The organism is Flavobacterium sp., assembly GCF_027483985.1.
GTDB lineage: Bacteria > Bacteroidota > Bacteroidia > Flavobacteriales > Flavobacteriaceae > Flavobacterium.
The window spans coordinates 57,672-115,342 of sequence record NZ_JAIXTJ010000024.1; the positions used below are offsets into that span (position 1 = coordinate 57,672).

Genomic DNA, 57,671 nt, shown 5'->3' on the forward strand with positions numbered 1-57,671 from the left:
ATAGTAAATTTTATGGACATAAATATTGGGATTCATTGTCTCAAGAAGGCCATAACCTTCGGCTTTATTTCTATGGGTTTTAACAATAAAGCCGCTTTCATTTCTATAAAAAATGGAATCTCTTTTCGCTATTACAATATCAGATTGCGCTGAAACTTCTGCAACAAACAACAATAGCATTAATAGAACATTATATTTTTTCATAGGATATATTTGAGGTAAAAGTAGGGAAAAACAAAAAGTTTTACGAATCATTTGTAAAATATAAATGCTTTTTGAGCAGGTCTAAATGATATTATGTAATTGTAGTTTTTCTTTTGCTTCATATGCTACTTTTACATTTTGAGAACTTTTAGAAAGAATCTGATTAATAAAATTATTTAATTCTAAAGTTATAAATTCATTTCTGTATATTGTTAAGGAAGATTTATTTTCAAAGACTAAAACATAATAATTTCCGACAAAATGAAAATTAACTGCGATAAGCTCTTGGATATTCCTTTCTGAAGGAAAAGTTTCATTAGAATGTAGTTTATGACCTTCAATATAAAATACTATTTTTTGATGCTTGTTATTCAAATATGATTCGATGTTACAAATTAAACCTAATAAAAGCAAAATGGTTAAATAATATAAATCAGCAAATCCATTTTGGTATAATTCCTTGATAAGAAAGAAGAGAATTAAATAGGTAAATAAACTAATATTCATTTTTTTAGAGCGCAAACCGTCACTTATAGTAGAACTAATTTTAATGGATTTCATTGCAGATTTGTAATTGTAAATTGCAATCGCTATCAAAACAAATACGAATAAATAGGGCATATAATTCCATTCGATTATACACCAAAGAAAAATTAATGCGCCAATATTTATTAAAATGTTAATAGCTTTTTTCATTTGTCATCTTTATTGTAAAAGTATAAAAAAACTTTAAATATGAAGGAAAGAGTTTTTAAGAAGGTTGACCAAGAAAACTAAAATCAATATGATATTCGTTAGGGTTTTTTGGATTGTAATAAAAATCAATATCGTTTTTCATAGCTATTTTCATCTTTAATGTAGTTGGTTCCATTTCGATTTCAACTTTAATGTCATAGGTACTATTGTTGATGACTTTTCTAATCAATAAGGTGTTTTCGTGAACGTCTATGAGTTCTTCCCTTGTATTCAAACCACTGCCAACTACGATACTTTTCTTCCAAGAATTAGAAAAGAATTCAATTTCAGAAAAGTTGATGGTTGACTTTATACTTTCCGATTTGAATTGGTTAATTTCTTGACGAACAATGCTGTTTATTTTATTTTGTTCTTTATTATTTGCATATTTTAAGATTAAATAAGCAAGAAGTATCACTATCAAAATAAATAGTTTAATACCAAATAATTCAGGTTTGTAGCTGAGATAAGTCATAAGTTGCTATTTAAAATTTGGTAAAATATAAAAATGGATGTTTTACGTTGTAATTTTCGGGTACTATTTTAATTCTTTTTTTTTCATAATTATTTGATAAACAATACCAACGAATGCGCCGATTTCGCCACCAACATATCCATAATTGTGAATGGATCCAACAATTTTAAAATTTTTCCCATCATTTATTGAATAAGGGAAACAACAGTTATTATAAGTTGCAGGGTTAAAGTATTCTACTAAAAAACCTATGATGCCAAAGATAATTGTTATACCTAATGTGATGAAAATTGCTTTTAAAACATAGTTCAACATTAATTTATAATCGTTGTGAATCAAACCAACTAAACCTTGAAAAATCCCTATGAATAATCCAACCCACCAAGTTGCTAAAACACCGATCAATGCTGTTGTTAGTCGCGGATTTTGGTTTCCCCAATCTTGAAAACCAAATTGGTCAAATTTATAAATAGTGAAATATTCGCTAGAAATTGAATATGTTATTTGGTCGTGCAAGGCTCCGTATAATGATGCTAAAAGCACAGAAATAAAAATTGTTATAAGTAATATTCCAACTTTTTTCATGTCGATATAGTATCTGAATTATTTTATTATTTCCATCACTGGCATAAATCTGCCTTGAATAGCAGTTTCTAGTTTGCCAATAGTTTGAAATCCGTGTTTTTTGTAGAAGCCTTCTGCATAAGGTTCAGATTCTAGATATATTCTTTTATGGTTTTGGTTTTGAATGCGTTTTAAAAAATCAGCTAGAAGTAAACTCCCAAAACCTTTGCCAATAAATTGGGGTAGGAGAAATAGATTATCGAGTTTGATATTGTCTTCCGCTTCCAAAATGTACGAATAGTAACCTACAATTTTATCATCAACTTTAAATGAAAAAACTTGATGCGTGTTAATGTATTCTTGCGTGATGGTAAGCGCATCATTCCAAACCAGCAGCAAATCTTCAGAGTAACCCCAAAATGCTTTCGACTTTTTGGTGATTTGAGTGAGTATTTCGTGGTCGCTACTATTGGCTTTTTGTATGGTCATTTTTGTACGGTCATTTTCTCAAAGATACTAAAAAAATGAAAGGATTTAAATGGTATTTTTTTACAAATGCAAATCAAAGAAATTTAGGAGTTCTTTTAAGTTGATTTATTCATTGGTATGTAATTTATATAACTCTTTGTGCTGATTTTGTAATTGTTAGCCTATTAATTAAAGTACCTTCACGTTAATCATTTTGTCAATAATTTTTTGCTTCAAAAAGGCATCTGAATCCTGATTGACTTGTGATTTAACTAACAATTAAAACAAAAAGATATGAATAAAAAGGATTGTATTTCAGCTTGCTTTGCTTGTGTAAATACCTGCGAAGCGTGTATCAACGATTGCATAAAAAATGGTAATCAAGAATGTAATATGTTATGTCGTGATTGTGCAGATATTTGTACATTGTGTGCGAGGTTGTGTGCAAGAGATTCTAGATTTGCCGAAGACCTTTGTGCGTTGTGTGCTAAAGTTTGTAAGGCTTGCGCAGATGAATGTCGTAAACACGCAACGCACCACGATAGTTGTAAAGCTTGTGCAGAAGCTTGTGAAAAATGTGCAGAAGTTTGCGCTCAATAAGGTTCATAGAAAAAGAAAAGACCTAACAGGTTTTAAATCCTATTAGGTCTAATTCAACTGTATACAATTACGAATAAAAAATTATGAATTTCGTAATAATTAATTTTTAATCCATAATTACTTCCTCGTTTTGATTTCGGAACACTAATTTGCCGTCAAAACTGTCTAGCAAAATAATACTATCTGTCGTTACTTTTCCTGCTAAAATTTCTTTACTTAGTTGATTCAACACTTCTCTCTGGATTACTCTTTTTACAGGTCGTGCACCATATTGCGGATCGTAACCTTTTAGTGCTAAATAATCAATTGCTTCTGGCGTGGCGTCCATTGTAATGTTTTGATGTGCTAACATTTTGGTTACGCTTTTTAATTGTAATCCAACAATTTGCCTGATGTTGGCGTTGGTTAAAGGCGTGAAAAGAACAATTTCATCAATTCTATTTATAAACTCAGGTCTAACCGTTTGTTTTAATAAACCTAAGACTTCAATTTTTGCAGCTTCGGTTGCCGCTTCAATTCCGCCTTTGAGATTTTCAAATTTTTCTTGTATTATAGCACTTCCCATATTAGAAGTCATAATTATAATCGTATTTTTGAAATCGGCCAAACGTCCTTTATTATCTGTTAAACGTCCTTCGTCAAGCACTTGTAATAAAATATTAAAAGTATCTGGATGAGCTTTTTCAATTTCGTCTAATAAAATTACAGAATACGGTCTTCTTCGAACGGCTTCGGTCAATTGTCCTCCTTCATCATAACCTACATATCCTGGAGGTGCACCAACTAATCGGCTAACCGAATGACGTTCTTGATATTCACTCATATCAATTCGAGTCATCGCATTTTCGTCGTCAAATAGATATTCGGCAAGTGCTTTGGCTAATTCAGTTTTTCCGACACCAGTTGTTCCAAGGAATAAAAACGAACCTATTGGTTTCTTCATATCTTGTAAACCAGCACGACTTCTGCGCACAGCATCACTGATGGCTTCAATGGCTTCTTCTTGTCCGACAACTCTTTGGTGTAATTCGTCTTCAAGTTTCAAAAGTTTTTCTCTTTCGCCTTGCAACATTTTCATCACCGGAATACCTGTCCATTTGGCTACGACTTCTGCAATGTCTTCCCGAGTTACTTCTTCTTTAATCAAGGAAGTTCCCGATTGATTTTCGGCTAATTGAGTTTGTAAAGCGTCTAAACGTTTTTGGGCTTCTTTAATTTTTCCGTAACGTAATTCGGCAACTTTACCATAATCACCATTTCGCTCAGCTTGTTCGGCTTCGGTTTTGAAATCTTCAATCTCTTGTTTGACGTTTTGGATAGTGTCTACAACATCTTTTTCTGATTTCCATTTGGTATAAATCTCGTTGCGTTCTTCTTTTAAATTAGCCAAATCCAAACCAAGGACTTTAAGTTTGGTTTCATCTTGCTCACGTTTAATCGCTTCAATTTCTATTTCCAATTGCATAATCTTTCTATCCAAAACATCTAATTCTTCGGGTTTTGAATTGATTTCCATCCGCAATTTAGATGCCGCTTCGTCCATTAAATCAATGGCTTTATCAGGAAGAAAACGATTGGTAATATAACGTTGCGATAATTCTACAGCTGCAATAATAGCTTCGTCTTTGATTCGAACCTTGTGATGGGTTTCATATTTTTCTTTGATACCACGCAAAATGGAGATGGCACTTTCTGTATCGGGTTCGTTAACAATAATTTTTTGAAAACGTCTTTCAAGCGCTTTGTCTTTTTCGAAATATTTTTGATATTCGTCTAGAGTTGTTGCGCCAATCGCGCGTAATTCGCCACGAGCCAATGCTGGTTTTAAAATATTGGCAGCATCCATTGCACCTTCGCCACCGCCAGCACCAACCAGCGTATGGATTTCGTCAATAAAAAGTACGATATCGCCTTCAGCAGAAGTTACTTCTTTTACTACCGATTTTAGTCGTTCTTCGAATTCACCTTTGTATTTTGCTCCAGCAATAAGTGCGCCCATATCGAGAGAGAAAACGATTTTGTCTTTTAAATTTTCAGGAACATCGCCGTCAACGATTCGATGTGCTAAACCTTCGGCAATGGCAGTTTTACCAACACCTGGTTCTCCGACTAACATCGGATTGTTTTTTGTACGACGCGTTAAAATTTGCAATACTCTACGAATTTCTTCGTCGCGACCAATTACAGGATCAAGTTTGCCTGTTCTAGCCAGTTCGTTGAGGTTTTTAGCATATTTGTTTAAAGCATTATAAGTTTCTTCGGCTGATGCTGAGGTAACTCGTTCGCCTTTTCTGATTTCTGAAATCGCTGCTTGCAAACCTTTTTCTGTTACGCCTTGGTCTTTTAAAATTTGAGCTACCTTACTCTTTGATTTGAAAATGGCCAGAATTAAATGTTCAATTGAAACAAATTCGTCGTTCATTTTTTTGGCGATAATTTCTGCTTCGTTTACGGTTGTGGATGCGTCACGCGAAAACATAATTTCGCCACCCGAAACTTTCGGAAAACTTTGAATGGTACTGTCCAATATTTTTTTGAATAGTTCTACATTGACATTGAGTTTTTTCAGAATAAAAGGAGTTACATTTTCATCGACTTCCAAAATGCCTTTTAAAATATGTTCGTTTTCGAGCTGTTGTTGCCCAAAACTTTGTGTAATTTGCTGTGCTTGTTGCAGTGCTTCTTGCGATTTGATGGTGAATTTATTTATGTTCATATTTTTTGATATTTGTTTTTAACTGTTTATTGTTTGTTGTTTATAGTTAGTTGTTTATAGTTAGTTGTTTATGGTTAGTTGTTTGTTTTTGAAATTGACTTTTTTACTTCGACAAGCTCGGCGAAAAAAATCGATTTTGTTACTAATCGACAATATGCGTTCCAATCCTAATTGTAGGACAAAATGACTGATTTTGAGCATGGAACACTATTAAAGTTACGACATTTTGTCTTAGCAAATGACAATTCTTCTGTTTATTTACACTAATTTTTGAATTATGTAGTTATAAGAAAAAGAAAACTAATGAGGCAGTTATTGATTCTTACCATTTTTATACTTTTTATATCTTGTAAAGACAAGAATAAAGAAATTAAGCAAGAGCAACTAATTGAAAACTACAAGAAATTGGCGGCTTTAGATGTTAAATTAGACACGTTTCCTGGCGATTGGTTGACGCAACACGAGGAAAAAGGACAAACATTCAATCAATTTCTTGCAAAAAATCCAATTGATGTTGATGTTGATTCGGATTGTATTTATATTCTACCGATTGGAACATTTACCGAATGGGAATCAAAGATGGTAGATTTTAATGCGGAGTATTTGCATCTTTTCTTTGGTTTGAAAGTCAAAACATTACAAGCAATTTCGGATGACTTTGTTCCAAAAGATAGAAGACGAATGGAATTTGGAACGGAACAATTAGATGCATCTTATTTGACTCACAATTTTTTACCAGATGAATTGCCAAGTGACGGTATTGTAATTATGGCATTGACGGCAAAGGATTTGTATCCGCAAAAATCGTGGAATTTTGTATTTGGATTAGCAAGTTATTCGGAACGAACAGGCGTTACTTCAATGCACCGCTTTTCGGAGGCAATTTTGAATGGTGAAAATTATTCTAAGTGTTTGAGTCGTTTGATAAAAACCTCTTCTCACGAAATTGCGCACATGTTTAAAGTCAGTCATTGCATAAATGGAATGTGTCTAATGAATGGTGTAAATAATTTGGGTGAATCGGACAGAAGACCTAATGCATTATGTTCCGAATGCTTGACAAAACTTTCTTGGAATTTTAAATTTAAGGATGTTCAACGATTACAAGAATTAATTGTATTTTTGGAAAAACATCAGTTGTACTTTGACGCAGCCATTTTGCAGAAGCAATTAGATGCCATAAAATAATTAAATATGAGTTTATTTAAAAATATATTTGGAGCAAACGATGAAGCTCCGAAGCAATCCAAAATAGAGTGGAGGCAATTAACTGATTTAGGTCAGTTGAATGAAATTATTGATTTATCAAACGAAACGGCAGTTTTGATATTCAAACACAGCACACGATGCAGCATAAGCAGAATGGTTTTGAAACAATTTGAAAATGAATTTGAATTAAAAGAACAAATAATTCCTTATTTTCTAGATTTACTTAATTATCGCGATATATCCAATGCTATTGCAAGTCAATTTGAAGTAGTACACCAATCACCTCAAATTCTTTTGATTAAAAATGGGAAAGTTATTTTTTCAACCTCGCACGATGATATTGACGCGAAATTTTTGGAACGGTTTGTTATCTAAATAGAAAAACGCATTTGATATAAAAGTCAAATGCGTTTTTTTGTATTTGAGATTATTTTACTTCTTTATTATTTGTTTGATAAATTCTTCGCCACCGACCGTTGTTTTTACAAAGTAAGTACCAACCGAAAATTGCGAAATATCTACAGTTTTTTGTAGATTACTTTCTTTTGAAATAAACGAGGAAGTAAATACCGATTTTCCTGTTAAATCATATATTTCAATGAATATCTCTTCATTTAAAGTGTTTTCAACTATAATATTGATTTCATTTTGAGCAGGATTTGGAAAAAGAGTTATTTCTTTTGCGTTAGTCACATTGGTACTATTACTCATTCTTGCAGCACAAGCTGTTGCAGTTGCAGATCTGTTTCCGTTTGAATTATTTAAGGTACCAACACTGTTTTTAGCTTTTACATAATACGTATAAGTTGTTCCTGCGGTGATTAAATAAGTGTTTAAGAACGAAGTTCCAGTAACATCGCTTGCATATAAATTTCCGTTTCTGTAAATATCATACGATGTTGCATTAGCCGATGCTGTCCAAGTTACATTTATTGCACTAGTTGAACCGCTACAAGTTGGAGTTGCATTTGCCGTAAAAGCGCCTGGAGCACAAGTTACTGCTGTTCGTGATAACGTTCCGTTAGAATTGTTAGTTGAACCAACACTATTTATGGCTTTTACATAGTACGTATAGGATGTGCCACTAGTTACAAAAGTATTTAGGTATTGAGTTCCTGTAATATTACTGGCATACAAAGAACCATTTCTATAAATATCATAACCAGTTGCATTTGCAGAAGCTGTCCAAGTTAAATTAATTCTGCTTGTTGTACCACTGCATTCAGGTGTTGCTGTTAAAGTAAAAGCACCAGGAGTTGAAGCGCAAGTAAGATTCAAACTAGATTTTAAAGAATTAAAATAAGCTTGAGCAAATGAATCTCGCCACGAATCACTTGTAAGTTTTGCAGCATCAGCTGTATTATCAACAAAACCTATTTCGTTTAGACATCCTGTAGCATTAGAGTATCGTAGCACTCCTAAATGATATCCTAAAAAACTATTATCTTCAACACATCTTCTATTGTTAAAAGCTCCATTGGTTACCATATCTGCCTGGATTTTTTGTGCAAATGCAATATCAGGCGCAGTGGTTGTATCATCTGTCGTACAATAAAAAGTCTCTGTTCCTGTTCCGCCACCAGCGTTACAGTGAATGCTCAGTAATCGATCGGCATTCCAATTATTTGACATTGTTGCTCTTTGTGTTACAGAAATCCAGCTGTTCAAATTTGTAGTTCGCGTCATTTGTACGGTCCAAGAAGTGCAGCTATTTTGAATTAAAGTTCTAGTTTTTAAACCTACCGCTAATGCAGTTTCTATTTCGGTTGCTGTTCTACCATCCGGATTATTTGATGTTGTTGCACCATAACCGTGACCTGGATCAATTACAACAATTTGGGAATGTAAGTTTGCACAAAATAAAGTTACGAGTATGTATAATATTTTTTTCATAGCATTAGAATTTTAAATTTGATATAAAAAGATGCCCACTTTTATCATCAGCATAAATAATTTTGTTTTTATCATAGAGATAAGGAAACATTTCAAAATTATTTTCAGTAGAAGTTAGTTTGATTTCTTTATTACTAACGGTATCAAAAAGATATAATTCTGAATTAGTAACCGAATGTCCATCACTACTTTCATCCAAAAAACCAATTAGATAGCGATCGTCTTTAGACCAAGAGGTAACTAAACCTGTACCAATTTTTTTTCCAATTCCAGTTCCTTTGATGTCATAGATGTAGATTGATGAACCGTTATGAACGGCAATTTTTGAACCATCATTAGATAGTATTGCGTTATAAAATTGACCTTCGTCTTTAGTAACTTCCCATTTTTCTTTGGTTACTAAATCGGTTGCTTCTATTTTTAAGGTGTTGAGATTAGTGTAAACAATTACATTTTTTTGTTTTTTAGTATCCATACCAGAAAATGATGGTAAGTAATTGTTTTTGATATTTTCTACTACACTTAACTTTTCATTTTTTAGAGTAAAACTGTAGACTTTTGCATCATTATTAAATTCATTTTTTTCTTTTTGTTTAAAATAAAATTTAGAACTATCACTGTCCCAACTGTAACCGTAGCCGCTTCCTTCGGCATTGGATATTTCTTTAACTTCGTTTGAACTTAAATTTAATAAAAAGACGCCGTGATAATGTTCGCCAGTCAAAAGGGCGAATTGACCATCAGGAGACACTACAGGATTCGAAAAAAAACCATTGATGGGAATTTGTTTTGAATCCACCATTTTTTGTGCAAATCCCAATGATATACTCAATAGAAGTAGTAAAATTGAAAGAAATTGTTTTTTCATAAGTTTTAAGATTAGTTAATAATCGTAAATATACAATTTGTTGTAATTAGTCTGATTAATAAATTATTAACAAAATATAATAAAAAAAACGCATTTGAATTTTATATCAAATGCGTTTTTATATCTTAGGAAATCTGAATTTATCTTCTGAATTTATTTCTAACTATAATATCTTTTAATTTAGCTTTTAAGTCTTCTCCAGTATCATAAACCATTTGTTCGTTACTCGGAAAAGGAACCGCTCTTTTATCAAAATAGGAAATATAATTGTCATCACACGCAGCTCGGTCACCATTATATCTGGCATAAATATGCTCAAAAATAAATTCGCTAGACAGCGGAAATGTTTCTATTAATTGGTTATTTCTAAAATCGATATAATCTACTTTAGCGACTACTTGTGTTGATTTTAGTTGTCTAAATTCATAGACAGTTGCTCTAACCGTTTTGAAATTATCTACTCTAATCGGATTGCCTTTTTCGTCTTTAACTTGATTTCCGTTAGCGTCTAAAAGTGGTTTTGTTCCGTCTTTTACTTGTCTTTCTTTTTGGAATTCTTTCTCTTTTACTTGTTCAGGAGAAATATTTATTTGACGAAAGTTAACTATTAAGCCATAATCATAAGCAACACCTTTGACTTTATTACTGTGGTAAACAGTCCATTTATCGTTTAAACCGAAAGTGCTAAAATCTAATAAATCATTTTGCAATCGAATTGGAATGACCATATTAGTTTCGTTTTTTGTGTAAACGCTAACATAATCGGTTCCTTTAAGTTGCGCTTCGTTGATCAGTGCATTAACGTCCTTAAAATTTGGCGAAAGCGTATTTAAATAAATTAAATCGTCATAAGCACGTCGGAAATTCATTTTGTCTTTAGTTACTAAAAGTGCTTTAGAATTATCATATAAGTGTTTTGCAAAGGCATTTTTACTATTTACTATTTGATCAGAATAATCATCAAACGGAAAAATAGCATTACGTCCTTCTTTAAGTAAACGAAGCGGTAATAAAGGTTTTATAAGCTCTTGTCGATTATTTAAATTGACATAAGTAGTGTAAATTTTCTCTGTATTACTTGGATTGGCATCTTTAAACCATAGCTTAATATTTTGCAAATCACGTTCTTTAGCTTTAGCAAATGCTTCTTCTAATAGGTAAATGTAATCTTGTTTGCCTTTGGCATCTTTTCTATTTCTAAGGTTTTCAGTTGCTGTTTGAATCGCACTGTCATAATCACCTACTGATAACGATTCTCTGGTTTGCCTCACACCACAAGAGGTTATCAATAAAAAAGTTACAAAAAATAATAGAATGTTCTTTCGCATGTTTACGAATTGAAATGATGTTATTTTTAATCAATATGATCTATAAAATTTAACTAAGATAAAAATTTTAACTTCTTACAAAAGGCGGTAATAATTTGCTGGAAACTTCACCAAAACCAATACGAACCGTACTGTTTTGACAATATCCTTTAAACGTCACGGTGTCATTATCATTAATGAATTTACGTTCGGTGCCATCATTCATTTTGATAGGTTTTTGTCCGCTCCAAGTTAATTCCAACATCGACCCGTAACTGTCTTCTGTTGGTCCAGAAATAGTTCCAGAACCCATCATATCGCCCGAATTAACCCTACAACCATTAGAGGTGTGATGTGCTAATTGTTGACTCATTGACCAATACATATACTTAAAATTAGATTTAGAAACCAATTTTGGAGCAACATTTTCTGGTTCGATATAAACTTCTAAATTAATATCATAAGCGTGTTTTCCTTTTTGTTGTAAATAGGGAAGTGGTGTTGGTTCTTGTTTCGGACCTTTGACTCTAAAAGGTTCTAATGCATCCATTGTTACTATCCAAGGAGAGATTGATGATGCAAAGTTTTTGGCTAAAAACGGTCCAAGTGGCACATATTCCCATTTTTGCATATCTCTTGCGCTCCAATCGTTTAACAAAACCATTCCGAAAATATAATCTTCGGTTTCTGTTACTGGAATGTTTTCTCCCATTATGTTGGCATCGGTTGTGATGAAAGCAGTTTCTAATTCAAAATCTACCAATCTTGAAGGTCCGAATACTGGTGTAGTTTCACCGTTTGGTAATGTTTGTCCCATTGGTCTGTGAACCGGAATTCCCGAAGGAACAATAGTAGAACTTCTACCGTGATAACCAACCGGAATATGCAGCCAATTAGGAAGTAAAGCATTTTCTGGATCACGAAACATTTTTCCAACATTGGTTGCGTGTTCTTTACTAGAATAAAAATCGGTATAATCACCAATTTGAACTGGTAAAAGCATTTCGATATCGCTCAAATTGAAGATAACAACCTCACGATGGTCAACATTATCTCTTAATTTCGGATTATTAACATCAAATAATTCTGCCAAACGATTTCTTACTAAACGCCAAGTCTTCTTTCCATCAGATATGAAATCGTTTAGCGTGTCTTGCATGAACATATCGTCGGTCAATTCGATGCCTTCAAAGTAGCCTAGTTGTTGTAAAGCACCCATATCAATGGCACTATCACCAATTCGGGTTCCAATTGTAATTACATCTTCTTTGGTTAAAAAGACACCAAATGGAATATTTTGAATAGGAAAATCACTGTTTTCTGGAACATTAATCCACGATTTTCTCGTTGGGTCGTTAGCTATATTTGGCATATGTGGGTTGTTGATTTGTTGTTGAAAAAAATGTAATCAAATATATCATTTAGAATTTATTTGACAAACATATTTCGTAATTTTGGAAAGTTTTTAACGAAAAATTATATAAAATGCAACGCGACGAACAAATTTTTGATTTAATTCTTGATGAGCAAGACAGACAAATACATGGAATTGAGCTGATTGCCTCAGAAAACTTTGTTAGTGACCAAGTAATGGAAGCTGCGGGTTCTTGTTTGACTAACAAATATGCCGAAGGATATCCCGGAAAACGCTATTACGGCGGTTGTGAAGTAGTTGATATTGTAGAGCAAATAGCTATTGATAGAGCTAAACAATTATTTGGAGCTGAATATGCCAACGTGCAACCTCACTCAGGTTCACAAGCAAATACTGCTGTTTTTGCTGCTTGCTTGCAACCTGGCGATAAAATTTTAGGTTTTGATTTGTCTCACGGTGGTCATTTGACTCACGGTTCACCAGTGAATTTTTCTGGTAAATTATATACTCCATCTTTTTATGGTGTTGAGCCAGAAACTGGACAGTTTGATTATGATAAAATTCAAGCTATAGCTACTAAAGAGCAACCAAAAATGATTATTGCTGGTGCATCGGCTTATTGTCGTGATATGGATTTTGAACGTTTTAGAGTAATTGCCGATTCTGTTGGAGCTTTGCTATTGGCCGATATTTCGCATCCAGCAGGATTAATTGCTAAAGGATTGATGAATGATCCAATTCCGCACTGTCATATTGTTACAACTACAACTCACAAAACATTACGTGGACCGAGAGGTGGAATGATTTTGATGGGTAAAGATTTTGAAAATCCGTGGGGATTAAAAACTCCGAAAGGTGAAATCAGAATGATGTCTCACATTTTAGATATGTCGGTTTTTCCCGGAAATCAAGGTGGACCATTGATGCATGTTATTGCCGCGAAAGCGGTTGCTTTTGGAGAATGTCTTACAGACGAATTCTTCAGATATGCTATGCAAGTACAGAAAAATGCTAAAGCAATGGCCGAAGCTTTCAATAAAAGAGGATATCATTTAATTTCTGGTGGAACTGACAACCACATGATGTTGATCGACTTAAGAAACAAAAATATTACCGGAAAAGAAGCTGAAAATGCCCTTGTAAAAGCTGAAATTACGGTGAATAAAAATATGGTCCCATTTGATGATAAATCACCATTTGTAACGTCTGGAATTCGTATTGGAACTCCAGCAATTACAACAAGAGGTTTGGTTGAAGAAGATATGGAAACTGTAGTAGAATTTATCGATAGAGTTTTGATGAATCACACTAACGAAGAAATTATTGAACAAGTTGCCGATGAGGTTAACGAAATGATGAGCGAACGAGCGATGTTCGTTTTCTAGAAATTAAATTTATTATAAATAAAAAGACCTTTGTGATTGTGCAAAGGTCTTTTTTTTTACAATTTCTAAAGCTTAATACAAACTCTTAAATTTTGAAGGATTAGCTTCGTGCATCATCGCATAAACTTTCTCAAAAATATCTTCAATCGATGGTTTAGAGAAATAGTCACCATCAGTTCCATAAGCTGGTCGGTGTGGTTTTGATGCAAGCGTTTGAGGTGCGCTATCCAAATGTTTGTATGCATTTTGAACCTCTACAATCTCTTGTAAAATATAAGCACTTGCTCCACCAGGAACGTCTTCATCAATAACTAACAAACGATTCGTTTTGGCAACACTTTTTACAATATCGTGATTGATATCAAATGGTAATAATGACTGAATATCAATGATTTCTGCACTTATTCCAACAGTTTCTAATTCTTTCGCAGCTTGTTCAACTAATCTTAAAGTTGAACCATAAGACACTAAAGTAATGTCACTTCCTTCTTTTATGGTTTCTACAACACCAATAGGAGTTTTGAATTCGCCTAAATTGGTTGGCATTTTTTCTTTCAATCGGTAACCGTTCAAACATTCAACCACTAAAGCAGGTTCGTCTTTTTCTAATAATGTATTGTAGAATCCAGCCGCTTTAGTCATATTTCTTGGAACTAAAACGTGAATTCCTCTAATGGCATTGATAATCATTCCCATTGGTGAACCCGAATGCCACACGCCTTCTAAACGATGACCACGTGTTCTAATAATTACAGGTGCTTTTTGTCTTCCTGCTGTTCTGTATTGTAATGTTGCTAAATCGTCACTCATAATTTGAATGGCATACAACAAATAATCTAAATATTGAATTTCGGCAATCGGACGCAATCCGCGCATTGCCATACCAATTCCTTGCCCTAAGATGGTTGCTTCTCGAATTCCGACATCAGCTACACGAAGTTCACCATATTTTTCTTGCATTCCTTCAAGTCCTTGGTTAACATCGCCAATATTTCCAGCATCTTCACCAAAAATTAGACTTTCAGGATATTTAGCAAATATGGCATCAAAGTTGTCTCTCAACACCAAACGAGCATCTACTTCTTCGGCTGATTCATCATAGGTTGGAAGTATTTCTTTGGCACTAATAACATTATCTTCAGATTCTGAAAACAAATGCGAACTAAATTTAGGTTGAATTTTATTAGTATAATTGGTAATCCAAGTTGCAAGTTGTGCTTTACCTGATTCATTGATAACCATTCGCAACACTTTTCGAGCGGTCGAAATGATTTCTTTACGAATTGGTTCTTTAATTGCTGCTAAATCAGTGGCTATTTTTTCAATAAAGATTTTATTTTCGCTAGTACTAGCTACCGTATTTAATAAAGTAACAAGTTCTTTCTGTTCCTCTTTCATTGGAGTAACAAAGGCATTCCAAGCCGCTTTTTTACCTTCTAAAACTTCTTTTTTAATTTGGTTATCGATAGCTTCTAATTCTTCGTTTGTAGCCAAATTATTTTCAATCACCCAATTGCGCATTTGCGACAAGCAATCAAATTCGGTTTCCCAAGCCAATCGTTCTGCATTTTTGTAACGTTCGTGACTTCCAGAAGTCGAATGTCCTTGAGGTTGTGTCAATTCTTGAACGTGAATAAGTACTGGAACGTGTTCTTCTCTTGCTACAGCTGCTGCTTTTTCATAAGTAGCCACTAATGATGGATAATCCCAACCTTTTACGGTCATAATTTCAAATCCGTTTGCATTTTCGTCGCGTTGAAATCCTTTTAGAATTTCAGATATATTTTCTTTGGTAGTTTGATGTCTTGCGTGCACTGAAATTCCGTATTCGTCATCCCAAACGCTCATAACCATTGGCACCTGAAGTACACCAGCAGCGTTAATCGTTTCAAAAAATAAACCCTCTGATGTAGATGCGTTACCAATTGTACCCCAAGCAACTTCATTTCCTTTGATGGAAAAATTGGTTTTATCTTCTAATCCTTTTACGTTTCTAAATATTTTTGAAGCTTGTGCTAATCCCAATAATCTAGGCATTTGTCCTGCGGTTGGAGAAATATCAGCACTTGAGTTTTTTTGTTGTGTAAGGTTGTTCCATTTTCCATTTTCGTCAAGCGAATGCGTTGCAAAGTGTCCGCCCATTTGACGACCAGCACTCATTGGATCAAAATTGATGTCAGTGTGACCATATAATCCTGCAAAGAATTGTTCGATATTCATTGCTCCAATAGCCATCATAAAAGTTTGATCGCGGTAATAACCTGAACGGAAGTCACCATTTTTAAACGCTTTTGCAAGAGCCAGTTGTGGTACTTCTTTTCCGTCACCAAAAATTCCAAATTTGGCTTTTCCGGTAAGGACTTCTCGTCTTCCTAAAAGACTACATTCTCTACTGGTTACTGCAATTTTATAATCATTTAAGACTTCGGTTTTAAAATCTTCAAAAGTAATTTCGACTTTGTTTTGTGTTTCGGTCATGACTGGAATGGAATTTCTTATGAAACAAATTTAATGAAAAAGTAGTTATAATTATAATTCTGTGAAAAAAATATAATTTAATTATTGACAAATTATAGGCGTCATATTCAGTTTTGGATATAGAATCTTTATAAAAATACCTAAATTTAGTTTAATTTATCAAAAAAATGTTTTAAAAATTGATAATTAAAACCATTTTCGAGTAAATAATCCTACTAAAGATTTTGGGCTAAATGCAATAATAAATCGTATTTTTTCGGTGTATTTTGGTTGAGAAACTTCCCAACCGTTGTTAGAATAAACCGGAAAATAAAGCTCAAAGAAATCGGTTACCAAATTTAATCGGATACCGTTGTCGTAGACAAATCTGGCATCTTGTTGTTTGTTTTTTAGAAAACCAAAATCGCTGTAGATTTCAACCCAATTCCAAATATTAAAACTGGCATTAAGTGTTGTAATCCATTGGTTTGAAAAAGGATTTGATAACTTAGATTTGAATCCGCCTTCGGCTTCTATAAATTGTTGACTAAACAACCCAGTACTTTCAGAACGACCTAAATAGTTGTAATCAAACAAATAGTCCGTTGGACGATCCAATGCGAAATTAAAATAATTACTTTCTGATTTGTTATATAAAAAAAGACCAGCATAAACGCGCAAGTTGACTTGACGGTTGTTATCAAATAGTCTTCTAAAAGTCAAACTAGCCGAAGTTTTTCCGAATTGAGAACCCAATTGTAAATCGGTTGAATAGGCAAATGCTTTCGTAATTTCGACTTTACTACTATTAAAACGCGCATTAAAAATAGAGTAGTTGCCTTCAAAAGTATTTTTAACAAATTGACTAGGTTCGCGATTTACATAAACTTGTCTTAGTACAATATTCTTTCCTTGATTGCTTCTTAAATCGTCTTCTCTAAATCGGAAAATTACAAACGGATTTACTTTTTGATAATAAGCATCGGGTGCATAATGAAAGGTGCTTCCGCTAAAACCATATCGAATTAAAAACAGATTACTGTCTCGATTGAATTGATTAACAACAAAAGAGAAACTTCCAGAAATATCTTGTGTTTTTGTTGAAAATGATGGATTTACATCAAAAGTAAACGGACGATCTAAAATGGTTTTGTTGTGAAAGTTTATTCCAGGAATAAATCCGTCATAATAATTGTATTCAAGTGTTGGTACATATAACACTTGATTGTAATTAGGATCTTCAAGGTCTTTCATCAAATTAAACTTAATCGGACGATTGCTTAATCTAAATGGTTTTAGTGATTTCCAGTTATTACGTTGATTGTATTCGGGAACGATATTCTTGTAATTTAGTACGATTTTATCAGCATTATATCGTTTAAAAGTATAGGTAGAATCGGTTTTAGGATTATCAATCCATTCTTTAAAAACGATTTGTTTGTTTTTTATCCCATAAACTGGAATGGGAACGGTTACATCGGTTTTATTTTTGAGTGTAAAAGAGACGCTATCATTTGTTTTCGAAACTTCATCAAATTTATAATCGACAATAGCTCTAGAATTGATTATCGTATTAAAAAACCAATCTGTTTTTTTGGGAGTATTGTTTTGAATTATAGTTTGAAATTTATCGCTGTTAGTATAATTAGTATTTGCTGTTAGGATGAACTCACGAATACTTTTCTTCAAAGTTTCTTCACCAATATAATCTGATAGATATCTAAAACTTAACCCTGCTCTATATTTTGAAGCAATTTTTTCATTAAATTTTATCAATGTATTTTTAGGATTTCCGAGTGGTTGGTCTAAGTTTTTACGCGCCATAAGCATATAGAAATAACTATACTGTTCGTTAAAATCTAAAGAAACCAAACGATATCCTTTTATTAATTTTAATTTAGCAACTGAACCCATCATTTTGGCATCAGGATAATGCTCATCAATATATTTCATCATAAAATGAATTTGAATCGCATCAAAAATCCAATTGTCTTTTCTCGAGTCTAAAAGAAGTGTAGATTTTAAGTAATTGTTTAAAAACGTTTTTAGAAATTTTAATTCATAAATAAACTCATCTGGAAACGGACTGATGAATGAAGGCAATTGATTCAAACCATAAAACGGATTTAGGTCATAATCAACTTGAGAAACTGATATTTTAGATTTGGGATATTTTCCTAAATTTTCTTCAACGTAGGTTAGTACTTTATCTACAATCAAGGCTTTGTTGATGTCGCTTACTTTTTTATCTTCTAAATTTGTAACAATATCTAAATCACCATTTTTAAAACTCATAAAAGTGGTTTTATCTTCCATATAAAGGTTTAGATACTGACAATTTTTTCCAGAAAAATAATAAGTATTGTTTTCTTTTTTGTCTAAAACCAAATCGCTAACCACTTGATTATTGTTGGTGGTAATTTGTAAATCAATATCCGACAATGCATTGGATGCATCATCAATATTTAAATTACTATAAGTTTTAAACATTTTATTTTCATAAACGGCTGGTGTTAGAAAACAATTTTTTAGAGCCATTCCGTTTTGAGAATTAAATCCGTAGCGAGTGAATTTATCGTCCGGAATTTTTAAGATGTAAGAAAGCGTAAAGGTTTTTTTTTGGTTGGGTAAAATAGGTTCTTTCAAAACGATTTCGACTAAATCAGGTTGATTTTCGAGTCTATTCCAGGTTAAAATTGATTTTGTTTCATCAATTATGGTAAGGGTATTTGTTGCACCACGTTCTCTATCAGATGCTAAATGAAAGCTTCTTACAAACTCATCTGAAAAGCGTTTTCCTAACGGACTATTTCTATCAGAATAAGCATTATTCCAATCGTTTAATATAATCGAATTTAGGACTTCTGTCGATTGATTGAAATAGGTTAATTCTTGATATACACTAAGTGTTTTCTTTTCGTTATCAACATCAACTACAAGTTTAGAATGGTGTTGCGAAAACGAAAAAATACTAAATAAAAGAAATAAGTAGGTTACATTTTTCAAGTTTTAGATTTGGGTTTAAATAGTTTATTAAAAATTGCTCTTGTAAATTGTTCTGCTCCATCTTTATTCATATGTCCGCAGGTTGAAAAATATTTATCTTCGGTTACAAGATTCTCAAATCTACGGATTTCTGGATAAATTTCGTTAATATGATTAAAATAATCTCTGTTGATGGTTTCCATACACATTGGTGTAGTCATCGCAATGAGTTTGATATTATTCTTTTTACAAATTGCTTTGATCTCGTCATAAGCCTTATTCTTTTTCGGATAATATTTAGATAAATCTGCTGCTACCATTGGTCTTTTATCAGTCATTAAAGGATAAAATCCATCTCTATCTAAAGCATTTGTGCGTTTTTGGATGATAGTTTGATACAATTCTCTGAAGCCAACTCGAGCGTCATAATGCATGTATCTATAAAACGGAATGAAGAGTAGTTTGTTATATTCAGGTATTTCTTTGTAGTGATTTCTTATAGTTTTTGAAGTATGAAAATAAGGCATAAACAATGACCGAATCGCTTCAGAATGATCATTAGTATTAATATTTAAATCAACTTGAACAATTAGGTTATCAATTTTATAACCTTGTTCAACCATAAGTTTTAGCATCAAAGCCGATTCTTCGAGGCGTGAACGTGTTATTCCGTAATTAAAAGTTTTGTAGCCTTGGTCGTTGAAAATCTTTGGAACAAAGTGGTTGTTAACACGCGATGAACCAAGAAATACTACATCAAAATTTTTGTCTTTAGATTTAAAAATATGACTTACCTTATCTCTGGCTTCCGATTGAATGTAAACAGTTGTGTACAAAACATCAAGCACAATCATTGTGATAATGAGAATGGCCAAACCTTTTAATAAAAATTGTATAAACTGTCGCATTAAAATTGAAAATAAATAAATTCTTTGTAATCTGAAAATACACCTAATGCCAAGATTGCTGCTAAGCATAAACCTAATTTAACCCAACTGTATCTGCCTGAAATAGGTTCGATTTTGTGACGGTTATTCCATTCGATAAGAATAAAAATAATAATTAAAGCAATAATGTTATGACTGTAACGCTCAATTCTGAAATATTGTTCAGAGAAGTTTAAATCGCTACACATTCTGATTATATAATTATACGCATCAGTAATGGTTTTGGATCTAAAAAAAATCCAAGCCAAGGCAGTTATTGCAAAAGTTGTGGTAATATTAAAAAGAATTCTAATCGATTCTATATTCCATCCTAAAGTGAAAGCATCGACGTTTTTTCTGTTTCTATTTAATAATAAAAGCGGTAAAAAATATAAGGCATTAATCAAACCCCAAATGATAAACGTCCAATTGGCTCCGTGCCAAAAACCACTTACAAGAAAGATAATGAAGGTATTTCTCACTTGAAATAGTTTATTGCCTTTGCTTCCGCCAAGTGGAATGTATAAATAATCGCGAAACCAAGACGAAAGTGAAATGTGCCAACGACGCCAAAACTCAGCAATATCGCGTGAAAAATAGGGATAATTGAAATTTTTAAGTAGGTCAACGCCAAATAATTTAGATGTTCCTAAAGCAATATCAGAATATCCTGAAAAGTCACCATAAATTTGAAAAGAGAAATAAATCGCACCTAAAATTAAGGATAAGGAATTCATTGTTGAGTAATTATCAAAAATTTCATTGGCATAAATCGCACAAGAATCGGCAATAACTACTTTTTTTACTAAACCCCAAATGATTTGATAAACACCTTCTTTAGCTTTTTCAAAATTGAATTTTCGTCTTCTTTTAATTTGTGGTAAAAGGTGAGTAGCTCGTTCGATTGGACCTGCAACAAGCAGTGGAAAATAACTTACGAACAACGAATAATCAACAAAGTTTTTTTCAGATTTGATGCGGTTGTAATAAATGTCAATGATGTATGACAAACCGTGAAAGGTATAAAACGAAATTCCGACAGGCAGAATTAATTTCAATAAAATCGGACTAGCCGAAAGTCCAAAGCCTTGCAGTAACTCGGCAAATGATGTGGCAAAAAAGTTGTAATATTTGAAAATTCCTAGAAAACCTAAATTGATTGAAATACAAAGCCAAAGCCATATTTTTCGCTCAGATTGTGTTTTACTTTGTTCGATTTTCATTGCGGATACATAATCCAATAATGTTGAAAAAACCAATAAAAATAAAAACCTCCAATCCCAACAAGAGTAGAAATAGTAACTCGCCAAAATCAAGATGTAATTCTGATTGATTTTAGATTTATGACCAACAAACCAATACATTATAAAAACGATTGGAAGGAAAATGGCAAAATGTAACGAGTTGAAAAACATAAAATTAAAATTTTCAAAAAACTAAATTCCAAATTCCAATGTAAGTACTAATTGGAATTTGGAATTTTATAATTGGAATTAAAGTTAGAAGTTCGGACTTAAATTGTATTTTTTGTAGAAGTTATCTAAAGCCTCAACAACTTCATCTTCGGTATCCACAATTTTAATCAAATTTAAATCTTCGATATTGGCATTTTTTTCTTCGGTAATCATTACGTTTTTGATCCAGTCCATCAATCCTGACCAGTATTGTGATCCCACAAGAATAATTGGGAATTTACCAATTTTCTTGGTTTGAATTAAAGTTATCGCTTCAAACATTTCGTCTAAAGTTCCAAAACCTCCTGGCATTACCACAAAACCTTGTGAATACTTGATAAACATTACTTTACGCACAAAAAAGTAATCGAAATTCAAGTTTTTATCTTTATCAATATACGGATTGTAATGTTGTTCAAACGGTAATTCAATATTTAAACCTACCGAAGTTCCTCCGCCAGTATGCGCACCTTTATTTCCAGCTTCCATAATTCCTGGTCCGCCACCAGTGATTACGCCATAACCAGCTTTACTGATTTTGAAAGCAATTTTTTCTGCCAACAAGTAATATTTATTGTCAGGTTTTGTGCGAGCCGATCCAAAAATAGAAACACAAGGTCCAATTCTAGCCATAGTTTCATAACCATTCACAAATTCAGACATAATTTTGAAAATTCCCCACGAGTCGTTACTTCGTATTTCGTTCCAAGTTTTTTGTTGTAATTTATCTTTAATTAAATCGTCTTCGCTTGCAAATTCTTCAAATTTCATATTCTATATTTTATAATTTATTATTTTGGGTAGTATTATTTGCGCTAAAAAAAGCCTGCTAAAGTAATTCTTTTTTCAAAAACTGCGCCGTATAACTTTTCTTATTCTTCACAATTTCTTCTGGAGTTCCTTTGCAAATAATTTCTCCGCCACCTTTTCCGCCTTCTAAACCAACGTCAATTATGTAATCTGCTAGTTTTATTACATCTAAATTGTGTTCGATAATTAAAACAGAATTACCTTTATCAACCAGTCGATTTATTACATCCATTAGCACACGAATGTCTTCAAAATGCAAACCGGTTGTAGGTTCGTCCATAATATAAAACGTATTTCCAGTATCTTTTTTAGATAATTCGGTTGCCAATTTTATACGTTGCGCTTCACCACCAGAAAGTGTTGTGCTTTGTTGACCAAGTGTGATATAGCCTAATCCAACATCTTGCAAAGTTTGCACTTTTCGTTGAATTTTTGGAATGTTTTCAAAAAATGGAACGGCTTCATCAATAGTCATATTCAAAACATCAGAAATTGATTTTCCTTTGAATCGAATTTCCAAAGTTTCTCTATTAAAACGCTTTCCAAGACACGTTTCACATTCTACATAAACATCGGGCAAGAAACTCATTTCGATAGTTCTAACACCTGAACCTTCGCAGGTTTCACATCTTCCGCCTTTTATATTAAAACTAAATCTTCCGGCTTTATAACCACGAATCATAGCTTCTGGCGTCATCGTAAAAAGATTTCGTACTTCACTAAAAATATCAGTATAAGTCGCTGGATTGGATCGTGGTGTTCTTCCAATCGGACTTTGATCGATGTCAATTACTTTGTCAATGTGTTCTAAACCTTCAATTTTTTTGTAAGGTTGCGGTTTTTTCACGCCGTTGTAAATATGTGCGTTCAAAATAGGGTAGAGCGTTTCATTTATCAATGTAGATTTTCCGCTTCCTGAAACTCCGGTTACACATATTAATTTTCCTAATGGAAATTCGACTGAGACATTTTTAAGATTATTTCCGCTCGCACCAGATAACTTTATTGATTTTCCGTTGCCTTCACGACGCGTTTTCGGAATGTCAAATTTCATTGTGCCATTCATATATTGCGCTGTGATTGTTGTTTCTTTCAACAACTCTTTTGGTGTTCCTTTACTGATGATGTTTCCACCATATTTTCCGGCTTTCGGACCAATATCAATTACATAATCGGCTTCTTCAATCATATCTTTATCGTGTTCCACTACAAGAACCGAATTTCCGATATCACGAAGATTTTTCAAAGAATTAATCAATCGTTCGTTGTCACGCTGGTGCAAACCGATACTTGGTTCATCTAAAATATAAAGTACGCCGACCAATTGTGAACCGATTTGTGTTGCCAAACGAATACGTTGCGCTTCACCACCAGAAAGTGATTTAGAACTTCGATTCAATGACAAATAACTTAACCCAACATCCATCAAGAATTTTAATCTATCATTAATTTCTTTAAGGATTTCAGTTGCGATGGTTTTTTGTTTTTCAGATAATTCTTTTGGTAAATTATTAAACCAAACAGTCAATTCTGAAATATCCATTGATGATAATTCGGCTATATTTTTATTATTTATTTTGAAGAAAAGTGATTCTTTTTTCAATCTTGAACCGTGACATTCAGGACAATTAATTTCGTCCATAAATTCTTTAGCCCAACGTTTTATAGAGCTTGAATTACTATCATCATATTGAGTCTTAATAAATTTGGCAATTCCTTCAAAATCAATTTTATATTCTTTGGTAACGCCAGCTGTTTTTGAAACAACCGAGAATTTTTCGTTTCCGCCATTCAAAATCATTTCCATAGCTTCTTCCGAAATGGTTTCGATAGCATCGGTCAATTTGAAATTATATTTTTCTCCAATGATTTCTAATTGTTTGAACATCCAAGACGATTTATATTCGCCAAGCGGAGCAAATCCGCCTTTATTAATAGATAATTTTGGATTCGGAATGATTTTTTTTCTGTTGATTTCATTGATAATTCCAAGACCATTACAATGTTCACAAGCACCTTTTGGAGAATTGAAAGAGAATAAATTGGGTTCCGGATTTTGATACGAAATCCCAGTTGTCGGACACATCAAAGTTCTGCTGAAAAACCGAACATCATCACTTTCGTGCTCAATAACCATCATCACATCTTCACCGTGATACATTGCAGTTTTGATACTTTCAGCCAATCTTTTATCGGTATCTTCATCGTTTTCGACTTGCAATCTATCAATTACGATTTCTATATCGTGTGTTTTGTATCTATCGAGTTTCATTCCAGTTGTGATGTCGGTAATTTTTCCGTTTACACGCACTTTTACGAAACCTTGTTTAGCAATTTGTTGGAATAATTCGGCATAATGACCTTTTCTTGCGCGAATGATTGGCGCTAGAACATTTATACGTTTTCCTGCAAAGTTTTCTTTAATCAAATTTTTAATTTGCTCATCAGAATACGAAACCATTTTTTCGCCAGTATTGTAACTGTAAGCATCGCCTGCACGAGCATACAATAATCTAAGGAAATCGTAAATTTCGGTAATGGTTCCAACTGTTGAACGAGGCGATTTGCTTGTAGTTTTTTGCTCGATAGCAATTACAGGCGAAAGTCCATCGATTTTATCTACATCTGGACGTTCCAATCCGCCAAGAAATTGTCGTGCATAAGCCGAAAAAGTTTCTATATAACGGCGTTGTCCTTCGGCATAAATGGTATCAAAAGCCAATGATGATTTTCCTGAACCCGATAGTCCAGTAATTACAACAAGTTTTTCCCTTGGAATAGAAATATCAATGTTTTTGAGGTTGTGAACTCTTGCACCAATTACTTCAATTGTATTTTCGTTTTCTAGCATTTATTCGCTCTATATTGTATTGTTGTATACTGTATAATTTTTTCTGCGAATGAATTTTCTATTTTAAAAATTCGCGAAATGCAAAAATACGATTTTATGAGTAAAATTTTGTTAGTCAGAACAGAAGAATTTGTTAAAGATTTTTATATTTGACGAAACCAAAATTAATTTTAAACTATGAAAATTTTAGGAATAGGATCACGTATAAAGCATTCAGAATTTGGATTAGGAGTTGTAACGAATGTAACTTCAAAACATTATTGGGTAACTTTTATCGAAAATGGATTGGAAACCATTGATGTTAACAGTGAATTTGAAGTAATTGAAGCTGTGGAAGATGAAGTGGATTCAGTGAGTTTTTATGAAGTTGAAAAGACTTTAAAAAACATTCTGCAGAAATGGAGTGATGTAACGCAAATAGTTCCCATAGCAGACAAATGGAAAGGCGGAAAATTGGTAATGGAACCAGGAACACCAACTCAAAATAAAGAAGTACCAATCGATACCTTTTTCAATAAAATTATTATGGTTAGAGATCGACTTCGTGTGATGGAGCAAAAAATAAATTCCAGCAATTTAGATAATGCTGAAAAAGTTGAATTGCAACAATACATAACAAGATGTTACGGTAGTTTAACGACTTTTAACGTATTGTTTAAAAGCACTAATGATTATTTTGTTGGAGAAAAAACAAAATAGTGTTCAGTAATCAGTAGTCAGTGTTCAGTTTGCGAACTGCCAACTGAACACTGCTAACTGATATTTCTCTTCCTCTGACGATTTTCTATATAATCTTCAATGGCTTTTTTGGTTGTATACCAATTTCTACCTTCTTTGTGAGCATCAATTTTCCCTTGTCTTGCTAATAAACTTATGTATTCTTGACCATAAGGCGAATTAGGTTCGCTCACAATATTTGAAATTTCTTGAAAATCATAATCATTATCGGGCAATGAACTTAGATAAATATTTAAGGTTCGTTCTTGAGCTTGACACATCAATAACATCAATTTTTGATAATTTCCATTATTAGCTTGGTTTAATGCTTCGTAATATTTTTTTCTATCGGTAGATAAAATAATAGCAGGCGGAAAACCTTTTCGCATCAATAATAAATTCATTGCTAGTCTAACAGTTCTTCCGTTTCCATCAAAGAATGGATGGATCCAAACAAATTTATGGTGAAAGATTGTAGCCAATTCAATGTCGTTCAATTGCAGTGGATTGGTAGTTACAAAATCAATCAATTCATCAAGTAAATCAGAAACTTTATTGGCATTTGGCGGAACAAAATTGGCTCCTGAAATTCTAACGCCGCCATTTCTAATTCTTCCAGCAAAATCTTCTTCAATCATATTTAAAACCAAACTGTGAATGGAAAGTATATCGATTGCTCGAATTTCATAACTATCATCAACAATAGAAAACAAATAATTGATGGCTTTCTCGTGATTTTTTGCCTCAAAATGTTCGCGAAGTGATTTTCCTTTTACAGTAATTCCTTCTTGCAAAACCATTTGAGTTTCTTGAAGAGTCAATGTATTTCCTTCAATACTGTTGGAATTATAAGTCCATTCTATTGATAATGATTCTTTAATTTTTTGCAAAGCAATATTTGGCAATGGTCTGCTTCTTTTTAAAACAGCCATTTTATCATACAATCTATCGAATGTTGATTGAAATTCTTCTCTATATTTTGTATCAATGTTCCACATAACAACGCAAAGATATTTCTTAATATCGGATAATGCAAATTTTAAATTCATCCGATATTAAAATTTTTCAAAAATCAATTTCAACTTCAAAAATCAATTTCAACTTCAAAAGTCAACTTCAACTTAAAAAGTCAAATTATTGTTTAAGCATTATTAAGTTTTGTTGTTGAATTTTGAAGTTGATTTTTGAACTTGAAACTATTCAATAACCATTTCTTTCAATTGCTCGCGATAAGCTTCAAGGATTTCGACTTTTGATAGTAGTCCAAAGAATTTTCCATTTTTATTAATTGGAAGGACGGTTTGATTTGAAGTTTCAAACTTTTCCATAATAGTTTCCATTCCGTCGTCGTGAAGAATGATTTCTTTGGGTTGCGAAAGTATTTCTTTTATTTCTGTGAATTTAATTCGGTAAGGATTGAAAATTATGGAGCGAATATCTTCAAAATCCACAATGCCGATTAACTTATTCTTTTCATCTAAAACCGGAATAATTTGCTGATTAGAATTTGACAAATGTTCAATCAAATTTTCAAGTGTTTTTTCAAGTGTAATGGTTTTGATATCAGTTTGAACTAAGGATAGAAAATCAATACTTTGAAGAATATTTTTGTCCTTATCACTTGTAAAAACTTCGCCTTTATCGGCAAGCGCTTTTACATCCATAGAGTGTTTTTCAAATTGTTTTGAAACAGCATAACTTATTGAAGATACAATCATTAGCGGAACCATTAAATCATAACCGCCAGTGATTTCACCTATCAAAAATATCGCTGTTAATGGAGCGTGAAACAATCCAGATAAAATTCCAGCCATTCCAACAATGGTAAAATTGGTTACTGGAAGATGCGAATTGATGTTGGTCAAATCCATAAATTTTGCTACAAAAAATCCAAGATACGATCCCACAAATAGAGAAGGAGCAAAGTTACCTCCATTTCCGCCAGAACCTAATGTTAAACCAGTTGCGAAAGATTTTAATAATACAATTAAACCAACAAATCCTAGTAAAATCCATTCGTTGCTTTTATGACTTTCTAATAAAGTATTTTCTAACAAACTTTCAGGATGTGCTGTTGAAAGGGTTTTCATACTTTCATAACCTTCACCAAAAAGCGTTGGAAAAAAGAAGATTAAAACCGCTAAAATGGCAGCTCCAAAAACTGCTTTTTTATAGGTGTTGTTTTTGAATCTACTAAAAAAGTGTTCTACTTTTCTGAAATTTCTTGCGTGATAAACCGATACAAATCCTGCTAAAACTCCCAATAAAACATAGTATGGTGTGTTGTGAAAATCAAAATTTTGTTCCTGTTCAAATCTTAGTAATACATCTTGACTTAACAAAACTTTAGAAACCAAAGCACCTGTTGCCGCAGAAATCATAATCGGAATAAAGGCCGAAATAACTACATCAGTTAAAACAACTTCTATGGCAAACAAAACACCAGCAATTGGAGCATTGAAAGCAGCGCCAATTCCTGCAGCAACTCCGCAAGCAAGAAGTAAAATTCTATCTTTTTGTGATAATTTATATTTTTGAGCAAAGTTACTTCCAAAAGCTGCACCAGTAATTACAATCGGGCTTTCTAATCCAGCAGAACCGCCTAATCCAACGGTTAACGAACTGGTAATAATTTGTGCGTACATTTGCTTTTTTGGGACAATTCCTCCTTTTTTCGCAACTGCATAAAGTATTCGCGAGCTTCCTTTTTCTATTGATCCATCAAGAAATTTTTTGATAACAAAAACGGTCAACAAAATACCAATTATCGGAAAAATACTGTTGGCAAAAGGTAATTTTAAATATCCATTGGCATAGTTGGCAAATATGAAGACATTGTGAGCAAAACTTTTTAGGATAATCACAGCCAAAGCACAAGATATTGCAACAGCAACCGCCGCTAGATAAATAAAATTACGTTCAGACAAAATTGTTTTTGCCAAGAAGAACAATGATTCTAATCGGCGAGCAATTTTTCTAAAAAATAATTGAACGATTACGGACTTTCTGTTTGGCATTCTGATTGGATGACTTCGATTTGCAAAAGTAGTGTTTTAAAATTTTACACAAAAAAAATCCGATGAAGGATATTTTCATCGGATTTTGAATTTATTCACAACTTCTTTTGTTGAGAATTACCTCAATAGGTTTATAAACTCTATCACCAAATGAGGAATCATAATAATCATTCGAATTGTAATTTCCACACAATGGAAATGCGTCAATTGTCGTAAGTTTAATTTCTTTTGTTCCATAAAAAGTCCAGTCATTATTTCCATAATCGCAAAAACTTTCAATTATTAAATAGTAATTTTCAATGTCAAGTCTACTTGGAATTATGACGCTGTATTCGTCAGATAAAAACGGGAATCTATTATTTTGAGTTAAAATGTAAACTTTATTGCTTACAACCTTATCTTTTTTCTTTTTGACTAAAGTTACTTTCAAATTTGGAATCGTATTCTGATTTTCTCTTGTGTGAACTTTTAAAACTATTATATCTGAAAAATCATAGCCGCAATGTTGTGCGTTAATTACATTGGATACCAAAATAATTAAAAAGATTAGTATTTTTTTCATATCAAATATTATAAATTCAACAATTTAATATCTCCAGCAGCAGTGATGATATAGTATCTATTGTTTCTGATAATAGTGTTTTTTGGCAATTGGTCTTCTTTAAGTTTGATTCGAATTGTAATGTCGTAAAAAGCTTGAATTGTCGGTTCAGTAATATCAGGATTCATAACAAAATTGTGATCTTTTACCAATGCTTGGTTATAATATTGTGTTGTGTTTTTCTTAATATTATGAACTTCTCCTTTTGGATCAAAATTAGCATCAGCTTGTGAATACGCTTGATAACTTCTATAACTTTCCATCGGATAAGTTACATTAAAACCTTCTTGAAGTATTTTTTCTTTTTTATTCAAATCGGTATTCATAATAAGTGAATAATTTGCCATTTGATCTTTAAAAACTTCTAATGCTTTTCTTTGCATTGCGCTTCTAACTTGGTCAAAATTGGTAGTTACATAATCTACTTTAGCAATATCGTAAATTTCGTTTTTTCCGCAAATGGATAGAATTTTATCAAAATCATTATTGTTTCTAAATTTGATTAAGATGTTCTTTTTCAATTCAAATCCAGATGGTTTTTCGTTATACGTTTTCGGATTAAAAATCTTTTTATCAACAGCATAATCATATGTTGGAACAAACGAAATCATATCGGTTTCAACCACAATTTCTTTATTGAATAATGCTAATTCTTTCATAACATTTCCAATTCGTTCGTCAATTAAGTTAGTGGCTTCTTCGGCAGTTTTTCCTAATTGAAGTACAGCAAATGTTGCAATTTGAGCAGTAGCACGTTCGTTATAAATTCCTTTAATCGTCAAGACCATTTCGTCTTGACTGCTTGAAGTGGTTTGAATCGTGTTTACTCTATTAATTGTGTAGCCACCATTTCCGTAAGCGCCGTTTCCATAATCGGCGTTTCCTTTTTTCTCGTATTGAGCATTTCCCATATCTTGCGCATTTGCAAAATTTAATGCTAGTGTAAGAGCGATTGTTGTTAAAATTTGTGTCTTCATTTTTTTAAGTTTTTAAAATTAATGATGCAATGATAGTCTCGTTTTTCAAAGTTGGTTTGGTAAAACTACTTTCAACTAACTGTAAAGTTTTTTACTTACATTTACAGCACTTTTACAGTTGGTTTACAATAGAACTATCGCACTGTATCCTTACATTTGAATCGAATAATTAGAATGACAGAACTTGAAAAATTTCAGGAATTGAAACAAAAAGTGCTTTTGAAATATCAAGAGCATCATCCTTTTTTTCAAGGAACTTGGAAGACATTTAGTTCGCAAGACATTCAAAATTTGATTGGTTTAATCGAAGAAAAGTGTAAGCAAACGATTAGTGAAAAATGGATTTACACGCATTTAAAACCCGAAACCAACAGCAAGATTCCACGAAAAGATATGCTGAATATTCTATCGGAATTTGTAGGTTTTTCAGGTTGGGATGAGTTTACATTTGAAGAAAAAATTGTTCACGAAATTGAAGGAACTCCATCAGAACAAGTTGAAAAATCGAAAATTTCTAAGAAATGGTTGTTACTATTATTTATTCCATTGGCTTTGGTTGTTGTTTTTTTTAGCAAAAAAGAAGAGTCAAAACCTAAAACAATTCAATTAAACAATGAATATACTAATGAAAAAGTCAATGCAGAAGAAGTCAAAGTTTTTGAAGTCAAAGATTCGGTCAAACAAGAATTAGAAATAAAAGAAGGTAAAGTTCAAGTTTCAAATAATGGTAATGAGAAATCAAAATTGGTTATTCAAAGTCCGTTTTACGAACCTAAAACAATAGTTATAAATTCAAATGGAACAACAACTGAACCACCAAAACGAATTGATTTAAAACCAGATGATTATGCGATGATGCTCAAAGCATTTATGTTATCAGATATTAAAGATTGGCAAACTAGAAAAGAGCAATTGAATAAAATATTATCAGATAATTTGGAAGTAATTGTGATGTTGAAAGACGATTTGGGAGCAGAATATTTCAATAAAAGCGAGTTTTCTCAAAAGTTGATTATACCAACGGCTTCGTTAAAAAAGATGAAGATTGTTGAAATTAAAAACGATGCTACTGATAAAATTCAGTTCATTAGAATTAAACAGGAATAGAATGAATAAGAAATTTTTATTTATCGTTATTTTATTGTGTAGCTTTTTTGTTAATGCTCAAGATGTTTTGAAAGAGAGTGTTTCAGAAAAGAAATCTGTTGCAACAATGTCTTTAAATAAAAGATTTTCTGCCAAAGTTTTGAATGCTTATCAAGAAAATTCTAAAACTAAAGTTGAAGATTTGTTTTCTTATTTTCAGATGCTTACTGATGCTTCATTGAATGATGATTTGAAGAAAGAAGTGGTCAAAAATATCAATTTGTTATTTCAAAATCCCAATACATTGGTGATTGATTTTACTTCGGATTCTTTTGATAAAATAACTTTACAACAATTTATTCAAAAGCTTTTAATTTCTGAACCCATTTTATTTTCAGTTTCTGATGAAAGCAGATATGATTCTGTAGAATATCAAAGTTGGAAAACGGGATATACTGTTTCAAGAACAAAATCGGGCATAGTTTTAAAAACTAAAATTGTTCAAAAAGTATATTTTTACGAAACCCCAAAAATGTTTGGTGAAGAAACTAAAGTAGTTTTTTCTACACTTTTAGGAGAAATGTAATTACTTTATATTTCTCAATGCTTCACGTTGACTTAAAGGTTTTAAGTTAGTTGAATTTACATATTCTGTAACACCAATTGGATTAAAACGACTGTAATCTCTCAAAGCCCAACCAATTGCTTTTTGAATAAAAAACTCTTTAGATTCTTTATGTTTTTCGCATTCCGATTTTAGTAAATCAAAATTGGTTTTTTCTTTATAACTCAATTGAAATAGTATAGCACTTCGGTTCAACCACATATTATTGGAGTTCGAAAAGCGTTCAATTACTTCATAAGTTTCATTTGGAAATTGTTGTAAATAGCCACCGAGCAAATATTTGGCAACAACATCAACTGAATCCCACCAAGAGTTTGTAGTAATTAATTTTTCAATTAATTTAATATCCTCTAAAACATAGTTTTTCTTGAATTCTTTCACCAATAAATCGATAGCACATTGATGAAATTCTCGTTCATTTTTATTGAATAATTCCCAAGCAATTGTTCTGAAATTTGCTTTAAGATCCGTTTTATACTTTTCATAATTGGTTTTGAAAATAGTTCTTCTTTCTTCGGTTTTAATTCCTAAAAAAGAAAAATTATTTTTCATATAATTCTCCATCGGAATAGCTAGTTCTCGATTGGCTTTTAGATGTAAATCGTGTTCTAAATTTTGTATAAAGTTCATTCTAATTCTTTCAATTTTTCTTCACAATGCTTTCGTAATTCTTCAAAAAACAAAGTAAATTCTTCTTCAAATTCGGTATAAAATTCTTGAACTTCAACAATCGATTCTTGCATATGTGCGCGATGTTTAGTTCTGTAATCCATTTGAAATAAAATCATTTCTAATCCTGACAATGACGCGTAACTTACTAACCAATTTCGAGCAATCATATAAGGTAACATTCCTTTCGTTTTTTCTGTTAGAATGTCGTAATTATCTTGAAGTAATTTGTAGAATTCATCTGCATAATCCTCTAATTTTTCATCAGAATAATTGTTCCAATTTTTAGCTAAAAAATGGTCATAAACTATATCCATAATCACACCAGAATAATGTCCATATTTTTCGTGTAATCTATGTTTACTTTTACGGTAAATGGGATGAGCATCAGTAAAAGTGTCAATATAACGATGTAAAAGAATACCTTTTCGAATTTCGTCTGGATAATCCAAATAATGATGCCCACGAACACTATCAGCCATAAAATTTCCAATTTTAAGCAAATCGTTGTTTCCAGAAAGGTATATGTGAGCTAGGAAATTCATTAAATAGTTTAAAAGTTTAAGTGTTTATGAGTTTAAATGGTTTTGAATCCATTCAACTATCAAAACGCTTCTTGAATTTATAATTGTTTTGTAAATATATTAATTCTTTCAATGTTTTATTGAAAACCAAATCATAACTTTTATATTTGTATTTGAGATGAGTTAACTCTTAAACTTTTAAACTCATAAACTTTTAAACAAAAAATAATGACTTTAATAAAATCAATATCAGGAATTCGTGGAACCATCGGTGGAAAAGTAGGTGATAATTTAACGCCAGTTGATGCAGTAAAATTTGCATCGGCTTATGGAACGTTTCTGAAAAATAATAGTTCTAAAGAAAAACTAACCGTTGTAATTGGTCGCGATGCCAGAATTTCGGGTTCAATGATTCATAATCTGGTTCAAAATACATTAATTGGATTAGGGATAAATGTTATCGATTTAGGACTTTCAACAACACCAACCGTTGAAGTGGCTGTTCCTTTAGAAAAAGCAGATGGCGGAATCATTTTAACGGCTTCTCATAATCCAAAACAATGGAATGCTTTGAAATTATTGAATGAAAAAGGCGAGTTTTTAAATGGTGCTGATGGTGCAAAAATTTTAGAAATTGCAGAAGCAGAAGCCTTTGATTTTGTTGATGTAGATTCGTTAGGAGAAATTACTACCAATGATTCTTATATGGATATTCACATTGATGAAGTTCTAGATTTACCTCTGGTGGATGCAGATTTGGTAAAAACCAAGAAATATAAAGTGGTTGTAGATGCTGTAAATTCTACAGGTGGAATTGTAATTCCGAATTTGTTGGAACAAATGGGCGTTGAAGTGGTAAAGTTATACTGCGAACCAAATGGTCATTTTCCGCACAATCCAGAACCTTTGAAAGAACATTTGGGTGACATTTGTAAATTGGTTGTAGAAGAAAAAGCCGATTTCGGAATTGTAGTTGATCCAGATGTTGATAGATTGGCGTTTATATCAAATGATGGAGAAATGTTTGGCGAAGAATATACTTTGGTAGCGATTGCTGATTATGTTTTGAGTAAAACACCAGGAAATACGGTTTCTAATATGAGTTCGTCTCGAGCATTGAGAGATATTACCAACAAACATAACGGAAGTTATCAAGCAAGTGCTGTTGGTGAAGTAAATGTGGTAGAATTAATGAAAGCTACCAATGCAATAATCGGTGGTGAAGGAAACGGCGGAATCATTTATCCAGAATTACATTACGGAAGAGATAGTTTGGTAGGAGTAGCATTGTTCTTGACTTATTTAGCAAATCAAGAAAAAACAGTTGCCGAATTACGAGCAAGTTATCCGCAATATTATATGAGTAAAAACAAAATTGAATTAACACCTCAAATCGATGTAGATGCCATATTAGTTGCGATGACTGAAAAGTACAAAAATGAGGAAATCAACACAATCGATGGTGTGAAAATTGATTTCGCTACTGAATGGGTTCATTTAAGAAAATCAAATACAGAACCGATTATCAGAATTTATACAGAAGCTCCAACACAAGCTGAAGCTGATACATTAGCTTTTAGAATCATTGATGAAATAAAAGCAGTTGCTGGAATATAATTTAAAAATAAAACCCTGAGATAGCTCAGGGTTTTGTTTTTTTATGAACTACAAGAAAGCATTGAACATCCAATTTTTATTCTTGCCCATTCAGGTCTTTTAGCAAACCATTTTTCGAATTCCGCTTGTTCTTCGTAGGGTTTTTTTAATACTTCGTGCAACTCACTAATTATAGTATAATCGTCATCATTTGCTGCATCAATAGCCAATTGAGCCATATAATTTCTTAAAACATATTTTGGATTTACAGCATTCATTTTTTCTTTACGAATGGCATCAGTATTTTCTTCTATGCCTATTCGGTTGATGTATTTACCAAACCAATTTCCCCAATTTTCGGCAATCGAAGTTGCGATTTCTTTTGGATTGTAAAACGCATTGTTCACAATCGAAATTCCGTCTTTTGCACTAGTATCTTTTTTAATAGTACTCAATGACCTAAAAAAAATGGTCATATCCGTTTCCGACAATTGTAAAACTTGTTCTAAATCGGCTATTAATTTTTCATCATTTTCATTTTGTTTTTCTAGCCCAAGTTTTGATTTCATCATTTCGATATATTCAATATCAAAAGTCGTTTTGAAATCATTTAGAATTTTTTCCAAGTCAGCTGCTTCTTCAATTAAAGGATATAAGGCATTAGCCAACTGAAATAAATTCCATTGTGCTACATCAGGTTGATTTCCAAATCGGTATCTTCTATGTGCTTTATCCGTTGTATTCGGCGTCCAATCAGGATTATAATCTTCCAACCAACCATACGGCCCAAAGTCTATTGTTAGTCCTAAAATCGACATATTATCAGTATTCATTACGCCGTGAACAAATCCAACACGTTGCCAATCAATAATCATTTTACGGGTATTTTCAGCAACTAATTTGAAGAATTCAATGTACTTTTCTTTTCCTTCCGATTGAATGATAGGATAATGATATTTGATAGTAAAATCGGTTAGTTTCTTTAAATTTTCAATATCATTTTGGGCCGAAAAAAGTTCGAAATTTCCAAATCTAATAAACGTTGGCGCAACTCTACAGACCACAGCACCTTTTTCATAATCGGCATTTCCGTCATACATCACATCACGTAATACTTCATCTCCAGTAAGAATTAATGACAACGAACGAGTAGTTGGTACGCCCAAATAATGCATAGCTTCACTGCATAGATGTTCTCTAATTGAAGAACGCAACACTGCCAAGCCATCAGCACGACGCGAGTAAGGTGTACTTCCTGCTCCTTTCAATTGCAGCATCCAATTTTGGTTATTATGGTTGACTTCACCTAAAACAATAGCGCGTCCATCGCCAAGTTGACCTGCCCAATTTCCAAATTGATGTCCTGCATAAGCCATCGCGTAAGGACGAGAATCAGTTAGTACTTTTGTGCCAGAAAAGAGCTCCAAAAAATCATTTGATTGCATTTTTTCTTTTGAAATACCAATTAAATCAGCAACTTCTTCCGTAGCGTGCACAAGTTTTGGTTTGGATGGAATTCTCGGATTTACATACGAAAAAGCAGCATTTAAAACCTGACGAGTAACATTGGTTTCATTAACATCGGCAGGCAATTCTGCACTAAATCTATTGTTTGTTTTCAACTGCATTTAAAGGGAATTTATCATACAAATTTACTTCTTTTTAGCCATCTTTTTATTAGAAATAAGTTAATATATAAACCAGAATATAAAAAAACAGTAATAAAATGTATATTTGAAATTTAGTAGCTTTAACCATTCTTTTTCTATGAATTATAAATTATTTGCAAACTATTTTTCACGTTGTTTAATACTATTATTTATTTCATTAGCTGCAATTAGTTGTGTATCTGTAAAGGAGTACAATAAAAAATTAGCACAACCAATTTCTGAAAAGGAGTTAGTAAAAGATGTTAGTTATGTTCAAAAAAAGTTAGAAAAATTACATCCTAATTTATATACGTACATTTCTAAAGAAGCTTTAAATAACAAGTTTGATAGTGTTCGCAAAGTTTTAGTCAAACCAATTACTGCCTCTGATTTTTTCTTGTTAATTAGTCCGGTTGTTGCTTCTGTTAAACAAGGACACATGAGTATGTCACTTCCAACCAAACGAATAAGTAAAAAAGAGCAAAAACGCTTGGCAAAAGCAGGACTTGGTCCTTTATCTCAATTTGAGTTCGAATGGATGAATGAAAAATTATATGTCATTAAAAATAAATCAAAGCAAAAGTCAATTGCTCTTGGCGCTGAGGTTTTGAGTATAAATAATATTACTCCGCAACAACTTCACAATAAATATAAAACGACTTATACCTCTGACGGATTGAACAAAACCTATTTAAAAAGAGCCTTTTCAAAGCGTTTTACGTCTTATTTGACAAATGAAATAGGCATTAACGATAGTTTGAACTACGTTTTTAAACAAAATGATTCTTTGAAAGAAATTGTTGTAAATCGGTTGAAAGTTGAAATCAAAGAGAAAAATAAATCAAAAGATAAAGCAACTAATGCAAAAGAAACTACTCCAAAAAATGAAAAGCAATTGGTTGAAACCAAAAGAGAAAAACGTATTTTTGGATATGATGAAACTACTAAAACTTTCAGTAAAAAACTTTCCTTTGTAGCTTCAGATAGTAGTATTGCGGTGCTTAAAATTAAAGATTTTTCTAAAGGAAACTTTCGAAAAGCTTACAAATCTTTTTTTGAAGATTTAAAGAACAAAAATGTAAAAACCCTTATTTTAGACTTAAGAAATAATCCAGGCGGAAGAGTTGTCGATGCCGTTGATTTATATTCTTATTTAACTGCTGGTGAGTTTCAAATGCTGCAGCCTGCACAAGTTGTTTCTAAAACTAGTTTGTGGAAATTAGGTATGTTTGATAGAATTCCCAAGATTTTATATCCATTAGCAGCAATTGGATATCCTTTTTATATGGGATTTTCAACTATCAGAACTAAAAAAAATGATGATGGATCTTACACCTATTCTTTGGTTGGCTCTCAAAAGAGACAAAATAAAACTAACTATTTTTCGGGTAAAATTTATGTTTTAATCAACGGGAATAGCTTCTCTGCGGCTTGTTTGGTTTCATCAGCATTAAAAGCAAACAAAGAAGTAATTTTTGTAGGTGAAGAAACTGGTGGCGCTTTCAATTCAACAGTGGCTGGTTTATTGCCAATTGTTCAACTGCCTAATTCTAATTTATCGTTGCGCATTGGTTTAATGGATATCGGAACAACCAATAAAACAGAAGTTTTTGGGCGAGGTGTCTTTCCTGATAAAGAAATTGTACCAACATTAAACGATAAAATCCAAAACAAAGATCCAGAAATGGAGTGGATTTTGAATGATATCAAATTGAAAAACAAATAGTTTTGTAGTTTTTTAGTGTATTGAATAATTATCAAAAATCATTATATTTGAACTCAAATTTATTGCAATGACTTCAATTGAAACTACAACCGCTTTAGAACTTTATTTTCAACAATTTCGTGAGAATATTATCGGAATTGATCAAGAGTTTGAATCACCTTTTGGTAAGAAAAAAATTATTTATACCGATTGGACAGCAAGTGGTAGACTTTACAGACCAATTGAAGAGAAGTTAATGAATGAATTTGGACCATTTGTTGCTAATACACATACTGAAACTACTGTTTCCGGAACAGCAATGACAATGGCTTATCACGAAGCGAAGCATATTATTAAACATCACGTTAATGCCAACGAAGATGATATTTTAATCAATACTGGTACAGGAATGACCGGAGTTGTGAACAAATTTCAACGAATTCTTGGATTAAAGCTTCCCGAAAATATTAAAGAGTTTACTTCAATTCCAAAAGAGTTAAAACCAATTGTTTTTATTTCTCATATGGAACATCACTCTAATCAAACTTCTTGGCTAGAAACAATAGCTGATGTTGAAATTATTCCTGCAAATGAAGATGGTTTATTTTCTATTGAAAATTTAAAAATTTTATTAGACAAATATAAGGATAGAAATTTCAAAATTGCCTCTATCACATCGTGCTCTAATGTAACTGGAATCAAGACGCCATACCACGATGTTGCTAAAGTTATGCATCGAAATGGCGGTGTGTGTTTTGTTGATTTTGCTTGTTCTGGACCTTATGTTAACATCAATATGCACCCAGAAGATGCTGAAAGTTATCTTGACGCAATTTTCTTTTCTCCTCATAAATTTCTTGGCGGACCAGGAACATCAGGTGTACTGATTTTTAATAAAAATTTATATAAAAATAATGTTCCCGATTGTCCCGGCGGCGGAACTGTGAGTTGGACAAATCCTTGGGGTGAACATAAATATATTGACAATATTGAAGAAAGAGAAGATGGCGGAACACCTGGTTTTTTACAAGTTATCAAAACCGCGTTAGCCATTCAATTGAAAGAAAAAATGGGAGTCAAAAATATTTTAGATAGAGAACACGAAATTGTAGACTATATTTTTGATGACCTAAGTCAATTTGATAATATAAAAATTTTAGCCAAAGAACATCAAGATAGGTTAGGAGTAATTTCATTTTATATTGATGATTTACATTATAATTTAGGTGTGAAATTATTAAACGATCGCTTCGGAATTCAAACACGTGGCGGTTGCAGTTGCGCAGGTACTTATGGACATTTCCTTTTACACGTAGATAAAGAAACTTCTAGCGATTTAGTTTGTTTGATTACATCTGGTGATTTAATTCGGAAACCAGGTTGGATCAGAATGTCAATTCATCCAACAACTACTTCAGAAGAGATTAAGTATGTTTGTGATAGCATTAAAGAACTAGCACAACATCACAAAGAATGGGAAAGCGATTATGTTTACAACGGAAAAAATAATGAATTTGTTCACAAAAGAGCAACTTCATCCGAAAAAGAAATGGTCCATAGCTGGTTTACTATGTAAAATAAAAAAAAGCGATTATCAAATGACAAACGCTTTTTTTATGACAAATATTTTAATTTTGAACACTGAACACTGAACACTGAACACTGAACACTGAACACTGAACACTGAACACTGAACACTGAACACTGAACACTGAACACTATATCTTCACCGTCCAACCAAAAGTATCTTCAGCTAATTTGTATTGAATATTAGTTAAATCCTGTTTCAATTGCGAAGCAAATGATTTTTCAAGTTTTGGCAATTGGTATTCTGTTCCTTGATAAGCAAATGCTACAATTGGACTTACCACAGCAGCAGTTCCGGCTCCAAAAATTTCCTTTAAACTTCCATCTTGGGCTGCAGTAACAAGCTCATCTACTAAAACCGAACGAACTTCAACATTTAAACCATCACGCTTAGCAAGGTCTATCAAACTTTTTCTTGTCACACCATCCAAAATACGTTCACTTGTTGGAGCAGTATATAATGTATCATTAATTCGGATGAAAACATTCATTGTTCCAGCTTCTTCAAGTTTAGTATGGGTGGCATCGTCGGTCCAAATGATTTGTTGGTATCCTTTATCGTTGGCTAATTTTGTTGGATAAAATTGTGCAGAATAATTACCTGCGGCTTTAGCAGCACCAATTCCACCATTAGCTGCACGACTATAATGTTCGGCAATAATCACTTTTACTTCACCTGAATAATATGATTTTGCAGGTGAGAGAATAATCATAAAGCGATATTCATTGGAAGGTTGCGCGATAACTCCGTGACCTGTTGCAATCATAAAAGGACGTAAATATAAAGTATTTCCTAATCCTTTTTGAACCCATTTTCTATCTAAATCAACCACAGTTTTCAAACCTTCCATAAAGATATTTTCTGGAACTTCTGGCATTGCCATTCTTTTAGCCGACTTGTTAAAACGTTTTAAGTTTTCATCAGGGCGAAACAACCATACATCATCTTGTTCATCTTTGTAGGCTTTCATACCTTCAAAAATGGCTTGACCATAATGAAAAACTTTAGCAGACGGATCAATTAAAAAAGGTTCATAAGGCTGAATTACAGGTTTTTGCCAAGCACCATCTTTAAAATCGCAAACCAACATATGATCGGTGAAAATATTTCCAAAGGTTAAATTTTCAAAATCTACAGCGTCAATTTTTGAGGATGAGGCTTTAACTATATCGATTTCGATAGTGTTATTTAGAGTCATTAATTTGTATTTATTTTTCTATTATTCTCGTATAAACCTCACTATGAGAATATTATAAAAAAATATTAGATGTTATTTAGTTTTTGCTAAACTAATAAAAAAATGATTTGATTTGGTAATCCTTAAGAATTATTTATTCACTATTTATTGTTCTTATCAACTATTTAATTTTATGTTATAAATAGTGAAAAATTGCAATTATCTGCTTAATTTTGTTGGAAATAAATTAGAAATAAAACCAATTACATAAATTTAGAACTATGAAAAAATTCAGATTCCTTTTAGTCATAACTTTTTTATCAATCGGATTAAACCTTAATGCACAACAAACTGCAAAAAAAGTAAATTCTCAAACTACTTTAAACTCTAATGATTACGCTGCTTTCGGAGACAAGTTTGAATTAAAGAAAGTCATTACCAAAGAGCAAATGTTTAAAAAATACAAAAGCTTAAAAAAAGGTGATTCTGTTGCTGTTAAGTTCGTGACTAAAATCAATTCAGTTTGTAAAAAGAAAGGCTGTTGGATGAAACTTGATTTAGGTAATGGCGAATCTGCTTTTGTAAAATTTAAGGATTATGCATTTTTCGTACCACTTAATGCTGACGGAAGTGATGTAGTTGTTAATGGTACTGCTTTTATTGATGTAGTGTCAGTAGATGAATTAAAACATTACGCCAAAGATGCTGGTAAATCTCAAGCGGAAATCAATAAAATCAAAAAGCCTGAAATTACCTATTCATTCACTGCTACAGGTGTTTTTATAAAAAAGTAAAACTAATTTAATGAAGAAGTTTTTTATAGTTTTAGTTTCGCTCGTTGTTTTAAGTTCTTGTCAAAAGAAAGAGGAAGTTTCGGCTAATATAAAGAAAGATACTACCGAAGTTTGCACTACCAAAGAAAAGAAATTTGAGATGTATGAAATGTCTGAAATGGCTTCGCTTATGGAACAAATGTATGCTCATAACCAACAGTTGCGATTGCGAATCAAAAAGGGCGATACAGTTGGAACGTTTCCCAAATTTTTCAATAAAATTTATACTGCTAAGATGACCTCGCCAAGTGATAATGATGCTTTTTTTAAAGAAAATGCTAAAAAGTTCATAGGCGCTCAACAAATAATTTATACGGATACTAAAAATCTGAAAGAGAATTTTAACAAAGGTGTTGATGCTTGTATAGCTTGTCATAAATCGAAATGCGGTGGACCAATTCCTAGAATTAAGAAATTATATATTAAATAATTTTGAAACGCGAAATCTTAACCACAAAAGACGGATCTACGACCATTCATTTACCTGATTGGGATGAAAGTTATCATTCAAAACACGGTGCAATTCAAGAAGCCTACCACGTTTTCATCAAAAGCGGATTTTCTTTGTTTGAACAAAATAAACTTTCCATATTAGAAATAGGATTTGGTACAGGATTAAATGCTTTTATAACCTATTTAGAAGCTCAAAAAAGTACTAAATCTATTGATTACGTTGGAGTAGAAGCTTATCCGGTTGCTGCGGAGGAAGCTTTGCAAATGAATTATGTATCCGAATTAAATGCTAGCAATGAACTTGAGATATTCAATTCAATGCACAGTACCGATTGGGAAACAAGATGTTTAATTGCTTCAGAATTTTATCTTACTAAAAGAAAGCAGTTTTTTCAAGACATAACCGACGAAAATGCCTTCGATTTAATTTATTTTGATGCCTTCGGATTTAGAGTGCAACCCGAATTGTGGTCTTTTGAAATTTTTCAGAAAATGTATAAAGCACTTAAACTAAATGGTGTTTTAGTAACTTATGCTTGTCGTTCATCAATAAAAAATGCTATGATTGAGTGTGGTTTTAAAGTCGAAAAGCTTCCTGGCGCACCTGGAAAAAGAGAAATGTTGCGAGCTATCAAAATTTAACTTTTTATTTTCGGCTTGCTTTTTAAAATTAAGTAAATTTGAAAATACTAAAAATTACAATTTTACGTTCTTATTAAATCAGAGATTTAAAAGTCTAACCAAATTCATCTACAAATTATGTCAAGATTGATTTATGACTACACTAAATCGGTGTTAGAAAGAGTTAGCTTTGATGCTAAACTTTTTTGCAAAGAATTAGATAAAGCAGTCAGAGTGCTTTTACCTTATGAAGTCGAACAACTAACAGAATGGTTGCTCAATTTCACTAAAGAAAAGCCAGAATTAAGGCAATGTTTACTGATTATCAACAAATAAAACTAAAAGGAACTTAAACGGTTCCTTTTTTTATGGCATTTATTTTATTTGTAAGATAAATTATATATTTTATGGCAAATTTTTTATTATAACGATAAAATTTGCACTTTATCGATAAATTTCCGAGTTTTTTCTTTGTGGTTTATAAAAAAGATTTTACTTTTACTTAACGTTTTTGCCCTAAAACTAAAAATAAACTTAACCTAAACTTAAACCCTATGCCAAGAATGATTTATGATTACACTAAATCAGAATTAGAGAGTGTAAGTGTTGACCCAAATCGATTTAAACGAAAATTGAAAAAAGCAGTGAACAGTTTATTACCTTATGAGATTGACTTATTGCAAAATTGGTTGTCTTATTTCACGATAAACAAACCACACTTAAAAGATTGTTTGTCAGAATTCGAATCTAACAAAAAAGGAGTTTGCTAACTCCTTTTTTTATTTATTGGCTTTTGGACTAATTATTTCCACATTTTGAAAGGCAATTGCTCCTTTAACAACACCAGAAATTGTGGAACGTAAGGCATCAATTATGTGAATTTTAAGTTCGTTTTTTGGATAAATCAAGCTTACTTCTCTTGCAGGTTTTGGTTCTTTAAATTGGCGAAGTTTTATTTGATCTTTTTCTTTCAAATCTAATGTATGCAAATAGGGAAGCAAAGTTGTTCCTAATCCTTCATCGGCTAATTTAATCAAGGTTTCAAAACTTCCGCTTTCAATTTGAAAATGATTTTGTTCAGAATTTTTGTTGTTTTTGCACAAGTTTAGCACACTATCTCTAAAACAATGACCGTCTTGTAATAGTAGAATTTCATCTAAATTTAAATCACCTATTTCAATTTCCTTTTTAGCGAAGTTTTCATTATTTTCGGGAATATACGCGACAAAAGGCTCGAAATATAAAACTACTTCTTTTATTTTTTCTTCGTGAAGTGGCGTTGCTGCAATAGCGGCATCTAAATGTCCATTGTTTAATTTAAAAATGATGTCTTCGGTATTCAACTCTTCAATGACCAAATTAATTTTTGGATATTTTTTAATAAAATTTTTCAAAAACATAGGTAAAAGAGTGGGCATTATGGTTGGAATTATTCCCAATCTAAATTCGCCACCGATAAACCCTTTTTGTTGGTGAACAATGTCTTGAATACGATCTGCTTCGTTAACTATATTTTTAGCTTGATTAACAATTTTTTGACCAATTTCTGTTAACTGAATTGGTTTTTTACTTCGGTCAAATATTTGAATGTCAAGTTCGTCTTCTACTTTTTGAATTTGCATACTTAAAGTAGGTTGCGTTACAAAACATTTTTCAGCTGCTAAAGTGAAATTTTTGTGTTCTGCTACTGCCAAAACGTATTGAAGTTGTGTAATTGTCATTTTATAGTAAAATTTGATGCAAATATAAAAACTATCAATTTAATTTATGCCATTGAATGTAATTAATGCGTAAATTTGATTCAAATAAATATAAAATGAAATTGAACACTTTAGGATTACCGTTAAAAGAAACAGAAGTTTTAGTAACTGAATTGAATATTTTGTTGGCTAATTTTCAAGTTTATTATCAAAATTTAAGAGGATTACATTGGAATATTCGCGGAAAACGTTTTTTCGATTTGCACGTAAAATTTGAAGAATTATATAATGATAGTCAACTAAAAATTGATTTAATAGCTGAGCGTGTTTTAACCTTAGGAGGAACACCTTTGCATACTTTTGAAGATTATGTGAAGAACAGTAAATTGCCCATTGGTAAAAACATTCACAATGACGAAGAAGCTATTGTTTTAATTGTAAATTCGTTGTCTCATTTGTTAAAAATCGAACGAGTTATTTTAAGTCAATCAAGTGAAATTAATGATGAAGGTACAAACTCGATGATGAGTGATTTTATTTCAGAACAAGAAAAAACGATTTGGATGATGAGTGCTTGGTTAGAACAAGAAATTTAATCATTTTATTTGTTAAAAAATGTACAATAGCTTTCATTTTTCTATTTGAAAAGCTATTTTTGTTATATGAAGTCAGTAGCGAGTATTTTAATGTTTCTTTTTATTGCTTTTCTTTCAGCTCCTACAATTGTGACTTTGATAGAAAAGAGTACTGACGTATCTATGTTTTACAGTTTTTCTGAAGAAGAAATTAACAAAGATTTGAAAGAAATTAAAGCTGATTTAAGACAAAGTTATGATTATCCTTACACGGTGAAGACCGTTACTTTAGATACCAAAATTGTTTCCGAAAATTTATCTCGTCACGATGCAATCTTAGAAGAAATTTTTTCTCCGCCGCCAGAATTTATTTAATACATCTTTCTTAACTCCCGAATTGTTTGGGAACGTTTTATGTGTTTAATTTATTTATTGGTATGACTAAAAAAATCAATCTTTTTGCTAACTTAAAATCTGATTTTGCTTCAGGTTTGGTAGTTTTTCTTGTGGCTTTGCCACTGTGTCTCGGTATTGCGCTAGCAAGTGGAGCACCTCTATTTTCAGGTATTATTTCAGGCGTTATTGGCGGTATTGTTGTAGGCTACTTGAGTCAATCTCATCTAAGTGTTTCTGGACCAGCAGCAGGTTTAACAGCAATCGTCCTTACAGCAATCACTGATTTAGGTTCATTTAATTCTTTTCTGTTGGCTGTGTTAATTGCTGGAATTATTCAGTTAATTCTTGGATTTATTAAGGCAGGAACCATTTCCAATTATTTTCCAAATAATGTTATTGAAGGAATGCTTGCCGGTATTGGTGTAATCATTATTCTGAAACAAATTCCGCACGCTTTTGGTTATGATCCCGACTTTGAAGGCGATGAAGCTTTCTTTCAAATTGATGGTCAAAATTCATTTTCCGAACTTTTTCAAGTTGTAAATCACGTTCAGTTAGGTTCCATAATTATAGCCGTATTGTCGTTAACAATTTTAATTCTTTGGAACAAAGTAGCGTTTTTGAAGAAAATAAAATTAGTGCCACCAGCATTAATAGCTGTAATTGTGAGCATTCTGTTAAATGAATTTTTCATTCAATCAGGTAGTAATTTAGCAGTATTAAAAGAACATTTAGTTAGTTTGCCTGTACCAACATCTTTACAAGAATTTAAAAATATTATTGTAACTCCAGATTTTTCTGCGGTAACAAACACTAAAGTTTGGATTGTTGCTATCACGATTGCTGTAGTTGCTTCAATAGAAACCTTATTGTGCATCGAGGCTTCCGATAGAATGGATGCTTTAAAACGCTATACCAATACAAACGTTGAGTTGAAGGCACAAGGAATTGGTAATATACTAAGTTCACTTTTAGGAGGTTTACCTATGACATCAGTTGTGGTTAGAACCACTGCAAACAATAGTGCTGGTGCAAAATCTAAAATGTCTACTATCATTCACGGTGTACTTTTATTAGTAAGTGTTTTAGCAATTCCAACTATTTTGAATAAAATTCCTTTGGCAACATTGGCAGCAGTTTTATTGATGGTAGGTTATAAATTAGCAAATCCTGCAACGGTAAAGCATTTTTGGGAGAAAGGAAAATACCAATTTATTCCTTTTATTGCAACCTTTGCTGCTGTAGTTTTTACTGATTTATTGAAAGGTGTTGCGTTAGGAATGATAATTAGCGTAATATTTGTTTTAAAAGGAAATATGAAACGCGCCTATAATTTTAGAAAAGATGAATATCATGACGGTGATGTGATTCATATCGATTTGGCACAAGAGGTTTCTTTTTTGAATAAAGCTGCAATTAAAGAAACTATTGCTTCAATTCCGTCAAATTCTAAAGTTGTAATTAATGCTTCAGACACTGTTTATATTGCACACGACGTATTAGATTTGATAAAAGAATTTAAAAAAATAAGGTCAAAAGAAGAAAATATTAAAGTAAAATTAGTTGGTTTTAAAGAAGCCTATGATTTAGAGAATAGTGGAGAAGATGAAAAGCACGTTTTTGTCGCACCTAAAAAAGTTTAATAAAATAATATATAAAAAATGAAAGCACATAATAGAGAATCACAAGCGCAAATGACGCCGCAAAAAGCGTTAGATTATTTAAGAGAAGGAAATCAAAGATTTATTAGCAATTTAAAAGCTCATAGAGATTTATTAGAGCAAGCCAATGCTACAGTTGACGGGCAATGGCCGTTTGCAACTATCTTGAGTTGTATTGATAGTAGAACATCTGCTGAATTAATTTTTGATCAAGGTTTAGGCGATATTTTTTCAGTAAGAATCGCTGGTAATGTTGTAAATACTGATATTTTAGGAAGTATGGAATTTGCGTGCAAAGTAGCTGGTTCAAAACTTATTGTAGTTCTTGGACACACTTCATGTGGTGCAGTAAAAGGTGCTTGTGATCATGTTGAAATGGGTAATTTAACCGAGTTGTTGTCTAAAATTCAACCATCAGTTTATCAAGAAAATGAAACTACAACGGAAAGAAGTTCAAAAAATTCAACTTTCGTTGAAAATGTAGCTCAAATTAATGTAAAAAGAAATGTTAATAGTATTCTTGAACGTAGTCCAATCTTGAAACAAATGATTGATAACGGCGAAATAGGTATTGTTGGCGGTATGCACAATTTAGAAACTGGTGAAGTTACTTTTTATGATGATGCTTTATTCATCAATAACTAAAAACTAAAATTTTAATATTAAAAACCATTAATCAGTTAGATTGATGGTTTTTTTTTATATTTGATTACAATATAAATTATGAGCGAGTACTACAAAAAATTATTGGAGAACAATAAAAAATGGGTGGAGAGTCAATTGGCTCTTGATAAAGATTTTTTTAAAGATTTGGCAAAAGGTCAAAATCCACAATTGTTATGGATAGGTTGCTCTGATAGTCGCGTGCCTGCCAATGAAATTGTTGGAGGAAAACCCGGAGATGTTTTTGTACACAGAAATATTGCTAATATGGTTGTGCATAGTGATATGAACATGTTAAGTGTGTTAGATTATGCTGTGAATGTACTTAAGGTGAAACACGTAATTGTGTGTGGTCATTATGGTTGTGGTGGTGTAAAAGCTGCGATGGAAAACAATTCTATCGGAATCATTGACAATTGGATTCGACACATTAAAGATGTCTATCGATTGCACAAAAATGAACTAGACAGGATAGAAAATATTGACAATAGATTCAACTCTTTTGTTGAAATAAATGTAAAAGAGCAAGTGTTAGATTTAGCTAAAACATCAATTGTTCAAGCCGCTTGGCAAAAAGGACAAGATTTAAATTTGCACGGTTGGGTTTATGGTTTAAATGATGGTTATGTAACCGATTTAGGTGTTAACTACAGCTCAAATAATGATTTAGATGAAGTACATCAGTTGTATTTTGGAATTTAATCTTCTAAATTTTCATTAAATGAAGAAGGTAGCAATTGCGGAATAAATTTTATTAAAATAGGCAGTAACAAACCACCACCAGGCAGTAAAAAAATAGTTAATGACGGAATGCTTTTGCAAATGTCTAACAGTTGTTTTTTTACTTTCTTTTTTTCTTCTAGACTCAAATCTTTTCGGGTAGATTTTGCCAAAAGTTGCATTAACTCTTTACTTTGTGAAATCTCTTTTACTAAACGTTTTTGATTTCTTTTAATTAATACTTGAACGCCAGTAGTAGTTTGGTCATAAAAGTGTTTAACCGGATTAGAGTAGTTAAAATATTGAATATCAGATTTGTATTTAGTAATGAAATCATTTGTTTGGTTCACGCTTTCTAATACAAATTCATTTGAAACCGTCATAGTTTCAGCTAGTTTTTGAAGGAAATACACTTCGTCAATTTCAACTTTACCATCATTCCATAATGAAATTCCGGCTAGGTCTAAAAGGTAGAGTTTTTCTAAATCACTTTTAAAATAATCTAAATTCAACTCTTCTAAATTTTGAATATTTACTTTAGAAAACTTGGTATATCTTACAGATGCTTCAAATAGTTTTATCAATAAATCATCGTGTTGCGATTTGAAGGTTTTGATTTTTAAGGCAAGTGAAACAATACTCATAATGGTTTCTTCCATTTTTTTGAGGTATTTTTCTGGAATTGTACCTTGTTCTAAAAACTTTTGAAAGGCTAAAACATCTACAAATAATAACGCATTGGTTACAATATGCGAGAAGTTTTTACTGATAATGTCTTTATTCGTCTGAACACGTTCATTGATGTAACTTTCTAGTTTTGTGCTTGGTGAAGGCGTAATGATTTTGTCAAATAAAACAAATCCTTTCGGAGTCATTTCTTTATAGAAAGCGACCGTTTTTATGATAAAATCATCTAGACTTTGCTGTTGAATTGTAAATTGATACACATTAAGAAGGGTTGTGAGCAATGCAATTTTAGAAATTTCATCCGATTTCCATTGTGCTATATCAATTGTTTTGTTGGAATTTATGGCTATGATGTGACCATAAATAAATCCTGTTTTCCGAATGTTTTTGTAAAACGAAATGGCATCAATAGGAGTAAAGTCGAACAAGGTGTTTTGTTCTAAAAAATATTTGTCAATCCAACCATTTGCCGATGGGTTTATCATAGCTTAATTTCGATTTGCAAAGCTATGTAAAATTAAGAAAGTTTAAGTTTTTAAATGTTAAGAATTTAAGGTCTAGATTTAAAGTTTTGTGCACAAAGTTGAATTATTTCAGCGATTCTTAATTCGCGTGTTGTAGTTCTTTTTGCTTGATTTAACCAATACAAATAGCTTTTCCGATAAGATGGACTAAAGTTTAGATAGTTTTCATAAGCCGAAATATTGTTTTCAAAAGCTTGCCTCAAATCATCTGGAATTTCTAAATTTTCGACACTATCGAGTGATTCCCAAGAGCCATTTTGTTTTGCAATTTCAATTTTTTTCAAGCCACTTTCGTGCATCAAATTTTGTGCAATTAGGTTTTCTATGTACGTTTTGTTGAGTTTGCTCCAAACGCTTTTATCTTTTCGAGGCGTAAAAACTTGTTTTCTTCTCTCTTCATCTATTTTTCTTACCGTTGAATCAATCCAGCCATAACAAATTGCCACTTGAACCGCTTCTTCCCAGCGCATACTTTCAATTTCACTTGTTACCTTGTAAAAAATTAAATAAACACCATTAGAAATATCGTGGTTTTCGTGTAACCAGTCACGCCATTCTTGTGCATTTTTGAAATATAAATGTGGTTTCTCTTTCATATTGAAATGCAAAAGACACAAAAAAATGTTTGATAAACAAATTTTTGTGTCTTTTCACTAAAGTAGAAAATTTATTTTATTATTCCCGAACAGGCTACTCTTCCTCCAGCGTTTCCTGTTGGTTGTGTTGTGAAATCATCTGGATTTGCGTGAACAATTAAACCTTTATTCAAGACGTCTTTGGTAGCATCACCGCAACCAATACACCATTCGTCCGTTTTTAGTGTGATGGTTCCATTTCCGTTTTCATCGGCTGTAAAGTTGCCAATATCGCCTTTGTGGTGTTCGGCATCAGTCCATTTTCCGTGTTTTTTAAATGTCGGATTCCAATGTCCACCTGCCGACGAAGCATCTGCTGTTGAGCAATCTGATTTTTCGTGAATATGAATGGCGTGTACACCTGGTTTTAAGCCGCTCATTTTAGCTTCAAAGGTTACTATTCCGTTCTTTTCAGAAAATGTTGCCGTGCCGTTTACAGTGCTTCCGCTTTTAGGTTCTAAATTGATTGTTAGACGATTTGAAGCGTTATCTGTACCCGATTTGCAGGCTGCGATTATTACAATTGTAATAATTGAAAGTAGGATTAACTTTTTATTCATAGCTGTTATGTTTAGAAACTCATTTTTGAGTAATCCAAATTTACGAATAAATGGCTGTTTTCAATTTAAATTTATCTTAAAAAAAATCACATAGGTTTTTTTGGAAGTTCTTTTGTTTTCATTTCGGATACTTTACCTTCCGAATTGATAGTTACATATAATTCGCGTTCGAAATATTTTTTTTCAAAGTTGATTTTATATCTAAAAAACAGGTCTTGAGTTTCGTTGTCTTGTGTAACTTCAAGTAGTTGTAAGTCAATAAATTTGCCGTTTCTAACTAAAATCTTTTGACAGGTTTTTGTTATTTTTTCGACTGTTGCATTTTGTATTACTTTGTCAGTTGCTTCCTCTTTCGTAAATACTTTGAATCTAGACGAATTGCATGCATCTAGTAGTCGTCTTCCTAAGGTGTAAGCACGTGTCATTTTTTGATTATTGACGTCCTTCAAGTCTATTTTTTCAAATCTTGATTTTTCTTCGACTAGTATTGCTGTTTCGGTGGTTGTATTTAGAGGCTTTTTAGTTTTACAACCAACGACTAGTATTATTAAAAATAGATATAGTATTGTTCTCATTATATTTTAACTTACAAAAATGCTTTTTATTATGTAGGAAAGTCATAAAAGTAAAAAACCACCCAATTTCTTGGGCGGTTTCTTAACAATTAACTTAACTTAAAACTAAAAACAATAACTATTTTCAGCAACTAATTTTGCAGTAATAGTTTCTCTTAAACCAACGATATTTGGCATGTTAGTATATTTTGTAAAACGTCTTAATCCCATAAGCATCATACGTTGTTCATCACCTTCAGCAAAAGAGATAATGCTTTCTTTTCCTCTTGCGGCAACGATGTCTACAGCTTTGTATAAATATAATTTTGCCATAGCTACTTGCTCTTGAACTTTAGCCTCACCTTGTTTTTTAGCCATTTTTTCAGTTCTAAGAATAGTACTTTCTGCCATATATATTTCAATTAACATATCGGCTGCAGCCATTAATAATTGTTGGTGTGCGTCTAAATCCATTCCGAATTTTTGAACTGCAGCTCCAGCAACCATTAAGAATGCTTTTTTCAATTTGGCTACCATTTCTTTTTCTTCTGAAAATAATTCAGAATAATCAGGCGTATCAAATGATGGAATTCCCATTAAATCTTCTTGCACTTTCATTGCTGGTCCAAGCAAATCAACGTGACCTTTCATTGCTTTTTTGATTAACATTCCAACCGATAACATTCTGTTGATTTCGTTGGTACCTTCATAAATACGAGCAATGCGAGCATCTCTCCAAGCACTTTCCATTGGTGTATCTTCTGAGAATCCCATTCCACCATAAATTTGAATTCCTTCGTCAGCACAATTTTGAACATCTTCAGAAACTGCCACTTTTAAAATAGAACATTCTATAGCGAATTCTTCAACACCTTTTAATTCCGCTTCTTGATGGCTTGCACCTTCAGCTTCACGTGCTTTAATTCTATCTTCAATATCTTTCGCAGCACGATAAGTAGCACTTTCGCCAGCATAAGTTGAAGTAGCCATTTCAGCCAGTTTATAACGAATAGCACCGAAAGAAGAAATTGGAGTATTAAACTGAACTCTTTCGTTAGCATAATTAATAGCATTTGAAGTCACACGACGTTGTGCATCTAAACAAGCAGCTGCTAATTTAATACGACCGACATTCAAAGCATTCATTGCGATTTTGAAACCTTCTCCACGTCCGGCTAACATATTTTCAACTGGAACTTTTGTATCAGCAAAGAAAACCTGACGAGTAGAAGAGGCGCGAATTCCTAATTTGTGTTCTTCTTCGCCCATTGAAATTCCGTTACTTGGGTCATTTTCTACGATGAAACCCGTAATATTTTTATCATCACCTATACGTGCGAAGACAATAAAGACAGAACAGAAACCTGCGTTAGAAATCCACATTTTTTGTCCAGTGATGTTATAATGTGTGCCATCTTCTGAAAGAACAGCTTTAGTTTTTCCTGAATTTGCATCTGATCCTGCACCTGGTTCCGTTAAGCAATAAGCACCAAACCATTCACCTGAAGCTAATTTTGGTACGTATTTTTGTTTTTGTTCTTCTGTTCCGTATAATGTAATTGGCATAGTTCCAATTCCGGTATGCGCACCAAAAGCTGTTGAAAACGATCCAGTTGCTCCTGAAATATAATCACATACTAGGCAAGTATCTACAAATCCCATTCCCATTCCACCATAGTTTTCTGGAACGGCAACGCTCAAAAAACCCATTTCACCTGCTTTACGCATAGTTTCTTCGGTATAGGCATAGTCTTTATGCTCAAAGCGGTCTTTGAAAGGCCAAATTTCTTTATCAACGAATTCTTTTACAGAATCGCGCATCATTAATTGTTCTTCTGTGAAATCTTCTGGTGTGAAGACATTTTCACATTTGGTTTCTTTTACAAGGAATTGTCCTCCTCTAGTTATATCTTCCATTGGTTTATTTTTTTTGCGAAAAGAAGAAAGATGCAAGAGAAAAGATTACACATCCAATTTACTGATAAAACCAGTAGTCATTTTTTGGAATTCGATAATCTTATTTTCTATTTCTATCGTTTTTTCGTCGGTTATGTATTTATTTTGATTTGCTATTAATAATTGTGTTTGTAACTCAAATGATGATCCCAAACTTATATTTAGATAATGTTTAAAGTGTGTATTTCCTCTATTCGATTCTTCTGCGATATTTGAAGGCATTGAAACTGCTGCTCGATTCATTTGACTAACTAATCCATAAACTTCATTCTTTGGGAACTCTAGGCATATTCTATGAACATCTGAGGTGATTTCCATTGATAAATTCCAAATTTTCAGATTTTTAAAGTTATGCTTCATTAGTCTTGTTTCTCGCTTCTATTTTCTCGCTTCTATTTTCTACAACAATTCATAAATACCAGCAGAACCTTGACCGGTTCCAACGCACATACTTACGATTCCGTATTTAGATTTTCTTCCTCGCATTTCGTCAAATAATTGAACTGATAATTTTGCTCCAGTACAACCTAATGGATGTCCAAGTGCGATTGCGCCACCATTTACGTTTACGATATCTGGATTTAATCCTAATTCTCTCACTACAGCCAATGATTGTGATGCAAAGGCTTCGTTTAATTCAATTAAATCTATATCATTCAAAGATAAACCTGCTTGTTTCAATGCTTTCGGAATAGCTTTTACTGGTCCGATTCCCATAATTCTTGGTTCTACGCCTGCTGATGCAAAATTTACTAATCTAGCGATAGGAGTAACGCCCAATTCTTTAACTAATTCTTCGCTCATTATTAATACGAATGCTGCACCGTCACTCATTTGTGAAGAGTTTCCAGCAGTTACACTTCCATCGGCGGCGAAAACTGGTTTTAGTTTTCCTAAGGCTGCAATGTTTGTGTCTGCACGTGGACCTTCGTCTTTGTTCACCACATAAGATTTGGTTTCTTTTTTACCATTTTCATTAATGAACGTTTGCTCTACAGTGATTGGAACAATTTGTTTATCGAATTTGCCTTCCGCTTGCGCTTTCAATGCTTTTTGATGAGATTGGAACGCAAACTCATCTTGATCTTCACGAGAAATGTTGAATTGTTTTGCAACTGCTTCTGCCGTTAAACCCATTCCCCAATAATAATCTTCGTTTCCTTCTTTAGCTACGGCATAATCAGGAGTTGGTTTGTATCCTCCCATTGGGATAAAACTCATACTTTCTGCTCCACCAGCGATAATGCAGTCCGCCATTCCGCTTTGGATTTTTGCTGTTGCCATTCCGATAGTTTCTAGTCCAGAAGCACAATATCTATTTACTGTTACACCTGGAACGTCTGTTACTTTTAATCCCATTAAGGAAATTAATCGTCCAACGTTTAAACCTTGTTCGGCTTCTGGCATCGCGTTTCCAACCATTACGTCGTCGATTCTTTTCTTATCGAAATCTGGGAACTGTGCCATCATGTGTTCGATGGTTTCTGCTGCTAATTCGTCAGGACGTTTGAAACGGAAAACTCCTTTTGGTGCTTTTCCAACTGCTGTACGAAATCCGGATACTATATATGCTGTTTTCATTTTTTCATTTTTTTTGAGAGGAAAGAAGCAAGAAATTAGACCGCTTCGCTGAAAGATGATTTCTGTCTTTCTTCTTTCTTCTTGTTTCTATTTTCTAATTTCTCAACGGTTTCCCTTTAGTTAACATAAACTGAATTCGCTCTAGAGTCTTTCTCTCTGTACATAAACTCAAGAAAGCTTCACGTTCGATGTCTAATAAATATTGTTCACTTACTAATGTTGGTTCTGATAAATCACCTCCAGCCATTACATAAGCTAGTTTGTTGGCAATTTTTAAATCGTGTTCTGAGATGTATTTTCCTGCTACCATTTGGTTAGTTCCTACTAAGAACATTCCAAGTGCTTGCTTACCTAAAACTTTAATGTCAGTTCTTCTTACAGGTTGCGTGTATCCTTGGTCAGCCATTTGCAATGCTACTTGTTTAGCAACGGCAATTTGACGGTCTTTGTTAACTACAACAATGTCTTTTCCTTTTTGAAGTATTCCTAAATCGAAAGCTTCGTAAGCAGATGTTGCTACTTTTGCCATTCCGATAGTTAGGAAGTTTTCTTGTAGAACGTTTAATTCGACGTCATTTTTGCGGAATAAATCTGCTGCACGAACTGCCATTTCTTTAGAACCACCACCACCAGGAATTACACCAACTCCAAATTCTACCAGACCAATATAGGTTTCAGCAGCAGCAACCACTTTATCAGCGTGCATACTCATTTCGCATCCGCCACCAAGTGTCATTCCGTGAGGCGCAACAATAACAGGAATAGAAGAGTAGCGTACACGCATCATTGTGTCTTGGAACATTTTGATAGCCATATTCAATTCGTCATATTCTTGTTCAACTGCCATCATAAAAATCATTCCGATATTGGCACCTACTGAGAAATTCGTTCCTTGATTACCAATTACTAATCCTTTATATTCTTTTTCAGCTAAGTCAATTGCTTTGTTGATTGCAGTTAAAACACCACCACCAATCGTGTTCATTTTAGAATGGAACTCTAAGTTCAAAATGCCGTCGCCTAAATCGATTACTGAAGCATCTGAGTTACCCCAAACTTTGTGACTTTCTCTGATATTATCTAAAATGATGAAAGCATCTTGACCTGGTTTTTCTTCTTGAGATTTTGATGGAATGTTGTAGAAACACGTTTTACCATTTTTAACAGAATAAAACGATTTATTTCCTGAAATTAACATATCCGTTACCCACGCTGCTGGTTTGTAACCTTCGGCTTCCATCATTGCGATGGCTTTTTCTACACCAATAGCATCCCAAATTTCAAATGGTCCGTTTTCCCAACCGAAACCAGCTTTCATAGCGTCGTCGATTTTGTAGAATTCGTCAGTGATTTCTGGAACTCTGTTCGAACAGTAAGCGAACATTGCTGAGAAATTTTTTCTGTAGAAATCACCAGCTTTATCTTTTCCTTTTACTAAAACTTTAAATCTATCAATTGGTTTGTCAATTGTTTTAGTTAGTTCTAATGTTGCAAACGATGCTTTTTTAGCTGCTCTATATTCTAAAGTATCTAAATCTAATGATAAGATTTCTTTCCCTTCTTTTTTGTAAAATCCTTGTCCTGTTTTGCTTCCTAACCATTTGTTTTCCATCATTTTGTTGATGAAATCGGGTAGTTTGAATAAGTCGTGTGCTTCGTCATTCGGACAATTGTCATAAATTCCGTTGGCTACGTGCACTAAAGTATCTAAACCAACTACGTCAACCGTTCTGAAAGTAGCTGATTTTGGACGACCGATAACCGGACCAGTTAATTTATCAACCTCTTCAATGGTTAAGCCCATTTCTTTTACTTGGTGGAATAGACTTTGGATTCCGAAGATTCCGATTCTGTTTCCGATAAAAGCTGGAGTGTCTTTGGCTACAACTGAAGTTTTTCCTAAGAATTTCGAACCATATTCAAATAAGAAATCCAATACCTCTTGCGATGTTTTTGGACCAGGAATGATTTCGAATAATTTCAAATAACGCGCTGGATTAAAGAAATGCGTTCCGCAAAAATGTGCTTGAAAATCATCACTTCTTCCTTCACTCATAAAGTTGATTGGAATACCTGATGTGTTTGAAGTTACCAATGTTCCAGGTTTACGGAATTTGTCGATTTGTTCAAACACCAATTTCTTAATGTCTAAACGTTCTACCACAACTTCAATAATCCAATCGCAAGTAGCGATTTTGGACATATCATCTGTTGTGTTTCCAGTTGTAATTCGGCTAGCAAATTTCTGACTGTAAATAGGAGAAGGGTTACTTTTTAAAGCATTTGCTAAATGGTCGTTTACTACGCGATTACGAACCACTTTACTTTCTAAAGTTAGT

The 57,671-nt window shown here is 32.6% G+C and carries 53 protein-coding genes (2 of these 53 cut by a window edge); 20 read left to right on the forward strand and 33 right to left on the reverse strand.

From position 1 onward, the window contains the following. From Q0050_RS05960 to Q0050_RS05980, 5 genes are all read right to left on the reverse strand, one after another. Nucleotides 1–204, reverse strand: partial view of an energy transducer TonB gene (locus tag Q0050_RS05960; protein ID WP_298393297.1) — the start only. It extends 588 nt beyond the left edge of the window; only the first 204 of its 792 coding nucleotides appear in the window; its start codon is at nt 202–204; the stop codon falls past the left edge of the window. Between the two features lie 81 nt (nt 205–285). Continuing rightward, nucleotides 286–900 carry a hypothetical protein gene (locus Q0050_RS05965; protein ID WP_298393298.1) on the reverse strand — a complete coding sequence of 205 codons (615 nt, stop codon included), beginning with the start codon at nt 898–900 and terminating at the stop codon, nt 286–288. 55 nt (nt 901–955) lie between these two features. After that, entirely contained in the window at nt 956–1,414 is a 459-nt protein-coding gene (locus Q0050_RS05970; protein WP_298393300.1) for a hypothetical protein, read from the reverse strand. Nucleotides 1,415–1,477: 63 nt separating this feature from the next. Next, nucleotides 1,478–1,999 carry a hypothetical protein gene (locus Q0050_RS05975; protein WP_298393302.1) on the reverse strand — a complete coding sequence of 174 codons (522 nt, stop codon included), beginning with the start codon at nt 1,997–1,999 and terminating at the stop codon, nt 1,478–1,480. Nucleotides 2,000–2,017: 18 nt separating this feature from the next. Beyond that, complete coding sequence (locus Q0050_RS05980; RefSeq protein WP_298393304.1) at nt 2,018–2,467, reverse strand: GNAT family N-acetyltransferase; 450 nt, start codon at nt 2,465–2,467, stop codon at nt 2,018–2,020. Nucleotides 2,468–2,740: 273 nt separating this feature from the next. On the opposite strand from Q0050_RS05980, the gene Q0050_RS05985 reads away from it, so the two are divergent. Next, on the forward strand, nt 2,741–3,046 hold the full coding sequence (locus tag Q0050_RS05985) for a four-helix bundle copper-binding protein (RefSeq protein WP_298393306.1): 306 nt from the start codon (nt 2,741–2,743) through the stop codon (nt 3,044–3,046). A 106-nt stretch (nt 3,047–3,152) separates the two neighbouring features. Here the strand turns inward: Q0050_RS05985 and clpB are convergent, their stop codons facing one another. Beyond that, nucleotides 3,153–5,762, reverse strand: a complete 2,610-nt coding sequence (gene clpB / locus Q0050_RS05990; protein ID WP_298393307.1) for an ATP-dependent chaperone ClpB — start codon at nt 5,760–5,762, stop codon at nt 3,153–3,155. A gap of 303 nt (nt 5,763–6,065) precedes the next feature. Between clpB and Q0050_RS05995 the strand changes: the two genes are divergently transcribed. Together Q0050_RS05995 and ytxJ are read left to right on the forward strand one after the other, a co-directional pair. Further along, entirely contained in the window at nt 6,066–6,950 is an 885-nt protein-coding gene (locus Q0050_RS05995; RefSeq protein ID WP_298393308.1) for an archaemetzincin, read from the forward strand. A 6-nt stretch (nt 6,951–6,956) separates the two neighbouring features. Further along, nucleotides 6,957–7,346 (forward strand): bacillithiol system redox-active protein YtxJ, encoded by a 390-nt coding sequence (gene ytxJ / locus Q0050_RS06000; RefSeq protein WP_298393309.1) that lies wholly within the window; start codon nt 6,957–6,959, stop codon nt 7,344–7,346. A 57-nt stretch (nt 7,347–7,403) separates the two neighbouring features. On the opposite strand, the gene Q0050_RS06005 is transcribed toward ytxJ, so the two are convergent. The 4 genes from Q0050_RS06005 to fahA form a co-directional block, all read right to left on the reverse strand. Beyond that, entirely contained in the window at nt 7,404–8,864 is a 1,461-nt protein-coding gene (locus Q0050_RS06005; RefSeq protein WP_298393310.1) for an N-acetylmuramoyl-L-alanine amidase, read from the reverse strand. Nucleotides 8,865–8,868: 4 nt separating this feature from the next. Continuing rightward, nucleotides 8,869–9,732 carry a hypothetical protein gene (locus Q0050_RS06010; protein WP_298393312.1) on the reverse strand — a complete coding sequence of 288 codons (864 nt, stop codon included), beginning with the start codon at nt 9,730–9,732 and terminating at the stop codon, nt 8,869–8,871. A 140-nt stretch (nt 9,733–9,872) separates the two neighbouring features. After that, nucleotides 9,873–11,060 carry a hypothetical protein gene (locus Q0050_RS06015; protein WP_298393314.1) on the reverse strand — a complete coding sequence of 396 codons (1,188 nt, stop codon included), beginning with the start codon at nt 11,058–11,060 and terminating at the stop codon, nt 9,873–9,875. Between the two features lie 67 nt (nt 11,061–11,127). Continuing rightward, complete coding sequence (fahA, locus tag Q0050_RS06020) at nt 11,128–12,411, reverse strand: fumarylacetoacetase (protein WP_298393316.1); 1,284 nt, start codon at nt 12,409–12,411, stop codon at nt 11,128–11,130. A 113-nt stretch (nt 12,412–12,524) separates the two neighbouring features. Between fahA and glyA the strand changes: the two genes are divergently transcribed. Then, on the forward strand, nt 12,525–13,799 hold the full coding sequence (gene glyA / locus Q0050_RS06025; protein ID WP_298393318.1) for a serine hydroxymethyltransferase: 1,275 nt from the start codon (nt 12,525–12,527) through the stop codon (nt 13,797–13,799). 72 nt (nt 13,800–13,871) lie between these two features. Here the strand turns inward: glyA and Q0050_RS06030 are convergent, their stop codons facing one another. From Q0050_RS06030 to uvrA, 6 genes are all read right to left on the reverse strand, one after another. Further along, nucleotides 13,872–16,277 carry a thiamine pyrophosphate-dependent enzyme gene (locus Q0050_RS06030; RefSeq protein ID WP_298393320.1) on the reverse strand — a complete coding sequence of 802 codons (2,406 nt, stop codon included), beginning with the start codon at nt 16,275–16,277 and terminating at the stop codon, nt 13,872–13,874. Nucleotides 16,278–16,463: 186 nt separating this feature from the next. Beyond that, on the reverse strand, nt 16,464–19,262 hold the full coding sequence (locus tag Q0050_RS06035) for an aminopeptidase (protein WP_298393322.1): 2,799 nt from the start codon (nt 19,260–19,262) through the stop codon (nt 16,464–16,466). After that, on the reverse strand, nt 19,259–20,149 hold the full coding sequence (locus Q0050_RS06040; RefSeq protein ID WP_298393324.1) for a hypothetical protein: 891 nt from the start codon (nt 20,147–20,149) through the stop codon (nt 19,259–19,261). The genes Q0050_RS06035 and Q0050_RS06040 overlap by 4 nt, the downstream gene beginning before the upstream one ends. Further along, entirely contained in the window at nt 20,149–21,582 is a 1,434-nt protein-coding gene (locus Q0050_RS06045; RefSeq protein WP_298393326.1) for an MBOAT family protein, read from the reverse strand. The genes Q0050_RS06040 and Q0050_RS06045 overlap by 1 nt, the downstream gene beginning before the upstream one ends. Before the next feature lie 84 nt (nt 21,583–21,666). After that, nucleotides 21,667–22,392: a TIGR00730 family Rossman fold protein gene (locus Q0050_RS06050; RefSeq protein ID WP_298393327.1), complete on the reverse strand. Its 726-nt coding sequence runs from the start codon at nt 22,390–22,392 to the stop codon at nt 21,667–21,669. A gap of 58 nt (nt 22,393–22,450) precedes the next feature. After that, the gene (gene uvrA, locus Q0050_RS06055) at nt 22,451–25,282 is read right to left on the reverse strand and encodes an excinuclease ABC subunit UvrA (RefSeq protein ID WP_298393328.1); all 2,832 of its coding nucleotides are present in this window, start codon (nt 25,280–25,282) and stop codon (nt 22,451–22,453) included. Nucleotides 25,283–25,459: 177 nt separating this feature from the next. Here uvrA and Q0050_RS06060 point away from each other — a divergent pair, with 177 nt between their 5' ends. Next, complete coding sequence (locus Q0050_RS06060; RefSeq protein WP_298393330.1) at nt 25,460–25,981, forward strand: hypothetical protein; 522 nt, start codon at nt 25,460–25,462, stop codon at nt 25,979–25,981. Between the two features lie 53 nt (nt 25,982–26,034). Here the strand turns inward: Q0050_RS06060 and Q0050_RS06065 are convergent, their stop codons facing one another. From Q0050_RS06065 to Q0050_RS06080, 4 genes are all read right to left on the reverse strand, one after another. Next, nucleotides 26,035–26,997 carry a Fic family protein gene (locus Q0050_RS06065; protein WP_298393754.1) on the reverse strand — a complete coding sequence of 321 codons (963 nt, stop codon included), beginning with the start codon at nt 26,995–26,997 and terminating at the stop codon, nt 26,035–26,037. A gap of 198 nt (nt 26,998–27,195) precedes the next feature. After that, complete coding sequence (locus Q0050_RS06070; RefSeq protein ID WP_298393332.1) at nt 27,196–29,016, reverse strand: chloride channel protein; 1,821 nt, start codon at nt 29,014–29,016, stop codon at nt 27,196–27,198. A gap of 91 nt (nt 29,017–29,107) precedes the next feature. Further along, nucleotides 29,108–29,578, reverse strand: coding sequence for a hypothetical protein (locus Q0050_RS06075; protein WP_298393334.1), 471 nt, complete (start codon nt 29,576–29,578; stop codon nt 29,108–29,110). Between the two features lie 8 nt (nt 29,579–29,586). Continuing rightward, nucleotides 29,587–30,594 (reverse strand): SIMPL domain-containing protein, encoded by a 1,008-nt coding sequence (locus Q0050_RS06080; protein WP_298393335.1) that lies wholly within the window; start codon nt 30,592–30,594, stop codon nt 29,587–29,589. 174 nt (nt 30,595–30,768) lie between these two features. On the opposite strand from Q0050_RS06080, the gene Q0050_RS06085 reads away from it, so the two are divergent. Further along, nucleotides 30,769–31,701 carry a hypothetical protein gene (locus tag Q0050_RS06085; RefSeq protein ID WP_298393336.1) on the forward strand — a complete coding sequence of 311 codons (933 nt, stop codon included), beginning with the start codon at nt 30,769–30,771 and terminating at the stop codon, nt 31,699–31,701. 1 nt (nt 31,702) lies between these two features. After that, nucleotides 31,703–32,266 carry a hypothetical protein gene (locus Q0050_RS06090; protein ID WP_298393337.1) on the forward strand — a complete coding sequence of 188 codons (564 nt, stop codon included), beginning with the start codon at nt 31,703–31,705 and terminating at the stop codon, nt 32,264–32,266. On the opposite strand, the gene Q0050_RS06095 is transcribed toward Q0050_RS06090, so the two are convergent. Next, the gene (locus tag Q0050_RS06095; RefSeq protein ID WP_298393339.1) at nt 32,267–32,935 is read right to left on the reverse strand and encodes a DNA alkylation repair protein; all 669 of its coding nucleotides are present in this window, start codon (nt 32,933–32,935) and stop codon (nt 32,267–32,269) included. Beyond that, a complete protein-coding gene (locus Q0050_RS06100) occupies nt 32,932–33,519 on the reverse strand; it encodes an ACP phosphodiesterase (protein ID WP_298393340.1) in 588 nt (195 codons plus the stop codon). The genes Q0050_RS06095 and Q0050_RS06100 overlap by 4 nt, the downstream gene beginning before the upstream one ends. Before the next feature lie 207 nt (nt 33,520–33,726). On the opposite strand from Q0050_RS06100, the gene glmM reads away from it, so the two are divergent. Further along, complete coding sequence (gene glmM, locus Q0050_RS06105) at nt 33,727–35,115, forward strand: phosphoglucosamine mutase (RefSeq protein WP_298393341.1); 1,389 nt, start codon at nt 33,727–33,729, stop codon at nt 35,113–35,115. Between the two features lie 41 nt (nt 35,116–35,156). On the opposite strand, the gene Q0050_RS06110 is transcribed toward glmM, so the two are convergent. Next, entirely contained in the window at nt 35,157–36,722 is a 1,566-nt protein-coding gene (locus Q0050_RS06110) for a YdiU family protein (RefSeq protein ID WP_298393343.1), read from the reverse strand. Between the two features lie 139 nt (nt 36,723–36,861). On the opposite strand from Q0050_RS06110, the gene Q0050_RS06115 reads away from it, so the two are divergent. Both Q0050_RS06115 and Q0050_RS06120 read left to right on the forward strand, forming a co-directional pair. Further along, entirely contained in the window at nt 36,862–38,469 is a 1,608-nt protein-coding gene (locus Q0050_RS06115) for a S41 family peptidase (RefSeq protein WP_298393345.1), read from the forward strand. A 67-nt stretch (nt 38,470–38,536) separates the two neighbouring features. Further along, entirely contained in the window at nt 38,537–40,024 is a 1,488-nt protein-coding gene (locus tag Q0050_RS06120; protein WP_298393347.1) for an aminotransferase class V-fold PLP-dependent enzyme, read from the forward strand. 142 nt (nt 40,025–40,166) lie between these two features. Here Q0050_RS06120 and Q0050_RS06125 read toward each other — a convergent pair whose 3' ends face one another. Continuing rightward, a complete protein-coding gene (locus tag Q0050_RS06125) occupies nt 40,167–41,234 on the reverse strand; it encodes a branched-chain amino acid aminotransferase (RefSeq protein ID WP_298393349.1) in 1,068 nt (355 codons plus the stop codon). Nucleotides 41,235–41,494: 260 nt separating this feature from the next. On the opposite strand from Q0050_RS06125, the gene Q0050_RS06130 reads away from it, so the two are divergent. From Q0050_RS06130 to Q0050_RS06150, 5 genes are all read left to right on the forward strand, one after another. Next, nucleotides 41,495–42,007 carry a DUF4920 domain-containing protein gene (locus tag Q0050_RS06130; RefSeq protein ID WP_298393351.1) on the forward strand — a complete coding sequence of 171 codons (513 nt, stop codon included), beginning with the start codon at nt 41,495–41,497 and terminating at the stop codon, nt 42,005–42,007. A 10-nt stretch (nt 42,008–42,017) separates the two neighbouring features. Further along, nucleotides 42,018–42,476, forward strand: coding sequence for a lipoprotein (locus tag Q0050_RS06135; protein ID WP_298393353.1), 459 nt, complete (start codon nt 42,018–42,020; stop codon nt 42,474–42,476). Between the two features lie 2 nt (nt 42,477–42,478). Continuing rightward, nucleotides 42,479–43,141, forward strand: coding sequence for a tRNA (5-methylaminomethyl-2-thiouridine)(34)-methyltransferase MnmD (mnmD, locus tag Q0050_RS06140; protein ID WP_298393354.1), 663 nt, complete (start codon nt 42,479–42,481; stop codon nt 43,139–43,141). A gap of 117 nt (nt 43,142–43,258) precedes the next feature. Further along, nucleotides 43,259–43,456, forward strand: a complete 198-nt coding sequence (locus Q0050_RS06145) for a hypothetical protein (protein WP_298393356.1) — start codon at nt 43,259–43,261, stop codon at nt 43,454–43,456. Between the two features lie 218 nt (nt 43,457–43,674). Next, on the forward strand, nt 43,675–43,890 hold the full coding sequence (locus Q0050_RS06150; RefSeq protein WP_298393358.1) for a hypothetical protein: 216 nt from the start codon (nt 43,675–43,677) through the stop codon (nt 43,888–43,890). A 9-nt stretch (nt 43,891–43,899) separates the two neighbouring features. On the opposite strand, the gene Q0050_RS06155 is transcribed toward Q0050_RS06150, so the two are convergent. Beyond that, complete coding sequence (locus Q0050_RS06155) at nt 43,900–44,841, reverse strand: LysR substrate-binding domain-containing protein (RefSeq protein ID WP_298393360.1); 942 nt, start codon at nt 44,839–44,841, stop codon at nt 43,900–43,902. A 95-nt stretch (nt 44,842–44,936) separates the two neighbouring features. Here Q0050_RS06155 and Q0050_RS06160 point away from each other — a divergent pair, with 95 nt between their 5' ends. From Q0050_RS06160 to can, 5 genes are all read left to right on the forward strand, one after another. Further along, nucleotides 44,937–45,416 (forward strand): Dps family protein, encoded by a 480-nt coding sequence (locus Q0050_RS06160; protein WP_298393362.1) that lies wholly within the window; start codon nt 44,937–44,939, stop codon nt 45,414–45,416. Nucleotides 45,417–45,482: 66 nt separating this feature from the next. Next, the gene (locus Q0050_RS06165) at nt 45,483–45,770 is read left to right on the forward strand and encodes a hypothetical protein (RefSeq protein WP_298393364.1); all 288 of its coding nucleotides are present in this window, start codon (nt 45,483–45,485) and stop codon (nt 45,768–45,770) included. A 62-nt stretch (nt 45,771–45,832) separates the two neighbouring features. Continuing rightward, a complete protein-coding gene (locus tag Q0050_RS06170; protein WP_298393366.1) occupies nt 45,833–47,434 on the forward strand; it encodes a SulP family inorganic anion transporter in 1,602 nt (533 codons plus the stop codon). An 18-nt stretch (nt 47,435–47,452) separates the two neighbouring features. Then, nucleotides 47,453–48,097 carry a carbonic anhydrase family protein gene (locus Q0050_RS06175; protein ID WP_298393369.1) on the forward strand — a complete coding sequence of 215 codons (645 nt, stop codon included), beginning with the start codon at nt 47,453–47,455 and terminating at the stop codon, nt 48,095–48,097. A 78-nt stretch (nt 48,098–48,175) separates the two neighbouring features. Then, nucleotides 48,176–48,817: a carbonate dehydratase gene (gene can / locus Q0050_RS06180; protein WP_298393371.1), complete on the forward strand. Its 642-nt coding sequence runs from the start codon at nt 48,176–48,178 to the stop codon at nt 48,815–48,817. Here can and Q0050_RS06185 read toward each other — a convergent pair. The 8 genes from Q0050_RS06185 to Q0050_RS06220 form a co-directional block, all read right to left on the reverse strand. Further along, on the reverse strand, nt 48,814–50,007 hold the full coding sequence (locus Q0050_RS06185) for an LETM1-related biofilm-associated protein (RefSeq protein WP_298393373.1): 1,194 nt from the start codon (nt 50,005–50,007) through the stop codon (nt 48,814–48,816). The two genes, can and Q0050_RS06185, sit on opposite strands and share 4 nt — an antisense overlap. A gap of 65 nt (nt 50,008–50,072) precedes the next feature. After that, entirely contained in the window at nt 50,073–50,642 is a 570-nt protein-coding gene (locus tag Q0050_RS06190; RefSeq protein ID WP_298393375.1) for a YdeI family protein, read from the reverse strand. 71 nt (nt 50,643–50,713) lie between these two features. Beyond that, complete coding sequence (locus tag Q0050_RS06195; RefSeq protein ID WP_298393377.1) at nt 50,714–51,241, reverse strand: superoxide dismutase family protein; 528 nt, start codon at nt 51,239–51,241, stop codon at nt 50,714–50,716. Between the two features lie 86 nt (nt 51,242–51,327). Then, the gene (locus tag Q0050_RS06200) at nt 51,328–51,816 is read right to left on the reverse strand and encodes a hypothetical protein (RefSeq protein ID WP_298393379.1); all 489 of its coding nucleotides are present in this window, start codon (nt 51,814–51,816) and stop codon (nt 51,328–51,330) included. 105 nt (nt 51,817–51,921) lie between these two features. Beyond that, complete coding sequence (locus Q0050_RS06205) at nt 51,922–53,712, reverse strand: acyl-CoA dehydrogenase family protein (protein ID WP_298393380.1); 1,791 nt, start codon at nt 53,710–53,712, stop codon at nt 51,922–51,924. A 45-nt stretch (nt 53,713–53,757) separates the two neighbouring features. Continuing rightward, complete coding sequence (locus Q0050_RS06210) at nt 53,758–54,111, reverse strand: four helix bundle protein (RefSeq protein ID WP_298393382.1); 354 nt, start codon at nt 54,109–54,111, stop codon at nt 53,758–53,760. A 39-nt stretch (nt 54,112–54,150) separates the two neighbouring features. After that, a complete protein-coding gene (locus tag Q0050_RS06215; protein ID WP_298393384.1) occupies nt 54,151–55,332 on the reverse strand; it encodes an acetyl-CoA C-acyltransferase in 1,182 nt (393 codons plus the stop codon). Between the two features lie 94 nt (nt 55,333–55,426). Next, on the reverse strand, nt 55,427–57,671 hold the 3' portion of the coding sequence (locus Q0050_RS06220) for a 3-hydroxyacyl-CoA dehydrogenase/enoyl-CoA hydratase family protein (RefSeq protein ID WP_298393386.1). Its footprint extends 146 nt past the window's final position; 2,245 of the gene's 2,391 nt are visible here — the last part of the coding sequence; its start codon lies off the right edge, out of view; its stop codon occupies nt 55,427–55,429.

Coding starts and splice junctions, on each gene's coding strand:
- Q0050_RS06120 (WP_298393347.1), top strand. CDS start 38,537: ATGACTTCAATTGAAACTACAACCGCTTTAGAACTTTATTTTCAACAA.
- Q0050_RS06190 (WP_298393375.1), bottom strand. CDS start 50,642: ATGAAAGAGAAACCACATTTATATTTCAAAAATGCACAAGAATGGCGT.
- Q0050_RS06130 (WP_298393351.1), top strand. CDS start 41,495: ATGAAAAAATTCAGATTCCTTTTAGTCATAACTTTTTTATCAATCGGA.
- Q0050_RS06155 (WP_298393360.1), bottom strand. CDS start 44,841: ATGACAATTACACAACTTCAATACGTTTTGGCAGTAGCAGAACACAAA.
- Q0050_RS06145 (WP_298393356.1), top strand. CDS start 43,259: ATGTCAAGATTGATTTATGACTACACTAAATCGGTGTTAGAAAGAGTT.
- Q0050_RS05975 (WP_298393302.1), bottom strand. CDS start 1,999: ATGAAAAAAGTTGGAATATTACTTATAACAATTTTTATTTCTGTGCTT.
- Q0050_RS06170 (WP_298393366.1), top strand. CDS start 45,833: ATGACTAAAAAAATCAATCTTTTTGCTAACTTAAAATCTGATTTTGCT.
- Q0050_RS06215 (WP_298393384.1), bottom strand. CDS start 55,332: ATGAAAACAGCATATATAGTATCCGGATTTCGTACAGCAGTTGGAAAA.
- can (WP_298393371.1), top strand. CDS start 48,176: ATGAGCGAGTACTACAAAAAATTATTGGAGAACAATAAAAAATGGGTG.
- Q0050_RS06070 (WP_298393332.1), bottom strand. CDS start 29,016: ATGCCAAACAGAAAGTCCGTAATCGTTCAATTATTTTTTAGAAAAATT.
- Q0050_RS06015 (WP_298393314.1), bottom strand. CDS start 11,060: ATGCGAAAGAACATTCTATTATTTTTTGTAACTTTTTTATTGATAACC.
- Q0050_RS06115 (WP_298393345.1), top strand. CDS start 36,862: ATGAATTATAAATTATTTGCAAACTATTTTTCACGTTGTTTAATACTA.
- Q0050_RS06185 (WP_298393373.1), bottom strand. CDS start 50,007: ATGATAAACCCATCGGCAAATGGTTGGATTGACAAATATTTTTTAGAA.
- Q0050_RS06090 (WP_298393337.1), top strand. CDS start 31,703: ATGAATAAGAAATTTTTATTTATCGTTATTTTATTGTGTAGCTTTTTT.
- Q0050_RS06040 (WP_298393324.1), bottom strand. CDS start 20,149: ATGCGACAGTTTATACAATTTTTATTAAAAGGTTTGGCCATTCTCATT.
- Q0050_RS06005 (WP_298393310.1), bottom strand. CDS start 8,864: ATGAAAAAAATATTATACATACTCGTAACTTTATTTTGTGCAAACTTA.
- Q0050_RS06030 (WP_298393320.1), bottom strand. CDS start 16,277: ATGACCGAAACACAAAACAAAGTCGAAATTACTTTTGAAGATTTTAAA.
- Q0050_RS06150 (WP_298393358.1), top strand. CDS start 43,675: ATGCCAAGAATGATTTATGATTACACTAAATCAGAATTAGAGAGTGTA.
- Q0050_RS06100 (WP_298393340.1), bottom strand. CDS start 33,519: ATGAATTTCCTAGCTCACATATACCTTTCTGGAAACAACGATTTGCTT.
- Q0050_RS06165 (WP_298393364.1), top strand. CDS start 45,483: ATGAAGTCAGTAGCGAGTATTTTAATGTTTCTTTTTATTGCTTTTCTT.
- glyA (WP_298393318.1), top strand. CDS start 12,525: ATGCAACGCGACGAACAAATTTTTGATTTAATTCTTGATGAGCAAGAC.
- fahA (WP_298393316.1), bottom strand. CDS start 12,411: ATGCCAAATATAGCTAACGACCCAACGAGAAAATCGTGGATTAATGTT.
- Q0050_RS06195 (WP_298393377.1), bottom strand. CDS start 51,241: ATGAATAAAAAGTTAATCCTACTTTCAATTATTACAATTGTAATAATC.
- Q0050_RS06045 (WP_298393326.1), bottom strand. CDS start 21,582: ATGTTTTTCAACTCGTTACATTTTGCCATTTTCCTTCCAATCGTTTTT.
- Q0050_RS06110 (WP_298393343.1), bottom strand. CDS start 36,722: ATGCAGTTGAAAACAAACAATAGATTTAGTGCAGAATTGCCTGCCGAT.
- Q0050_RS05995 (WP_298393308.1), top strand. CDS start 6,066: ATGAGGCAGTTATTGATTCTTACCATTTTTATACTTTTTATATCTTGT.
- Q0050_RS06205 (WP_298393380.1), bottom strand. CDS start 53,712: ATGGAAGATATAACTAGAGGAGGACAATTCCTTGTAAAAGAAACCAAA.
- Q0050_RS06065 (WP_298393754.1), bottom strand. CDS start 26,997: ATGTGGAACATTGATACAAAATATAGAGAAGAATTTCAATCAACATTC.
- Q0050_RS06085 (WP_298393336.1), top strand. CDS start 30,769: ATGACAGAACTTGAAAAATTTCAGGAATTGAAACAAAAAGTGCTTTTG.
- Q0050_RS06160 (WP_298393362.1), top strand. CDS start 44,937: ATGAAATTGAACACTTTAGGATTACCGTTAAAAGAAACAGAAGTTTTA.
- clpB (WP_298393307.1), bottom strand. CDS start 5,762: ATGAACATAAATAAATTCACCATCAAATCGCAAGAAGCACTGCAACAA.
- Q0050_RS06080 (WP_298393335.1), bottom strand. CDS start 30,594: ATGAAGACACAAATTTTAACAACAATCGCTCTTACACTAGCATTAAAT.
- Q0050_RS06200 (WP_298393379.1), bottom strand. CDS start 51,816: ATGAGAACAATACTATATCTATTTTTAATAATACTAGTCGTTGGTTGT.
- Q0050_RS06095 (WP_298393339.1), bottom strand. CDS start 32,935: ATGAACTTTATACAAAATTTAGAACACGATTTACATCTAAAAGCCAAT.
- glmM (WP_298393341.1), top strand. CDS start 33,727: ATGACTTTAATAAAATCAATATCAGGAATTCGTGGAACCATCGGTGGA.
- Q0050_RS06075 (WP_298393334.1), bottom strand. CDS start 29,578: ATGAAAAAAATACTAATCTTTTTAATTATTTTGGTATCCAATGTAATT.
- Q0050_RS06050 (WP_298393327.1), bottom strand. CDS start 22,392: ATGAAATTTGAAGAATTTGCAAGCGAAGACGATTTAATTAAAGATAAA.
- Q0050_RS06125 (WP_298393349.1), bottom strand. CDS start 41,234: ATGACTCTAAATAACACTATCGAAATCGATATAGTTAAAGCCTCATCC.
- Q0050_RS05985 (WP_298393306.1), top strand. CDS start 2,741: ATGAATAAAAAGGATTGTATTTCAGCTTGCTTTGCTTGTGTAAATACC.
- Q0050_RS05980 (WP_298393304.1), bottom strand. CDS start 2,467: ATGACCATACAAAAAGCCAATAGTAGCGACCACGAAATACTCACTCAA.
- Q0050_RS05965 (WP_298393298.1), bottom strand. CDS start 900: ATGAAAAAAGCTATTAACATTTTAATAAATATTGGCGCATTAATTTTT.
- uvrA (WP_298393328.1), bottom strand. CDS start 25,282: ATGCTAGAAAACGAAAATACAATTGAAGTAATTGGTGCAAGAGTTCAC.
- Q0050_RS06060 (WP_298393330.1), top strand. CDS start 25,460: ATGAAAATTTTAGGAATAGGATCACGTATAAAGCATTCAGAATTTGGA.
- Q0050_RS06010 (WP_298393312.1), bottom strand. CDS start 9,732: ATGAAAAAACAATTTCTTTCAATTTTACTACTTCTATTGAGTATATCA.
- ytxJ (WP_298393309.1), top strand. CDS start 6,957: ATGAGTTTATTTAAAAATATATTTGGAGCAAACGATGAAGCTCCGAAG.
- Q0050_RS06135 (WP_298393353.1), top strand. CDS start 42,018: ATGAAGAAGTTTTTTATAGTTTTAGTTTCGCTCGTTGTTTTAAGTTCT.
- Q0050_RS06175 (WP_298393369.1), top strand. CDS start 47,453: ATGAAAGCACATAATAGAGAATCACAAGCGCAAATGACGCCGCAAAAA.
- Q0050_RS06210 (WP_298393382.1), bottom strand. CDS start 54,111: ATGAAGCATAACTTTAAAAATCTGAAAATTTGGAATTTATCAATGGAA.
- Q0050_RS05970 (WP_298393300.1), bottom strand. CDS start 1,414: ATGACTTATCTCAGCTACAAACCTGAATTATTTGGTATTAAACTATTT.